Below are 57671 nucleotides of genomic sequence, written 5' to 3'. Positions count from 1 at the left end.
CGCCGCAGCCGGGGTATAGCTTGCCGCTTTTGGCATGTTCCATTTGGGTATCACCCCTTCCGGCATGGGCTTTAAGGCCACATCCCCCGGCAGTACCAGTACCGCAACGTCCCGGTGCAAAATGGCCTGGCGCATGGCGGTTTCCAGCAAATACGGCATCTGTTCCGGATTAGACACCAGTTCACAAAATACGCTGCACTCTTTAAAGAGCTCCTGCGGGTGGGTTTCCTGGAAATAATTGGTGCCGATTTCGGCAGAGGGAATATGGGCGGCAATGGCCAGTACCGGCACCCGATTGCGATGGCAATCAAACAATCCATTGATTAAATGCATATTACCCGGGCCACAAGAACCGGCACAGACGGATAGCTCACCAGAGACGCTGGCCTCGGCACCTGCGGCAAATGCAGCGGTTTCTTCATGGCGGGTACCGAGCCACTCAATGGTACCGAGTTTGCGCAAGCTATCACTAATCCCATTGAGGGAGTCACCGGTCACCCCCCACATGCGTTTAACGCCAGCTTTACTCAGGGTGTCGGCAATGAAATATGCAATACTTTGCCCCATAACAATACACTCCACTATTACATGCCAATAATGTTAGTTTTTTAAACTAACTTATTGTTAACATTTAGATGAATAAGTTGATTTTGCTCTTTATGCACGTATCATCCCCTCTTAAAAAAGTGTGCGCAAGATCAAATTTATTCTCTGGTTAGGGCAAGTTTTTATATGGTTATAGCAATTAATTCTATTTAGGCATAAAAAAAGCCCTTCAAATGAAGGGCCGGAATGAACTTCTCAGGGATTGAGAAACTCAGGGTTCACAACGCGCTGTAACGACCAGGCTTATGGTTTGCCGCCAGCACAAAATTGGTGACCACGGCGCCAAACACTGACAGTGCCAGCAGCCATGGGCTAATAATAAAGAAAGAAGCAATCACAATGATGGCATCCAGTACCATCTGAAACTTGCCCGCCCGGATGTTAAATCTGTCCTGCAAATACAGGGCCAGAATATTAAAACCCCCGAGACTGGATTTATGGCGGAACATGATCAACATGCCCATTCCCAGCAACAAACCGCCAATAATGGGGGCATACAACAGATTCACTTTGGAAAATGTCAGTAGCCAGGCCATGTTGTCACTCATGACCGACACCACCAAAATGGAAACAATGGTTTTTAAGGTAAAAGCCTTTCCCATTCTTTTCCAAGCCAGCCAGAAAAACGGTACGTTAAGCAATACAAACCATTGGCCGAAGGTTAACGGGCTAAGGTAAGTCAGCAATAACGATAATCCTGCAGTACCACCGGTGAGCAAACCGGCTTCACGTAAAAAGAAAACGCCCAGCGATACAAAACAGCTGCCGATGAAGATGGCAGAAATGTCCTCTAACAAGGAATGCCCTTGTTTTTGGGTTGTAACAGTTCCCATGAAACACCAATTATTATAATGATTAATTTTGCATCAAATATGCAATTTTACTCACCACCACGCTTAAAAAATTGACCACTGAAGAATGTTGTCAGCGGAGTGTGGCGGCCTATCGGTCATAGCCCATTTACGAGCCCATCACCTCATTCAAGGGTTCGTATTTGAGAACAATGCTTACAACAAGTCAACTTTTTTTCATTTCACCCCCCGTTATTGCTTGGATTTAATTGTAAACAATACCTGCCAGCTAACATTTTTTAATCGTTTAAAAAAAGTTTCACACGACAAGCTTGCATTATCAGTCCGCACCGGCAGCCCCCGCCTGACATGGTTATTCACTTTTTACTTAACCTGCATAAGAAAGAAGCGTTTTATCCAAAAAATATTTAACCTGACAGCAACATTACTGTCATTCACCCCTCGCAGAATCGGCGCTGACCGGCAGATGACCGGCACAAAATCACAATAGGAAATAACGCGAGGATAGCAATGAAAACCCTACCCCAGGTTCTGGCCGTACTGACCACGGCTGTAGCAACCGCGTTGGCAAGTCATGCGGTACATGCCGATGTGTTACCCGCATCACAAACCCAGAGTAACTGGTTTACTGCAGGCGCTGATGCCGTAGCGGCCAAAGTGGCACAGGCCCGCAACACCGGTACAGCAAAAAACATCATTTTCTTTGTGGGCGATGGCATGGGGGTATCCACCCTGACTGCCGCCCGCATCTATCAGGGACAGAAAGCCAACAAGGGCGGTGAAGAAAATCGCCTCAGCTTTGAAAATTTCCCTTACAGCGCGCTGTCAAAAACCTATTCTGTCAACCAGCAGACGCCGGATTCCGCCCCCACCATGACCGCCATGATCACCGGGGTTAAAACCGAAGACGGCATGTTGTCCGTCTCTGCCGAAACCATTCGTGGCAACTGCCTGTCCAGTAAAGGCAACGAGCTGAAAACCACACTGGAACTGGCCGAAGATTTAGGCAAGTCCACCGGTATCATCTCCACCGCCCGCATCACCCATGCAACGCCGGCGGCTACCTATGCCCACTCACCAGAGCGTAACTGGGAAGCGGACAGCAATCTGTCTGCCGAAGCCAAAGCCAACGGTTGCCATGATATTGCATATCAGCTGGTAATGGATGCCCCGGGTAACGGGCTGGAAGTGGCGCTGGGTGGCGGTCGCAGTTATTTTCTGCCCAACACCGTCACCGATGGCGAGGGTGCCAAGGGTCGCCGTGCCGATGGTAACGATCTGACCAGCGCCTGGACTGAAAAATTCAGCAACTCAGCCTATGTGTGGAACAAGACAGCATTTGATGCGGTTGACAGCAGCAGTACCGACCACCTGCTGGGATTGTTTGAAGCCTCACACATGCAGTATGAAGCTGACCGTGCGGATGATCAGGGCGGCGAGCCTTCTCTGGCAGAAATGACCAGCAAAGCCATTGATGTACTGAAGAAAAATGACAAGGGTTACTTCCTGATGGTGGAAGCTGGCCGTATCGACCATGCCCACCACGCCGGCAATGCCGCCCGGGCACTGGAAGATACCGTTGCCCTGTCTGACGCCGTGCAAGCCGCCATGGATAAAGTGGATTTGAACGATACGCTGATTATCGTGTCCGCCGACCACAGCCACACCTTCACCATCGCCGGCTACCCTGCCCGCGGCAACCCCATTCTGGGACTGGTGCATGAGCCGGAAGATAACCAAATCAGCGCCACCCCCACACTGGCAGATGACGGCATGCCATACACCACGCTGGGTTATACCAACGGCCCGGGCGCCAAGAACGGCCCACGTGAAGATTTGAGCGCCGTGAACACCCAGGATGTGGAATTCCTGCAGCAAGCCCAGGTACCGCTGAGCAGCGAAACCCATGCCGCCGAAGACGTGGCCATTTATGCCGCTGGGCCTGGCGCCTGGCTGTTCCAGGGTAACGTTGAACAGAACGTAATATTCCATGTCATGAACCAGGCCGGCGCCCTGGGCGGCAGCAAGTACTGATTTGAAGGATGCAAAGATGAAATTGAAAACGATTGTACTGGCCATGATGACCATGTCGGCCCTGACGCTGGCAGGTTGCGGTAACGATGGCGACAAAGGCGATGTGGGTGCTACCGGTCTTGCGGGCAATGATGGCAGCAATGGTCAGGACGGCAGCAACGGCCACGATTACACCGCCGCCAACCAGTGGTTTCAGGACGGACAGGCCACCGTTGCCAAAGCCGGTGAAAACAGCGTGAGCGATCCTGCCGGTAAAGCCAAAAATGTCATTTTGTTTGTCGGTGACGGCATGGGGATTTCCACCCTGACCGCCGCCCGCATCTATCAGGGGCAGCAACAGGGCCGCAGCGGTGAAGAAAACCGCCTGAGCTTTGAAACCTTCCCTTACTCCGGTTTGGTCAAAACCTATTCTGCCAACCAGCAGACGCCGGATTCCGCCCCCACCATGACCGCCATGGTCACCGGGGTGAAAACCAAAGACGGCATTGTGTCGGTGTCAGATCAGTCCGTACGCGGCCAGTGTAACAGCAGTGCCGGTCATGAAGTGAGAACGGCGCTGGAGCTGGCGGAAATTGCCGGCATGAGCACCGGGATTATCTCCACCGCCCGTCTGACCCACGCCACCCCGGCGGCCACCTATGCCCACTCCGTAGAGCGTAACTGGGAAGCGGACAGCAATATGTCACAGGATGCTCTGGATGCGGGCTGCAAGGACATTGCCTCACAACTGCTGGACTTCCCTTTCGGCGATGGCCCGGAAGTTGCCATGGGTGGCGGCCGCACCTACTTCATGCCAAACACCGCGACCGAGCCGGAATATGGCAATAACGGTCGCCGCAAGGATGGCCGGGATCTGACTGCGGAATGGACCAGCAAATACAGCGATGGCGCCTACGTCTGGAACCGTGAGCAGTTCATGAGCGTAGATACCAGTAACGTGAAGCATCTGCTTGGCCTGTTTGAAAACAGCCACATGCAGTACGAAGCTGACCGTGCGGATGACGGCGCCGGTGAGCCATCACTGGCAGAAATGACCAGCCGTGCACTGGACATGCTCAAGCGTAATGACAAAGGTTACTTCCTGATGGTGGAAGGTGGCCGTATTGACCATGCCCACCATGCCGGTAATGCCGCCCGTGCGCTGGAAGATACCGTAGCGTTGTCGGATGCCGTACGCGTGGCGATGGAAAAAGCCGACAAGGACACCCTCATTCTGGTCACCGCTGATCACAGCCATGTGTTCACCATTGCCGGTTATCCGGTACGCGGCAACCCCATCCTCGGCCTGGTTCGCGGTGTGAACGAAAGCGGCGAGCCTGCCACCACCTACAGCACCGACAGCAACGGCATGCCATATACCACACTGGGTTATGCCAATGGCCAGGGCTTTGGGGTCGGGGGTGAAAACGTCTCTCAAGGGGATTACCGTCCGGATCTTAACCTGTACGATGTCGCCAGTGTGAATTTCTATCAGGAAGCCACCGTGCCATTGGGCAGTGAAACCCATGCCGGTGAAGATGTAGCGGTATATGCCAAAGGCCCCGGTGCCCAGTTGGTTACAGGTTCAGTGGAGCAAAACATGCTGTTCCACGTCATGAACTATGCCGCCAACCTGGTAGGCCGTGCCGAAGCCACCCAAAACTAACATGTTCCCCTTAAGGAACAGCTGCCATGGCAGCTGTTCCTTGATTTTAAGCGTCACGCTTTTTTGGAGTCATCCTATGAAGTTCCTTTCAACGCTGCTGTTATTGTTCCCGCTGGCAGCAACTGCCGGTGAATTTTGCCCGTCTGCATCCCCCGCTGATGCCTGGGGCGTCCAATACCAACTCAGTGGCGACAAGCAGGGCACATTATTGCTACTGCGCCAACAGCAACAAACCGCTTTTTACAACCCGGATAACCAGATTTCTGAATGGTGGAAATTTGACAACCCGTCCCATCCCCAATTCAGCCGCATTTTTGGTCAGGCCCAGCGCCGCATTGACTACTACAGCGGCGACTTGCGCACCTTGGGCGTTAAGGTTTCCCAAGAAGGGATTAAGAGTTTTTCTGCCAATCATCTGCGACAGGTGCTGACAAAAGTGCCCCAAGACACCTGTGCCCATGCCCAGGCCTACGAAGGGCAATACCAGCAGGTGCATTATCGGTTGCTGTGGAGCAACACATTGAATATCCCGCTGCTGTTACAAACCGAGGTTAACGGCAAAACCAACCGTTGGCAGGCACAGCAATTTGTCGACAACGGCCAGGTACATAGCCTGTTCCAGCAATGGCAAGCGTATCAGCGCACCGATTTTGCCGATGTGGGCGATAACGAACAAGACCCGTTCCTCGCCAAGATGATTAATCAGGGATTTGTGGAGCACAGCGAACACGCCGTTTACGACAGCCACGGCCATCCGCTGAGCAATCATGGCAGTCACAGCCATTAATCCAGCCTGACACACACCCCTACAGTCAATTGCAAAAGGTGAAGCATAACAGGTGCCGGGCAACATGCCTGGTGCCGGTTGTGCTCACCTGCCCCTTTTGCCCCCGGCGAATCGGCATAAACCATCAATGTCAGTTACCCGCGAAAATGATTGATGCAAATCATCTGCGAAAGTCATCTGCGTAAGCCATCAGGGCAGATAATCAGCCGCGATTTTTTCAGCCTACTTGGCAGACATTCGCCCTTGCATATCAAGAGTGCAGGTAACGCCGACTAAACTCCCCGGCGGGAATGGGTTTGGAGAACAGATAGCCCTGATAGTAGTCACAATGCAGATTGCGCAGATAGCTCTTTTCATCCAGGGTTTCAATCCCTTCCGCCACGGTTTTAAGCCCCATGGTGATACTCAAAGACACAATGGCATTCACAATGCCCTGCTTTTTGCGGTTATGGGTGATGTCACTGACAAAAGCTTTATCAATTTTCAGTGTATCGATAGGGAAATCATAGAGATAGGCGAGACTGGAATAACCGGTGCCAAAATCGTCAATGGAGATGCTCACCCCCACCTGTTTTAGCAGCCGCAGCGCATTGACCGTGTAATCCAAATCCCCCATGGCCACCCGCTCGGTCACTTCCAGATCCAGTAAGGCGGCAGGTACCTGATAGCGATTTAGCAGATACTTGACCTCTTCAACAAACTGGGGCCGCTGGAACATGGGCAACGACAGGTTAATGGCAATGGGCACGGGCTTAATCCCCTGCTTTATCCAGTCACTGAGCTGCCTGATGGCGGCCTCCAGCACCCAGCGGTCTATCATCACAATCTGGCCGGACTCTTCCGCCAGCGGAATGAAATGCCCCGGTGCCAACTCGCCCCGCTGGGGATGGTACCAGCGTACCAACGCTTCGGCGCCAATCAGTGCATCATCCTGAATATTCACCTTGGGCTGGAAATGCAGGCACAATTCGCTGTTGTCGATGGCCAGGGCCAGGTCGTGTTTCAGATTGAGTTTTTCCAGCGCATTGGTTTGCATGTCGGCGGAGAAAAAGGCATAAGTGCCGCGCCCGGCCCCTTTGGCCCGATACATGGCCGCATCGGCGCTGCCCACCAGCTGGTCAATGGTTTCTCCGTCAGAAGGTGAAATGGCAATCCCGATACTGCAGCCTATGTTGATCACTTTATCATCAATGGTCAGGGTTCTGCTGGCGGCGCTTATCAGTGACTGAGCCAGCTCGATGGTGCCCACACTGTCGTGGGGCGACAGCAGTAAAAACTCATCGCCACTGAACCGAAACAGCATGCCGTCCACCGGTACCTGCTTTTGCAGCCGCCCGGCCACCATTTTCAGCACTTCGTCACCGAACTGATGCCCCATGGCATCGTTCACATGCTTGAAATCATCCAGGTCAATAAACATGACCGCCCATGCACGCCGCTGTTTTTCCGCCTGATTATTCAGCTTGAAAAACACCTCATTGAGCTTGTTGCGGTTGGGTAATCCGGTCAGGGTGTCAAAATTCACCAGATGGCGGACATATTCTTCCACCTGCTGCTGGCGGGTCACATCCTCCATCACCGCAATGAAATGCTTGATTTTGCCCCCCCTGTCGGTCACGGTGGAAATGGTGCCGCGCTGGATATAGGTCTCGCCATTTTTGCGCTTGTTACAAAACTCACCGGACCAGCAGCCCTTATCCAGCAGGGTTTGCCACATGTTATGGTAAAATTCCGGCGACTGCTTACAGGACTTTAAAATTCGCGGATTCTGCCCCACGGCTTCTGCTGCGCTATAGCCGGTAATCCGGCTAAAAGAGGGATTCACATTGATGATGTTTCCCTTAGGATCGGTGATGACAATGGCTTCCTGGCTGTATTCAAACGCCTCGTAACCCAACTGCAATTTGATGTGATCATCCAGCGAGGTCAGCGTGGTGCTGATGTCCTTGACCAAATCCTCGAACAACCGCTGCATGTCGCCGTCAAACACAAAGCCCTTGGCATCAAATACGGTCAACACCGCATGGATGTAACCCGAGCGGTAAATGGGAAATGAGGCCACCGTATCGTAATGGCAATGCCGTCCGCAGCCAGAGCTGCAGCCGCCTTGGGATAACATGCCAAAACCGCCACTTTCCAAAAGCCGCTCTGGCGGGACAGGAAAAGTGCCACCACTGTGGCCACAGGCATATTCCGGGTAGCGATAATGCCAAGCAATGGCGCATTCTCCTGATTTGTCACCACGAGATTCATGAGATTCGAATACCGTGATGCAGCTTTGCGCCATGCCGATGTCTTCCGTGATGATGCGACAGACTTTGCTGAAAATCTCTTGCTCGGTGTTATCAACATTCACCAGATTCTGGTTAACGCTGTTGAGTTTTTCAAACATCTGCCGCCCACGGCGGTTTTTGTTGAAGCCCACCACCTTTTCATTAATCAGCACGCACACGGTCAATTTGACGCCAAACACCACAAAAATGAAAAAAGCCAGCAGGGCATATTCATTAAGGCGTTCATACACGTCCAGGCTGGGATGAGTGACCTGCAATGACCACAAGGCGATAAGCCCCACACTGCACAATACCAGGCTGTTGAATTTGATGGAGAAACTTACCGCATACAGCGCCAGCATAAATACCAGCAGTAACATTTGCAGCGGAATTTTGTGCTCCACCACCGGGAAATGACTGAATGTCCAGCCGGTCACGGCCAACGACAAAATCCAGTACACAATGGCTTTAAAAGGGTCATCCCGCTTGGCAAAACGGTTACGGGGCAGCGCCACGCCATAAATGAACAAGGGCGTGAAAAACAGTGCCGACAGCCCCAGATTGCACAGCCAGCCAAGCCATTTGATGTAGTAATGTTCAACACCGTCCAATGGCAGCAATGCCGGAATGCCGCTTAACAACACAGAAGGAATAAGCGCTCCTATCAGCAGTAATCTCAGCATGCCTTCAAAGCTGGCGAAATCCCGGATCTTCGCCGACAGCAGCTGCAATAACCAAGCCCCCAAAAGCCCTTGAAAAATCACGACGGAAGAAAGGATAACGCCATGGGGCAGCAACTCATCATACAAGGTGATGTTAATAACGATGCTCGTCAGCCACACACCCACAATACAGCCAACATCCGCCCGCCACGACCGGGGGCTGACCAGCCGCAGCGCCAACACCCAGGCACCGGCGGCATCAAGATGCACCAGACAGTCTGTCGATGGAAATAACAATCCCAGAATCGTGGCAATGGCCCCGTAGGCCAGCACCCAGTGCAGGCATGTCGTTTGGTGTGCAGGATGGTTACTGTAGGTTTTCAGCTGCGCCAGCAGTTGGCGGATCATCACCTGTTCCTTTATTACTTGGTTATGGCGTGATGGGATTTACCCGCAGTCAGCCATCAACAATTACTGCCCAATCACATACATAGCGAATGCCATTAATAAATTTGCGATTGCTTATATGTGAATTTCGGCACTAAAGCGGCAGCCTACCATGAGCATTGAACAATCGTTAACGACAAAAATGACGGTTAGCGACCAGTATCAAATTTTTATCAGTTTTCATCTGTAAAACTGCAAAATCGGCCTGTTTCTGGCAATAACTTTCCATGATGCAACATGCCATTTGCCTCACGCTTTTCCGTTTCATGGCAACCAATGTGTCGAAATAACAGCAACCGTTTGCCCCTAATGTCAAATATGTAAGCCAACTCACATCTGCTACCTTGACTCTTGGCATTATTTTCATAGCATACCGCTATATAGAAAAGTATATAACGTTTCCCATCAGGACTAATTGCATTTATGGATGTTACGCGCCGCTTATTGTTACAGGGATTGGCGAGCTGCAGCGCTCTGGCGGCCATGCCCTCGCTGGCTTTGGCAAATACCTCGTTATTGTTGCCATTTGGTCAGTTACCCGCACCTGAACGCATACAGCGGGTGCTGAGTGCCGGCGCCCCGGCAGACATGCTGCTGCTTGCCCTGGCGCCCCACCTGTTGGCCGGACTTTCCAGTTTTGAACTGCATCAAGGCTATCCCTGGTTCAGCAAGGAGATTGGGCAACTGCCCAAATTGGGACGCCTGGCAGGACGCGCCAGCACCCTGACACTGGAGCGGCTGCTGACCTTGAAACCGCAATTGATCCTGGACTGCGGTAATGTGAATGACACCTACCGCTCTGCGGCCAAAAGAACGGTGGCACAAACCAAGATACCTTACCTGCTGGTCAGTGGCCGGCTGTCAGACTCTGCCGCGCAGCTTACCCAAACCGGCACGATACTGGGAGTACGTGACCACGCCGCCATACTGGCCGACATGGCAAGCCAGTGGCTAACCGAAGCCGGCAGTTTTGCCCAAACCCTGGGGCGTAAACTCACCTTTTATACCGCCCGTGGCGCCAAGGGGCTTGAAACTGGGCTGACGGGTTCACTGCATACCGAAGCCATCGAGCTGCTGGGGTTGCACAATGTGGCCGCCAGTGAGGGGCGCCGCGGTCTGGCGCAAGTTTCCATGGAACAATTACTGCTGTGGCAACCGGACATCATCATTGCCCAGGATGAAGTGACCTGGCGCCACATAATGCAAACGCCCCAATGGCAAGGCATTCGCGCAGTAAAACAACAGCAGGTACTTTTGTATCGCCGCTTTCCTTTTGGCTGGCTGGATGCCCCGCCGGGGGTCAATCGCCTATTGGGCATGCGGCGCCTGCAAGCCCATCTGGACAAGCGTTTGCAGGCAGGATTCAAAGCCGACATGCAGCAGTTTTTCCAGTTGTTTTTCCATAGTCATCTCAGTGATAAGCACTATCACGCCTTGGTGCCGCAGATATGAAATGTTTTCCGACCACCCTGTTCATCTCGCTGATGCTACTGAGCTGCATGGTACTGGCCCTGAGCGTGGGGAAATTTCCGCTGGCACTCACCGAAATCGGCCAGCTGCTGGCCCACGGCCACAGCCTGACGGATCCGCGCCAGTCCATTGTGTTCTGGCAAATCCGCATGCCGCGCATGTTGGCAGCACTGATGATTGGCGCCAGTCTGGCAGCGGCAGGCACGGCGTTTCAGGGAATGTTTCGCAATCCGTTGGTATCGCCGGATATTCTGGGCGTTTCCGCCGGGGCGGGCATGGGCGCCAGCATCGCCATTTTGCTGGGGCTGCCCATGTTGTTCATCCAGGGGTTTGCCTTTGCCGGCGGCCTGTTGGTGGTGGGCGCCGTTTGCATGATTGCCCACTTTACCCGGCGACAGGACCCGGTACTGTCACTGGTACTGATAGGCATTGCCGTCGGCACCCTGTGCGGCGCCGTGATCTCCCTGATAAAAGTGCTGGCAGATCCCTACACCGAGTTGCCGTCCATCACATTTTGGCTCCTTGGCGGGCTGAACAGCATTACCCGTGAGGATTTGCAAATTGCCTTGCCGCTGGCGCTGCTGGGGCTGTTGCCATTATGGCTGCTGCGCTGGCGCATGAACCTTTTGAGCCTGCCCGATGAAGAAGCCAGCGCCATGGGCGTTAACGTGCTGCGATTACGGGTCATCCTGATCATCAGTGCCACACTGATGACCGCCAGTGCCGTTTCCATCGCCGGCATCATCGGCTGGGTTGGACTGGTGGTGCCCCATATTTGCCGGATAATCAGTGGTGCCAATAATCAGCGACTGCTGCCCATGTCCATGGCGGTGGGCGCCATCTTGCTGTTGATTACCGATACCATGGCCCGCACCATCAGCAGTGTGGAACTGCCGCTGGGGATCCTCACCGCCATGATTGGCGCGCCCTTCTTCTTGTTATTGCTCATGCGCAGGGAGCGGTTATGACCCTGGTACAATTTGACAAGGCCGCCGTGGGCTACCCCCTGAATCCGGTATTACAGCAGCTGTCATTCAATATTGAACAAGGGGAAGTGTGTTGTCTGCTGGGGGTTAACGGCTGCGGCAAAACCACCCTCATCCGCAGTTTGCTGGGACGGCTGGCATTGCAGGGCGGCAAAATCCTGCTGCAACAACGGCCGTTGCACGCATGGCACCATCACGAGCTGGCCAGATGGATGGCTTATGTGCCCCAGGCCCATGACGGCCCGTTTAACTTCAGCGTACTGGACATGGTGCTGATGGGCTGCAGTGCGCACCTGTCACTGTTTGCGGCGCCCTCAGCCAAAAATAAACACGCTGCCATGGCATTGCTGGACAATCTGGGCATTGCCCATCTGGCAGCCAGGCTCTACCCGTCCCTCAGCGGCGGCGAGCGGCAACTGGTGCTGATTGCCAGGGCGCTGCTGCAACGGCCCCGGTTGCTGGTGATGGATGAACCGGCCGCCAGCCTGGATTTTGGCCACCAGATCACCTTGCTGGAGAAAATCCGCCAATTGAAAAACGCCGGCATGACGGTATTGATGTCCACCCATCATCCCTTGCACGCCCGCGCCATTGCCGACAGGGTGATATTACTGTCAAAACAGGGAGCGCAGCAGGGAAGTGCTGAGGCCATGCTCACAGGACAAAAACTGGCCACACTTTATGATGTACAACCAGCGGATATCAGACACCATCTGGGAATCGATATTTAAGCCTATTAAGGAACCCTTTCATGATACTGGACGAGTTAGACTTTGCCGGACTTTACCGGCAGCAGATGCAACTGGCCGGGCGCACCACCAAAGCGCCGGAACACTGGGATGCCAGAGCCGAAAAAATGGCGCAGGTGTGTGCCAATCCCCAAGACCCTTACCTGCTGCAGCTACAGGCAAAAATCGATCTTGAAGGCGCTGACAGCCTGCTGGACATGGGTTGCGGCCCCGGCTCCGTGTGCCTGAACCTGGCACCGTCATTAGGGCGGGTTTACGGGCTGGACTACAGTAAAGGCATGCTGGATGTGGCTGCACGCAGAGCCCAGCACATGGGACTGGACAATGTCACGCTGGTGAATAAATCCTGGGAAGATGACTGGTCAGAAATCCCCGAGTGCGATCTTGCCGTTGCCTCACGCTCCACACTGGTGGCAGATTTGCGTGCCGCGCTTATCAAGCTCAACAACAAAACCCGCCTGCGGGTTTACACCACCCATACCGTTGCCACCTCTTTTGTGGATGTGAACGTGCAAAAGGCCATTGGCCGCACCGTAGTGGAACTGCCCAACTATATTTTTGCCGTCAACATTCTGTATCAACTGGGAATTAACCCTAAAGTGGATTATATCCGCGGCCCCAACTGCCAGAATAACACCGATACCTTCGAGCAGTTTTCAGAAGCCGTTAACTGGTCACTGGGCACACTGGATGACACCGAAATGCAGCGCCTGTTTGATTACTATCAGCAAAAGCGCCAGCGTGGCGAGGCCATTGTGCCCCCATCCCGCGACTGGGCATTGGTGTACTGGGATAAAACCCGGACGCTGTAACACCGCCAACCGGTGACAGGCTTACTGCACAATGCCGTTGCAGTAAGCCGCCATATGCAGGTGCAACGGGCATCCTCTGATACCGCCCCGGTTTTGCACCCATTATCAACGCCTTTTCAGCCGCGCTGACAGGCAACGTTTTGCTGCCAGATTTTGGCATAACTATCGATATATAGTAAATTATATAACGGTTAACGGATTACCTATGAAACTCACAAAAATCTCATTGGCGCTTTGTCTCGCCATGACAGGCCAACAGCTGGCACACGCTGATGACAGTACCGAACGCCTCACGGTATGGGGCAGCCAGATAGCCGATACCAGCACCCATATTGACCAACAAACCATGGCGCAACTGGGTAAAACCAATGTGGCCCAGGCCTTGAGTGTCATTCCCGGCGTCTCGTTACAAAAATCCGGTAACCGCAATGAACTGCAGGTCAAGGTGCGTGGCTTTGACAGCCGCCAGGTACCGGTATTTTACGATGGCATCCCCATCTACATCCCTTATGACGGCAATCTGGACTTGGGACGTTTTCTGTCCTCCGATCTGGATACGGTAGAAGTCTCCAAAGGCTACACCTCCATGCTGCAAGGACCCAACCAGATGGGCGGCGCCATTAACCTCAGCACTCACAAGCCTGAAAAGCCACTGGAAGCCACGGTGGCTTACCACCAGGGTTTTACCCGCAATAAAAGCAATGCCTATGATGCCCACCTGGCACTGGCAATGAGTAACAAGCAAGGCTACCTGCAACTTAGCGGTAGCCGTTTGAAACAGGATTATCTGGGACTGCCCTACGGCACCGATAACCCGGTGGCCGGCAGCGACGGCAAAATGGTGAACTCTGCCGCTGATGACAAACGGGCCATAATCAAGGCCGGCATTACCCCCAATGCCAGTGACGAGTACAACGTTACCTACCTGAAACAGGACGGCTATAAACAGAATCCGCCCTATAGCGGCAACGGCAAGCAAAAATCCCATTACTGGCAATGGCCGGATTATGATAAGGAAAGTTATTACTATCAGGGCAGTACACAACTTGATGACGGGCTGACACTCAAAAGTCGCCTGTACCATGACGTGTTTGCCAACACCTTGATGATCTATAACTCCCGCATGGCGCTGGCACGGCAAAAAGGCTTTTACAGCCGTTATGATGATTTCAGCAATGGGGCGGCCTTGCAGCTCACTGCCGATGTGGCACAAGCCGATCAGCTGTCATTTGCCTTCCACTGGAAAGAGGACGTTCACCGGGAAAAAGACGCACCCGATGCCGCCTATGATCGCTATCGGGATCAAACCCTGTCGCTGGCCGGTGAATACCAATGGGCCATGGCCCCGCAATGGGATGCGGTAGCCGGCGTGAGTTATGACCGGCGCAAAAGCCTTGAAGGCATGCAGCACGAAAAAGATAACGGCATTACCCGCTATGATGACAACCGGCAACATGCTTTCAACTGGCAAGCCATGGTGAAATACCATGTCAATCCCAGCGATTCACTGGCACTGTCCCTGTCTGAACGCAGCCGATTCCCCACCCTGAAAGAGCGCTATACCACCTCCAAGCCCTCTACCGGGCAAGTGGCATTGGTCAATCCGCAACTGTCTCCTGAGCGGGCAAAAGCACTGGACATCACTTACAGCGGCCTGGTCAATGATGCCTGGAGTTATGAAGCCAGCCTCTATTACAACCGGGTGCAGGATGCCATTTTGGCCATCAATATTGATGCCAACACCCTGCAAAACCGCAACAGTGGCCGGGTGGATTACCATGGTGTGGATGTTGGCTTGAAAGGCGATGTGAGCGACATGCTGCAACTGGGGCTCAGTTACAGCTACACCCATGCCAATGTGAAACGCCAGGAGATTGGTGAAATCACCGGGCTTCCCAAACAGATGGCCAACATCTGGCTCACCTTAAGCCCCTGGGACACACTCAAGCTGACCCTGGCCCAGGAGATGCGCGCATCCAGTTACAGCAACAGCGATGGCTCCCAGCTTGCCGCAGGTTTTGCCGTCACACGCCTGCAGGCCGATTACCAATTGCTGGAACAACTCAACCTGAACCTGGCCGTGAACAATCTCTTTGATCGCCAGTATCAATACGCCGAGGGATTTCTGGAACAAGGCCGCAATTTCTGGCTAGGCATTGAATACCGACTCTGACCCATACCGGTTGTAGCACAGCAACCTGTTACCTCGTCTATCATCTGTGCAAACTTTAGCCGGTGATTACTGGTCCTGATCACCGGCTTTTTTTCCTGCAAACAGGGCCCTTAATTGTTCATCATTTGTTAACAATTAGCCGCCACCATGGGACGCACAATAACCCCAGTGCCCCCTCACCATGAATGTTAATCAGCCCAGGATAAACTCGCTTGCCAGCCTATCCCCGCCATTATTGCTACTGTTCACCCTGCTGATGGCGTTATTGCTGATAGCCACGCACATGTGGTTGCGCCCCTTGATGCCCATAGATGAAACCCGTTATGTCTCAGTTGCCTGGGAGATGTGGCGCGACAACAACTGGCTGGTGCCCCATAAAAATGGCGAAACCTATGCCCACAAACCGCCCTTGCTGTTCTGGTTGATTAACCTGTTCTGGGGCATGTTCGGCACCAATGAGCTGGCGACCAGGCTGGCAATTCCGTTGTTTGCCTGCGGCAATTTCGGCCTGCTGTACCTGCTGGCCAGACAGTACTATCCCCGCGAGGCAAATGCCGCCGGCTTTGCCCCACTTGTCTTGTTGGCTCTTGGCGGCTGGAGCTTTTACCTGCCTACCACCATGTTCGATTCATTGTTGAGCATTTTCGTCTTGTTATGGTGCCTGAGCTGTGTGTGGTTAAGCCGCTGCGGGCAAAAACGTTTCATGCTGCTGGGCGCCATTGCCATTGGCGGGGGCCTGCTCGCCAAAGGGCCGGTCATGCTGCTTTATGCCCTGCCGTTCATGCTGCTGCGCCCATGGTGGCAACACTCCCAGGCAATCCGTCACCGGCGCTTTTTCAGTCTATCGCTGATGGCCATGCTACTGGGCGTTGGCATACTTGCCTGCTGGTTGCTGCCGGCCATTGTCTCTGGCGGCGCAGCCTATGAAAATGAACTGTTGTGGAAACAAACCACGGGAAGAGTGGTGTCTGCCTTTGCCCATGCCCGGCCGTGGTACTGGTATTTGTACTGGCTGCCGGTGTTGTTACTGCCATTGCCACTAATGGGCGGCGTATGGCGCAGTCGCATTTTTCAAGGGAATAGCCATCAGGACAAGGCGCTGCTGCTGTATATCGGTATCATTGTGCTCTGCTTCAGCCTTATCAGTGGCAAGCAGCTGCACTATCTTTGTCCGCTCATGCCACTGATTGCACTGTTCATTGCCAAAAAGCTGCAAACAGCGCATTTCCAGCGAAGTTACCCTCTGGCAATAGCAAGCCTGCTGGTTATGGTGCTATTGCTCACCTTACCCCTATGGGCCGCGCAGATTTTCAAAAACCTGGCACAACCGCAAATCACTCTTTGGGCGCCGTTATTACCGCTGCTGATGCTGGGACTGTCCCTGTGGCGCTTTCGCCAGCAGCAACTGGCCGTGATGGCGCATTTCCTGGTTTTCCCCATATTGCTCACCAGCATGCTGATTGCGGTGCGCCAGCCCTTGCATGCGGCATATGATGTGAGCCACACCGCCCAATATCTGCGACAATTGCAGGATAAAGGCCACCAACTGGCATTCTGGAACAAATACGATAACCAGTTTCAGTTTTCCGGCCGCTTGCAGACCCCTCTTGCGGTGCTCAACGGTGACAAACCTGCCCGCCTGTTGTGGCTGCAACAACACCCGCAAACCATCGTGATTTACCCGGCTAAAAACCCATCTTCCGCCTTGCGCCAACAAGCCATGTACGAGCAACCTTACCGGGGACGTTTTTTATTGTTATTTGAGGCACCCACCCTGCTGGCATTGATGACGCCACCACAGGAAACATCCGTCTTTGCCAACAATCGAAAATGATTGAAGGTCAAATGGCATCAAAGGCTAAAGCGCGGCGATATTATCGCCCCATAAAAAATCACCACTTACGCGGCAACCGGCGTAAGTGGTGATTGATACGCAACACAGGCTAACAGGAGTCAGCCATGCCGCTTGGCTCAGAATTTGGCCATGACCATCTGGAAGGTTTTAAAACCACCAGTCAAGTTACGGGCCTTGAAACCATGTTGGCACAGCATGCGGTACGCCACATGGCCACGCAGCCCCACCTGACAGGCAACCAGCAGCTCTTTGTCTTTGGGCAGTTCATCCAGCCGTTGGCGCAGTTGATCCAGCGGAATGTTAAGAGCCTGTGGGAAGGCGCCAGCGTTGACCAGTTCCGGCGGATTACGCACGTCCAATATCAACTGCTCGGCACTGGGCTGGGCCACCTCTTCTGAATGGCACAGTTCCTCATCGCCATCCAGCACGTTGGTTGCCACCATGCCGGCCTGGTTCACCACATCGCGGGCAGAACCGAAAGGCGGTGCGTAGGTTAATTCCAGATCCTGCAGATCCCGCACGCTCATGCCAGCGCGCTGCGCCACGGCCAGCACATCAATGCGCTTGTCAATGCCGTCCATACCGGCCGCCTGCGCTCCGAGGATCTGCCCGGTTTTGGGATCAAACAATAATTTGAGGGTCACCGGTGTTGCGCCAGGATAATATCCGGCATGGCTGGCGGTGTGCACGTATATTTTCTCATAGGGCTGCTGCAAGCGTTTAAGGGCCTTCTCATTAAGGCCGGTGCTGGCAATGGCCAAATCAAACAGCTTGCAAATGGCGGTGCCTTGGGTGCGGGAATAGTGTTTATCCAGCCCCAGCATGTTGTCGGCGGCAATGCGCCCCTGACGGTTTGCCGGCCCGGCCAAGGGCACCAAGGCGGCAGCGCCGGTGACAAATTCCGGTGTTTCCACCGCATCACCCACCGCATAGATATCCGGATCCGAGGTGCACATGCGGCTATCAACCTTAATGCCGCCACGTTCGCCCAATGCCACCCCGGCACTGCTTGCCAGCATGGTTTCCGGTTTCACGCCCACGGCCATAATCACCATGTCCGTGGTTAATGACTGTCCGGAGGATAGCGACAGTTTCAATGTAGGCTGATGAGCGGTTGGCTGATCATAAGCACCGGTGGCTTCCGGTTCTGCCGGCAGGGCATCACAGCTGTCCACTGCGGTCAAACCGGTATTGAGGCGCAGATCCACGCCCTTGTTGAGCAGCTCACGATGCAGGATGTTGGCCATTTCCGGGTCTACCGGCGCCATCACTTGAGGCGAAAGCTCCAGCAATGAGGTGCGGATCCCGCGCTGATGCAGCGCTTCCACCATTTCCAGGCCGATAAAGCCGCCACCGACCACGGTGGCATGTTGTGGTTTCTGGGCAATCAGCGCCGCGATAATGGCATCCATGTCCGCCACATTGCGCAAAGTGAACACATGGGGATTATTGATGCCGCTAATGGGGGGTTTAACCGGAGAGGCACCGGGGCTTAGCAACAATTTATCGTAGCTTTCTTCGTAACTTTCGTCGGTCAGCAAATTTTTAATCTGTAGGGTTTTCTTGGCCGCATCCACAGACACCACTTCATTGAACACCCGTACATCCACATTGAATCGCTTTTTGAAGCTTTCGGGAGTTTGCAGCAACAGTGCGCTACGGGAGGTAATGTCGCCACCGATATGATACGGCAAACCACAGTTGGCAAATGACACAAACTCACCGCGCTCCAACATGATGATCTGTGCGGTTTCTGACATCCTACGTGCCCGCGCCGCTGCAGATGCACCCCCTGCAACCCCGCCGACAATCACTATCTTGGTCATACTTACTCCTGTTTATTACAATTGAGATCTCAGCACCGCAGGCGCTTGCCGTAACAAAAAAATACACCGGTGTCATGGGTGATGAAACCGCCAGGCCGTGGCTTTCCCTTCCGGAGTATAACGATTGAAAATAACACTTTTTCTGCGGCGTGAAATTGCCTTCTATAAGAATAAACTTATGGATTGAATGCAACCATTTTTATCACAAAACAGAAAACTCACTCCCTAAGGCGGGGTAATACTCTGTAAGAATTTATTATTACGGGAGCAAGCGAATTGACACCCCGGCATTTGTGGTGCGAATAAGTGCCGGGGCGCAGCTGCAAGAAGAGGGATTGTGGGCGAAAGGAGGGGTCAGCCGGCTGCTTTTTCCTGAGCCTCGGCCGCCATGATCAGCGCCTTGCCATGCATCAGGCAATCGCTCATTTTATAACGGGCGGACTTGACCAGGTTGGCCAGGGTCTGGCGTGACACACCCATTTCCTGAGCGGCCTGTTGCTGCTGCATCCCTTGAAAGTCCACCAAACGCATGGCTTCAAATTCGTCAGGGGCCAGATATACCCGAGGCAATTCCGTCATGGGAATGCCGTTGGGTTTAAAACAGGAATCGGCAGGTCTGCCACAAATCCTGCGGGGAATTTTTGGACGCCCCATAGCTGCTCCTAAGTCAATTTTGCAATGATGATAACAGGGTATACTGTCAACGACATGAGTAAAGCATCATATATCATCAGCATGATCCATATCGATGCCCGATGTCATTTCTCTGGTCAGCGCAATAAAAAACCAGTCGGCATGACTGGTTTTTTTATTGCTCGCGAAAGCGTTTACTTCACCAGCGTTAAATGGGGCCGTCCCTTATTCTTGCCTGATGGATGCTTGCCTGATGGCGTTTCAGCCGAGTCGCTGTCCGAGGTCAGCGCCACATCAGCATCGGTATCGTCCACCACATTGAGGAAGGATTCTTCCCCGTCTTCCAGCAAATAAGCGTCTTCCATGTCAAACACGGTACCCGCCCCGTTCTCCCGGGCATAAATGGCCACAATCGCGGCGATGGGCAACAATACCTGCTGGGGCACGCCACCAAACCGGGCGTTGAATGTCACGGCATCGTTATCCATCTGCAGGTTGCCTACTGCCGAGGCGGTAATATTCAGCACAATCTGGCCATCTTTCACGTACTGCAGCGGTACTTGGGTACCTGGCACTGTTGCATCAACCACCACGTGGGGGGTCAACTCGTTATCCATGAGCCACTCATAGTATGCACGCAACAGATAAGGACGACTGGGAGTCAAACCTTTCATCACAGGCCCATGCGCATTTCACGCTCTGCTTCGGTTAACGACGCCTTAAATGATTCACGCTCAAACACGCGGGTCATGTAAGCCTTGATCTCTTTGGAAGCTTTGCCGTCCAGCTCAATGCCCAAGGCTGGCAAACGCCACAACAGCGGGCCAAGGTAGCAGTCCGCCAAGCCAAATTCTTCGCTCATGAAGAAAGGCATTTCTGCAAAAATCGGGGCAATGGACAGGATGCTTTCCAACAGCTCTTTACGGGCGTCATCAGCGCGGTCACCGTTGCGGATGCGATCCACCAGGCTGTACCAATCCCGCTCGATACGGTGCATCATCAGGCGTGTCTGACCACGGGACACTGGATAAACCGGCATTAATGGCGGATGCGGGAAACGTTCATCCAGATATTCCATGATGATACGGCTCTCGTACAATACCAATTCCCGATCAACCAGTGTTGGCACTGAATTATAAGGATTAAGTTCTAACAGATCTTCCGGCAGATCATTCGGGTCAACCTGCAAAACATCCACTGTCACCCCTTTTTCAGCCAGCACGATACGGACCTGATGGCTATAGAGATCGTCAGCCCCGGAAAACAGGGTCATAATAGAGCGTTTATTGGCAGCGACAGCCATTGATACCCTCCAGAATCGAAAAAAACAAATGCAAACGAGGGGCAAAGCCCCCCGTTTACATTATGCGGATGATGTATTCTACCTTGTAACTGCCGTTAGTGCACATCTTTCCAATATTCTTTCTTCAGCAACCACACCAAAAGCAGGAAGAACAGCAAAAATGCCATCACCCACTGTCCAATGGCTTGGCGTTGCTGTTTCATGGGTTCGGCCGTGTAAGTCAAATAACTGATAAGGTCCCGAACCAGGCGATCATATTCCTCGGGGCTGAGCTGCCCGCCTTGGGCCATTTGCACCCCGGTTACCTGCGCTTTGGGTTTGTCCTTTCCCTTGTCCATCGTGATGAGGGGTTCGGCAATGCCCTGCAAATCTTCCAACACATGGGGCATGGTGGTGTAAGGAGACTGCAGGTTGTTGACCCCAAAGGGACGTTTGGCATCCCGGTAAAAACCGTGCAGGAAACGGTACAGCCAAGCCTCCCCCCGCACCCTTGCCACCAAGGTTAAATCCGGAGGCGCCATGCCGAACCAGCGGGCGGCTTCCTTCTTGGACATGGCGTTTTCCATCAACTCAAACGGTTTGGCACCGGTCATGATATAGGCGTTCATCTGTGCCGCGGAGATCTGCAAGTCAGTGGCCACCTGGTTATAGCGTTGGTAATGGGTACTGTGGCAACTGGCGCAGTGACGCTGAAATGCCGCCAAACCACGTTGCATGGCAGGCAGCTCAGCCTGCCCCAAATCCGCCGGTAAGGGTGGCATTCCCTCTTCTGCCTGCAACAGGGCAGAAAACAGCAACAGCAAACTCAGCACATACCTCATTTGAAAGTCACCCTGTTTGGTAGCGGTTTGGTCGGTTCGTTTTTGCTATAAAGCCACAGCGCGATGAAAAAGCCAAAGTATCCCACCGTCAAGAGGCGTGCGAGCGCTTTAAGCACAGCGGTTTCCTGCATCAGTCCGATAACGCCCAGCGCAATGAAACAGCCGGCAAACTGCAACAGATTCACTTTGTGCCACCAGCTCCGGTAGCGGATGGATTTGACTTTGCAGCGATCCAGCCACGGCATCAAAAACAGTACTGCCACGGCCATGGCCATGACCACCATTCCCCCCAATTTATCCGGGATGGCCCGTAACATGGCGTAAAACGGGGTGAAATACCAAACAGGCGTAATGTGATCCGGCGTATTCAAGGGATCTGCCGCCGCAAAATTCTGATTTTCCAACAACAACCCGCCGCCTTGGGGCATGAAAAAGATCAGGTAACAGAAGATCAGCAGGAACACGGTAATACCCAGTAAATCCTTGACGGTGTAATAGGGATGAAACGGAATGCCATCCAGCGGCCAGCCGTCATCATCTTTTTGCTTTTTGATTTCAATGCCATCGGGGTTATTGGAGCCGACTTCATGCAGCGCAATCAGGTGCAAAAACACCAAAACCACCAAAATGAGGGGCAACCCAATGGCATGCAACGCAAAAAAACGGTTCAGCGTGGCACCGGAAACAATGTAATCGCCACGGATCCATAATGCCAAATCATCGCCAATGACAGGAATGGCACCAAAAAGCGAGATAATCACCTGGGCACCCCAGTAGGACATCTGTCCCCATGGCAACAGATAGCCCATAAAGGCTTCCATCATCAGCACCAGAAAGATCACCATGCCGAACACCCATAGCAGTTCCCTGGGTTTCTGATAGGAGCCGTATAACAGGCCGCGGAACATGTGCAGGTACACCACGAAGAAAAACGCCGAGGCGCCGGTGGAGTGCATGTAACGCAGCAGCCAGCCGTATTGCACATCGCGCATGATGTACTCGATGGATGCAAAAGCCCCTTCCACGGTGGGCACATAACTCATGGTCAGCCAAATGCCGGTGAGCAGCTGATTGACCAGCACCAGCAGCGACAAAGAGCCGAAAAGATACCAGAAATTGAAGTTTTTGGGCGCCGGATACTGCCCGATATGCCGTTTGTAAGTGGCACTGACCGGCAAACGCTCATCCAGCCATTGTAAGAGTTTGTGCATTAGCCCGTTTCCTCATCAACACCAATCAGTACCCGGTTATCATCCAGATAACGGTGCGGTGGGATCACCAGATTCAGCGGCGCGGGTTGTCCCTGAAATACCCGCCCGGCCATATCAAACCCGGAGGCATGACAGGGGCAGAAAAAGCCGGCTTCGACGCCATCCATCTCGTCAGAGAAGCCATCCCGCACATACGTGGGCGAGCAGCCAAGATGAGTGCAAATGCCCACGGCAATAAAAATCTCCGGCTTGATGGAGCGGGTGGCGTTGGTGGCATACTTGGGTTGCTGCGGCTCCTGGGAATCCGGGTCCCGCAAGCGCTCATCATGCTTCCCCAGCGCCGCGAGCATGGCCGGGGTGCGACGTACCACCCAAATGGGTTTACCGCGCCATTCCACCCGGATCATCTGTCCGGGTTCCAGCTTGCTGATATTGACTTCTATGGGCAAGCCGGCGGCTTTTACCCGCAAAGTGGGATTCCAGGATTTAATAAAGGGAATGGATGCGGCAGCAAGCCCTGCACCACCTACCGCAACGGTGGTGATAGCCAGGAACCGACGGCGGCCGCTATCTGCTGTTGCATCACTCATCCTGTATCTCCACAACGACTATCACTACAACGATTTGGCATTACATCACATTTTGGGCAGTAATTGTTGTTTGCTCACACCCTGGAGGCAAACCTGGGGCGCATTATAAAAAAAATCTCGGGCAGATCATAATAAATACGTCAATTGCATGATTCGCCGGTAACGACCATATTCTCATGGCGTTTATGGGCGCTGGCAAACGCCGTGTCATCCCCGGTTGCCAGCGGATGCCCATGGTGGCGAGGGGGAAACTGCACCCTTTAAAAAAACAAAACCCGGCATTCACCGGGTTTTGCATCATCAAGCCACAAGGCTTAATTGGTTTCTCTTTTCATGTACTGGAAGAAATCACTGTCAGGTGCCAGTACCATCACATCCGATTTACCGTTAAAGCTTGCCCGGTAAGCATCCAGGCTACGCAAGAAACGGTAAAACTCAGGATCTTTCTGGTAAGCATCCGCATAGATTTTGGCGGCTAGGGCATCCCCTTCACCACGCACCACCTGGCCCTGACGACGGGCATTGGACAAGGTCACCACCACGTTGGCATCGGTACGGGCACGGATTTTTTCCGCTTCCTCTTTACCTCTGGCGCGATGCTCCTTGGCAACGGCCTGACGTTCTGCCCGCATCCGCTGATAGATGCTGTTGCTGACGTTGGCTGGAAGGTTAATCTGTTTTACCCGCACATCAACCACTTCAATGCCCAAGTCTTCAGCACTTTTTGCAGCATTGAGCAATGCCTGGCGTTGCAGCTCGTCACGGGTACTGCCTTCCCCCTGACGACTGGCGTCTTCGCTGACACCCGAGACAATCTCCTTGATGGTGCGCTTACCGAACTCAGTACGCAGATCACTGTTGATTTTGCGTTGCAGCAAGGCTTCGGCATTGGACTTGATACCACCATTGGTGGCCAGGTAATACATTTCAAAGTCCTTGATGCGCCACTTCACGTAAGAGTCAACCATCAGGTCTTTTTTCTCGGAGGTGACAAAGCGGTCGGCAGCGCCATCAAGGGTTTGGATACGCGCATCCAGATAACGGATTTTGTCAATCATCGGCACTTTGAGATGCAGCCCTGGTGCATACACCCGAGTGATCATCTCGCCATCCACGTTATCTTTGAGCACTTCACCAAAGCGGGAAACAATCGCCCGTTCGCCTTCGTTCACCACCATCAGTGAGGACAATACAATCCCGATACAAAAAGCAGCAATCACTAATAAAAATCGGCTCATGGATTACTCCCTCCCCTGACGTGTACGATCTTCGCGGGGAAGCCGTCCTGAAATGCTTGTATCACTGTTACCGGCGTTTAACGACTTCATGCCGAAGCTGGTGACCGGATCCTTGTCCGTACCGTTGTGGCCGTTCAGTGCAGCATCCGATGCCTGGTTGCCGGATAACAGCTTATCCAGCGGCAGATACATCAAGTTGCCGTTGTTTTTCACATCCACCAGTACCTTGTTGGTGTGGCTGTAAACATCCTGCATGGCATCCAGATACAAACGGTTACGGGTCACTTCCGGTGCCTGTTTGTATTCTGGCAACAGTTTTTCAAAACGGGCCACGGCACCTTCGGCATCCTGAACCACCTGTTCCTTGTATGCACGGGCATCTTCGCTAATGCGCTGTACCTGACCTCGGGCCTTGGGTTCAATCTCCCGTTCATACGCTTCTGCCTGACGGATGTAGGTCTGTTCATCTTCCTGGGCGGCAATGGCATCATCAAAAGCTTCTTTCACTTCTTCTGGTGGCCGTGCGGGCAGGAAGTTCACATCCACAATGGTCAGCCCAAGGTTGTAAGTCTGGATAATCCGTTCAATTTCAGCCCAGGTGTCATCACGGATCTGTGCCCGGCCGGTGGTCAGGATGTCATCCATGTTGGAATGTCCCACCACATAGCGCAGCGCACTGTCGGTCGCTTCACTCAGGCTGGCGCGAGGGTCCACGGCACTGAACAGGTACTGGTAGGCATCCGTCACTTTATACTGTACGTCCAGCTCAACCTGCACCACGTTTTCGTCACCGGTCAGCATGCTGCCTGAGGCAGGAATGGCGCGCACGGATGAGATATCCACCGGCATGACCCGATCAATAAAGGTCGCTTTCCAGTGCAAGCCCGGGCCCACATCACCAATGTGCTGCCCAAAGCGCAGTACTACGCCACGCTCGGCTTCCTTGATGGTATAGAAACCGGAAAATGCCCATACCGCCAACGCAATTGCCAGGACAATCACCACCGCACCGATACTGAAACCGGCACCGCCGCCTTTGCCACCGAATCGTTTGGACAGATTACGGAACACTTCGTCCATATCTGGCGGTCCTTTGTCATTGCCGCCCTTATTTCCCCAAGGGTCATTGCCCTTGTTACCGGGCTCATTCCAAGCCATTTAATACTCCGTTATAGGATGAATTAAAGAGAATATTAACAAATAGCATTATCTTCTTCAGCAGTGCAGACCAAATCTTCTATTTCGCCGTCACTCTGCTTGATAAGCCGTTGCCAATCCGCTTCTGGTAAACGTACCGACAAAATGCAGTTCCCCAGGTCGTCGTACGTTTTCTGCTGTATCGCGTCCAGATTATAAAAATAACCAAGATAATGGCCTTTTGCGGCCGGGATTTTCAGCATCACATTGACAATGGTGCTGCCCACAAGCTGTTCGATGGCCTGTTTCAACAGATCCAGTCCCAGCCCTTGCTGCGCCGAAATCCATACCCGATAAGGCAGACCTTCCGCATTCACATCAATTTTAGGCGCAAGCTCCTCCAGCAAGTCGATCTTGTTACAGACCACTAGCTGGGGAATGTCGCCGGCCTCGATTTCCTCCAGCACCTCTTGCACCTGTGCAAAATTATCATCCATGTTGGCATCAGCACAATCCACCACGTGTAGCAATAAGTCTGCTTGACGGGTTTCTTGCAATGTTGCCTTGAATGCGGCAATCAGCTCATGGGGCAAGTGGCGGATGAACCCCACGGTATCCGCCAAAAATACTGCGCCATGGGTTAATGCCAGTTTGCGTAAGGTGGGATCCAGGGTGGCAAACAACTGATCGGCGGCATACACCGTAGACTCAGTTAATGTATTGAATAATGTAGATTTACCGGCGTTAGTATAACCAACCAAAGACACGGTGGGCATGTCGCTGCGCTGCCGGGCGCGACGACTCTGTTCACGCTGTTTGTCTACTTTTTCCAGTCGGCGATTGATATATCTTATCCGGCCACGCAACAAGCGGCGGTCGGTTTCCAGCTGGGTTTCCCCCGGACCACGCAGGCCAATCCCCCCTTTTTGACGCTCAAGGTGAGTCCAGCCCCGAACCAGGCGCGTTGACATGTGGCGCAATTGCGCTAGCTCCACCTGCAACTTACCCTCGTGGGTACGGGCCCGCTGGGCAAAAATATCCAGAATTAGGGTAGTACGATCCAACACCCTGCACTGACACAGGATTTCCAGGTTACGTTCCTGGGCCGGACTTAAGGCGTGATTAAAAATCACCACGTTGGCATCAGTGGCCGCCACCAGTGCAGCCAGCTCTTCAGCTTTACCGCTACCCACAAAAAATTTGCGGTCTGGCGCTTTTCGGCTTCCGGTGATCACCCCAACTGATCGCGCGCCAGCGGATTCTACAAGTAACTGCAATTCCAGCAAATCTTCCCGACTGTCTTCATCGGTAAAATCAATATGCACCAGAACTGCAGTTTCTCCCGCTTCATAGCGTTCAAACAAGAAGGAACTCCTCGCGATTACTGCTCACCGTTACTGTTGTCATCATTGCCGGCATTGTAACCTGCCGCCTGAGCCCCCTGATGACTACTGCCCATATTAAACGGGCGGGAAGGCACCACTGTGGAAATGGCATGTTTGTAAACCATCTGACTTACAGTGTTTTTCAGCAAAATAACAAACTGATCAAAAGACTCCACCTGCCCCTGCAATTTAATGCCGTTTACCAGATAGATTGAAACGGGAACGCGTTCACGGCGTAACGCATTCAAAAATGGGTCTTGTAAAGATTGCCCCTTAGCCATTTTTTATTTCCTTTTACTTATATTGTATTAATCCAACAGTGCTACTTTCTTTTGAGTTTTAGTATTATACAGCGGCTACCATTAAGCTAGCGGCATTGCCGTATAAGTGTAACTAAATTTCCCGCTGCACCGCTCTCCAGCCAGTTCAGCTCAGGCCATCCCCGCAACCATGTTAATTGACGCTTTGCCAATTGCCTAGTAGCCGCTACGGCTTTTTCTGTCATTTCAGCGTAACCATATTCTCCGTCCAGATACTGCCAGCACTGGCGATACCCCACACAACGCATGGAGGGTAACGCCAAATGCAGGTCACCGCGGGCTTTTAACGCTTCCACTTCTGCGATGAATCCCGCCGCGAGCATCTGCTCGAACCTCAACGCTATCTTATGATGTAATTCGGCTCGTTCTTGGGGCGCGATGGCAAACTGCACCACATCATAAGGCAACGCTGAGCCCTTGGACTGGGTCAATTCCGTTAATGTTTTGCCGCTGATCCGGTAAACCTCCAGCGCCCTGGATAATCGTTGCGGATCATTCGGGTGAATTCTGGCTGCCGCCACCGGATCAATGGCGGCCAGCTCATCGTGCAGCCCCTGCCAGCCTTTTTGCTGCACTTGTGCAGCGATTTCGGCCCGAACCTGTTCATCGGCGCTGGGCAATGGCGATAACCCTTCCAGCAAGGTCTTGAAATACATCATGGTGCCCCCCACCAATAGCGGGGTTTTGCCTTGCTGGAGAATCGCTTCAATATGGGCGATGCAATCGGCCCTAAAATCCGCGGCCGAATAACTTTGCAGCGGATCAAGAATATCAATCAGGCGGTGCGGTGCCCGCTGCAGCTCTTCTGCGGTGGGTTTCGCGGTGCCGATGTCCATCTGCCGGTAAATCAGCGCAGAATCCACCGAGATGATTTCGCAGTTGTGGTGTTCAGCCAAAGACAAAGCCAATGCGGTTTTTCCCGATGCGGTAGGGCCCATCAGGGTAATGACTCTGGGTTTTGCTGTATCGCTCACGTTGCCTGTTCCAACCAGTCTCGCCAGGGCAATGCCTTGGCCATCTTATAAATCTCTGTTTTTGCAGTGTCATCCAGCAGGTGCAGGGCTTGCCACACCACGGGTGCCGACACGAATCCCTGAACGCTTTTTGTCGCCATCCACCGCGCTAACGCGTCGTCTGTTATCTGTGCATCCTGCTCGAACCATGTCAACAATTCGTGAATGAGCGATGCCAGCTGAGTATCCCTGAGATATGGGGGTACTTTTTTGATTATCAACTGCTGGTAACGAATATTGAGCTCAAATCCCAGATGCTGTAGACGTTCATGGTGGGTTGCCAGCAGCTGTTTCCAGTTTTCCTGCGTCGCCAGTGCCACCGGCATCAGCAATGGTTGAGACGGCAACCCCTGCGCCAGTTTGGCCTGTATCTGCCGGTACTGCAGTTCACTGGCCACCGCCTTCACGGGCAATAACAATAAATCCGCGTCATGAGTCACCACCCAATAGGCACCATCCAGCAATGGCGGCGAAGGCGCAATGCTTTGCGCGCTTTCATTGACATGCCCCGGAGTGCTCAGCAATGCGCCATAACTGTGTAATGCCGTCGCTGATGGCGCGCCGGCAGCGGTGTAGCTAGGTCGCTGCGCTGCAGGATGCTGGCGTTCCTCATGGCGTTCATGCCCGGAGTGTTGCCAAGCGCCAGCGGCGTCACCGGCAGGATTTTCCTCTGCCCTGGTGCCAGGCATTTTTGCAGTGGCATCCCCTGAGGTTATTGCCGCTTTAGGGGGCGCATAAAAAGCGTCATCTGCACCCGGCGCTTCACTATACGGATTATCGCTTAATCCTGGCTTAATGAGGGCAGATTGCTCCAGCGCCGATGTGAGCGCTTGTAAAATAAAATCATGAACATAGCGCGCCTGATGGAAGCGGACTTCCAGCTTGGCAGGATGCACATTCACATCCACCTGGTGAGGGTCGAGCTGCAACATCAGCACATAGCCCGGCTGCTCTATTTCATCCAGCTCCGCAAATGCCTGGCGCACGGCATGGTTTACCAAGCGGTCCCGCACCAGACGGCCATTCACATAAAAATAATGGGTATCTTGCGCCGTGATTTGCAACGGCGATTGCAGATAACCGCTCAGATGCAGCCCTTCATGGGCGCATTCCACCTGCACGGCTTGCTCGGCAAAATCCCGTCCGGCCACCTGCGCCAGCCGCTGTAAAAACTGGTCGTCCCGGGTGGCGGGGCGGTAATGGCGCACCTGCTTGCCATTGTGCTTCAGGGTTAACTGAATGTCCGGACGCACCAGAGCCATGCGCTTGAGCCATTCATCAATATGGGAAAATTCCGTTTTGTCGCTTTTCAAAAAACGCCGGCGGGCGGGCGTATTGAAAAACAGATCCGCCACTTCGATGGTCGTGCCCACGGGGTGCGCCGCCGGCTGGATTTTAACGGCCATTTCAGAGCCTTCGGCATACGCCATCCAGGCCTCTGACTGCTGTTCGGTACGGGAGGTGAGACACAGGCGCGATACGGAACTGATACTGGCCAGCGCTTCGCCGCGGAACCCGAAACTCAAAATGGTTTCCAAATCGTCCAGTGAATGCAGCTTGGATGTGGCGTGGCGAGATAATGCCAGCGGCAAATCGGCTTTATCTATGCCGCCCCCGTTATCCTGAATGCGGATTAATTTGGCGCCGCCTTTTTCAATTTCAATATCCACCTTGGTGGCACCGGCATCCAGGCAGTTTTCCACCAGCTCTTTCACCACGGATGCGGGACGTTCCACCACTTCACCGGCGGCAATCTGGTTAGCCAGTTGCGGCGGTAATATCTGAATGGCCATATTTACCTCAGGCTCTTGGAATCACCAACTGTTGCCCGATGCGCACCACATCCGACTTGAGTTTGTTGGCTTTTTTGATGGAGGCAACCGACACCTGATAGCGCTGTGCTATCACCGACAAGGACTCGCCGCGCACCACCCGGTGTTTGATATTGCCCCGTTTGGCCAGCAAGGTGCCTTCCGGGGGATAAGTTTCAAAATGGCGCCGAATCCCCTGGGCGATAGCGTTGGCCAGCTGATTCTGGTGTTTGGCGCTTTTGAGTAGCTTCTCTTCGCTCGGGTTGGAAATAAACCCGGTTTCCACCAGCAGCGACGGAATGTCCGGCGCCTTTAGCACCGCCAGGCTGGCATATTCCGGCTCCTTTTTATGTAGCCGGGTCACTTTCCCCATATCATGCAGGATGTTGCTGGCCACCCGATAGCCGGTGGTGCGCGAGTTATCCATGGACATGTCAATCAAGGTGCGCATCAGATACTGTTCGTTATCGGTATTTTGCACAATCTCGCCCACGCCGCCGAGCAGCTCAGACACTTTTTCGCTTTGTTCAAGCAAGCGCCCCATCTCGGTATTGGCCCGGCGATTGGACAGCACCCATACCGAGGACCCCCTGGGGTGGCGCGATGTGAAAGCATCCGCATGAATGGACACCAATAAGTCCGCTTTGGCTTCCCGGGCAAGCTCCGAGCGGCGGTTAAGCTCCACAAAATAATCACCGGTGCGGGTGCGTATGGCTTTTATGCCGGGCACCCCATTCAATTTGGCGGCAACCCGGTCAGCTATCTGCAGAGCCACTTTTTTTTCATAAAGACCGGAGGGGCCAATCGAGCCCGGGTCATCCCCGCCGTGTCCGGCATCCACGGCAATAATCACATCCCGGTCATTGCCCCCAAGGGATTTGACTTCACGGGCAATGCGGCTGGTGCCCCCCTGGGTGAAATCCACCACCAGCCGGTTACCGTAAGGGCCGGTGGGCGGCAGGGAAAACACGTTATGCTTGGCGGGCTGGGCCAAGTCCACCACCAGCCGAAGCGTGCCTTTAGCTGGCGATGAGCTGAAACGCACCCTTTTGACCAATTTACTGTTGTTGCTGAGTTTTTCGATAACGCCACGCTTGGCCTTGGTGTGGCCAAGATCAATCACCAAACGTTCGGGATTGGCTAGGGTGAAGGTGTCGTACTGAGGTTTGCCGGCCAGATCGAATACCACACGGGTGGAGTCTGGCGCGCCCCAAATCCGCACACTGTTGAGGGTATTGGCTGAGGCGGCAAAAGCGGACGCGCACACCAGCCACAACAGGCAGAAAAAAAGGTAGCTGGCGACGCTGTTACGGGTCTTGATGTTATAAATTCTGGGCATCATTGTGTAATTTTGCTAATAGCATCCTGGCTGGCTCACTACAGGCGTTAATGACAACTTCCCGCTCAGTATTAACATACTTGATATGCAACTGTATATCTGCTGCAGGCAAACATCCCGCGCCTTGCTCAGGCCATTCCACAATACACAGGCTGTGTTCGTTAAAATAATCCCGGATCCCCATGTATTCCAGTTCTTCCGGTGAGCTCAAGCGGTAGAGATCAAAATGGTACACATCCAGCCCATCAAGTGCATAAGGCTCCACCAGCGTGTAAGTGGGGCTTTTCACATTGCCTTGATGTCCCAACCCCTGGATCAACCCGCGACTGAAGGTGGTTTTGCCGGCGCCCAGTTCGCCTGTCAGGTAAATCACCAACGGCGGCGCCAGTAAACGGGCCAAACGCTGGCCCAAGGCAACGGTTTGTTGTTCATCACGCAGGTGTAACGTCAAAGAGTGCAAGCTCGTCATTCTTTTCAGGATCCAAATTCGGGGATTACGGCCGGGTTATTGTGTATTAACCAGATGACGGATCCAAGGCATCAAGTCGCTTGCCAGCATGCCCCGTTCACCATCACGGGCTGCAAGATCAGCGGCTTCACCATGCACCACCACAGCGGCGACGGTTGCCAGAAAGTTCTCCAGCCCTTGGGCCATCAGTGCGCCGATTATACCAGATAACACATCACCGCACCCACCGCTGGCCAGCCCCGGGTTGCCCACAGGCGCCACATACAACTGCGAGCCATTGCAAATCAGCGTACCGGCGCCTTTTAGCAGCACGGTGCCGCCATATTGGCGTTGCAGTTGCCGCACGGCAGCAAAGCGGTCAGCCTCGATGGCATGGCTATCACAGCCCAGCAATGTGGCAGCTTCTCCAGGATGGGGCGTCAATACCCAATTGGGGTGGCATCTGGGCTCGGTGCTCAGAATGTTCAAGCCATCTGCATCCACCACCGCGCGCTTTTCCGTTAACCCCACGGCCTTGAACAGGTTATAACCCCAGTCATGGCGCCCAAGGCCGGGACCCAACACCAGTACATCGGCCCAGCCAAGACGCTGATACACCTCCATGTCCACCAGCTCACATCCCCTGAACATCAGTTCCGGGCGGCCGTTATTCACGGTGAGTTGATGTTCCGGACGGCTTATCACGCTCACCAGTCCGGCTCCCGCCCGCAAGCATGCCTCTCCGGCCAGGCGTATGGCACCGGCCATGCCGTAATCCCCCCCGATAATGGTCACTCTGCCGGATAATCCCTTATGGCTGTCGCGGGGGCGGGCTTTAAAAATCTCGGCAAGCATATGGCCATCCACCCGTTGCACCTCGGGGGCGGGCAGATAAGGGGTAAGCCCGATATCGGCAAAATGCAGCTCGCCGGCACAATGACGGGCGCGGCCGGTGAGCAATCCCTGTTTCAATGCGCCCATAATCAAGGTCATGTCAGCCTGCACCGCACTCCCACTGGCCGCACCGGTATCAGCCATGATGCCGGAAGGTAAATCCAGGCTCAGGACTTTGGCATCACTGAGATTGATGTTATCAATCAGCAACGCCACCTCAGGGCTCAGCTGGCCACGAATGCCCGTACCCAACAGGCCATCCACAATGATATCGGCCTCAATCCAGCCGTCGCTAGCAAGCCGCTCAAAGCTGAAATCCTGCAACTGCTGCCATGCCTGCTGCCATTGCGCCGTAGGGTGGGTGCCGGGATGCAGCAATAAGGCACATTCGATATCGGCCTGTAACAGATGACGCATACACACCAGGGCATCGGCGCCATTATTGCCCTGCCCGGCGACCACCAGCACTTTTTGCGGGCGTTTCAGAGAGGATTTCAGCAGTTCGAATGCGGCTTTGCCTGCCCGCTCCACCAGTTGATACAAATCCCCTTCACCGGCATCAACCCAAGCCTGTTCGGCCTGTTTCACGGTGGCGGAGGTATATAACCCGGAAGGTAAATGTGACAAATCCTGTGCCATAGTGTTCTCCAATACTTCACGTTGGCGGGGCATGAAGCACCGCGCGATGTTGTGGCAATTTCCCTCAGACTAGCAATCCGGATATCCGCTGTTTATGACCTATATCAGAAGATCGTATTATGAACCATAAAAAAGCCCGGCAAATTGCCGGGCGCAAAGGTGCTATTTCACTTGAAGATAAGAGCCAAACGGCAAGGGTACCTAAATGTCTTCCATGCGAATGGTGCTGTGCACCAATCTGTGTTGATGAATTTTTTCCACCCGAACCAAATCCTCCAGCGCACTTTTCACTTCTGCGGCAGATGAGGAGGCTGCGGTTTTTTCCAGCAGGCCAATCAGGGCGTTATCCAGCTCCAGGTGCAGCTCCAGTACATCATCTTCATTCATGTTGGCCGGAAGCATCACATCCTGACAGCGCTTTTTAAAATCTTCGAACACAAAATCCTTGTACCAGGCATCCAGCACTTTTGCCGGCGCGGTATCAAGGTAGTCTTCCAGATGTTGCGCCACATCTTTTTGATGTTGTTCAAAATATTCCAGCACCAATTTGGCACGGGAAGAATCAGCCTGGTTATGCAGCCGATGATACATCTTGGCCATATCAAGACGACATTCAGCTATATATTCCAAAAGTTCACGCAATTGTTGGATACGCATCCGGCACCCTCCATTTTCAGCAGCAATTTTGAGGTTGATTCGAGTATGTGTTCATTATGAAAGCAATTCTCAGCCGAATACATGACGGGAATCATAATTTACGGGTATTGGTCGGCCACTATATTAGCAATCATGCAACAAACTTACGATAGATCACAAAAATCATCATGGGCTTTGGGTGATAAATGGAATTTCAGGCGATTGCAAATCATGAGCGCCAAACAACAACCACAGTGAACAATGGCGATTAAAGCCAAATGAATTAGGTCAGGGAAGACGTTACAGGTATCACAGAAAAGGAAATTTGGAGCGACATACCGGGTTCGAACCGGTGACCTATACCTTGGCAAGGTATCGCTCTACCAACTGAGCTAATGTCGCAACATGAGGTGAAACATCCTGAAATTGGAGCGACATACCGGGTTCGAACCGGTGACCTATACCTTGGCAAGGTATCGCTCTACCAACTGAGCTAATGTCGCATCTTCTGCCTAACGGCGTTTTAATCAGGATTGGAGCGACATACCGGGTTCGAACCGGTGACCTATACCTTGGCAAGGTATCGCTCTACCAACTGAGCTAATGTCGCACCGCATTCCAACTGATTTCAGAACCAGCGGGAAGGTGAGGCCGCATTATAGGCAAATTTCCAACCCCTGCAACCCCTATCACGCGAATTATCTGTCAAATGCTCAAATTTTAAATACCCGTTGCCGATAAAAGCGCAATTCAGCAATGGATTCCTGAATATCCTGCAGTGCCTGGTGGGTATTTTGCTTTTTAAAATCCTGCATGATGTCCGGCTGCCAACGGCGCACCAGCTCCTTGACGGTGCTGACATCAATATTGCGGTAATGGAAATAGTCTTCCAGGGGGCGCATGTACTTGTTCAGAAAGCGCCGATCCTGCCCCACACTGTTACCGCACATGGGGGATGCGCCTTTGGGCACGAAGGTTTCCAAAAACGCGATGGTTTGGCGCACGGCATCCGCTTCACTGTACTGGCTGCGTTTCACCCGTTCAATCAATCCGGAGGCGCCATGGTGCTGCTGGTTCCAGTCATCCATTGCCGCCAATACGGCATCGTCTTGATGAATGGCAATCACCGGCCCTTCACCTATGACATTCAGCTCCTTGTCCGTTACCAGGGTGGCAATCTCAATCACCCGGTCAACCTCAGGCTCCAGCCCTGTCATTTCCAAATCTATCCAAATCAAGTTTTCAGCATTGGCTGCCATAATGCACTGTCTCCCGCCCGCCATTCAGGCTTTTTTATCCAAGACCGTGTATCATACTGCTTTTCGAAGCTTTCCAACAAACCAAGGTATCCGTGAGCAAAAAGAAACTGACCCATGGCCAGTTGCGCCGCATGAAAGCCAATCATCAGAAACGGTTGCAACGGGGTAATCGTACCGACGCCTCTGAAAATGAACTGCAGGACAGCCTGCTGGGGCCTGAGCAGGAAGGCATTGTCATCTCCCGTTTTGGCCAGCATGCCGATGTGGAAACCGCCACAGGAGAGCTTGTCCGCTGCAATCTGCGCCGCACCATTGGCAGTCTGGTCTGTGGCGATAAGGTGATTGTGCGCCAGGCAACAGACCCCAGCAGCACGGTAAGCGGCATTGTTGAAGCGGTGCATCAGCGTCACTCCAGCCTGACCCGTCCGGATCTTTATGACGGGGTAAAAATTGTCGCGGCCAATATTGATCAGATTCTGATTGTTTCTTCCGTGGTTCCGGCATTTTCCACCCAGATTATCGACCGCTACCTGGTGGCTGCAGAAGATTGCGGCATAGCCCCTGTCATCATCCTCAATAAAGTGGATTTGTTAACCGAAGAGCAAGCCCCGGCCATCGACAAGGCACTGGAGCGTTACCGCGCCATTGGTTATCAGGTATATGAAGCAAGCGGCCAAACCCTGGCGGGCATAGAGGAGCTCAAGCACCTGCTGGATGACAAAGTCAGCATTTTCACCGGTCAGTCCGGCGTGGGCAAATCCTCGTTAATCAATGCCGTGCTGCCCGGTGCCAAACTGCTTATTGGCGATGTGTCGGACAATTCGGGCCTTGGGCAACACACCACCACCACCTCCAAACTGCTGCACCTTCCCTCTGGCGGCAGCCTGATTGACTCCCCCGGGGTACGGGAATTTGCCCTGTGGCACCTAAGCGCTGAACGGGTCAGTTGGTGCTTTGTGGAGTTTCGTGAGTACCTCGGTGGCTGTAAATTCCGCGACTGCAAACATCTGGATGATCCCGGTTGCCGATTGCGTGAAGCTGTTGAGCAGGGCAAAATTGCCCAAGATCGATTTAATAACTACCACCGCATTATTGCCAGCCTGGATGAACAGCGCCATGCGCGACAGTTCCGTGCCGGCATGGATGACGTTTGAATCTTGCAAGAAGGAACTGTACCTTGGATACACTGAAGATTGCGCTGCAATACCTGTTGCCAAAACATCTGCTGTCCCGCGCCGTTGGCAAACTGGCCGCCGCAGAAGCTGGTGCGGTAACCACGGCAGCCATTCGCTGGTTTATCAAGCACTACCACATCAACATGGCCGAGGCGCAATTGCCTGAGGCGGATGACTACCGCAGTTTCAATGCCTTCTTTACCCGGGCCCTGAAAGCGGGGGTTCGCCCGTTATGCCATGATCCGCTGTATCTTGCCCATCCGGTTGACGGCACCGTGAGCCAATGCGGCGACATTGAAAATGGCCGGATCATTCAGGCCAAAGGCCACGATTACAGCGCACTGTCATTACTGGGTGGCAAAGCGGAGGTGGCCGACAGATTCTACGATGGCGATTTTGCCACCATTTATCTGGCCCCCAAAGACTACCACCGCATCCATATGCCCTGCGACGGGGTACTCTCCAAAATGATCTACATTCCCGGAGAGCTGTTTTCCGTCAATCCGCTGACCGCGCGTCACGTACCGGGGCTGTTTGCCCGAAATGAGCGGGTGGTGGCCATTTTCGAAACCGCCATTGGCCCCATGGCCATGGTACTGGTTGGCGCCACCATTGTGGCCAGTATTGAAACCGTCTGGGCCGGCACCGTCACCCCGCCCACCGGCAAAAAAGTGTTTGTCTGGGATTATGACACTCAGGGCAAAGAGGCCATCACCCTGCGCAAAGGGGAAGAGATGGGACGCTTTAAATTGGGCAGCACCGTTGTACTGCTGTTTGCCAAAGATGCCTTGGATGAATTTGCCGATGATGTGGAACCTGGCGAAACCACCCGCATGGGCGCCCCTTTTGCCAAAATAGCGCAGCACATTGACATCTAAGACACCGTACTTGATGTTGTGGTAAGAGGCTGAACATGTTGGTATTTGCCCATCGCGGCGCCAGTGGTTACGCGCCGGAAAACACCTTGAAGTCGATGCTGCTGGCACAAGAACTTGGCGCCGATGGCGTGGAGCTGGACGTGCACAACGTGCAAGGGGAGCTGCTGGTTTTTCACGACAGGCAACTGGCCCATAAAAGTGATGGCAGCGGGCTTATTCACCACAAGTCCTTGCAGGAAATCAGTGCGCTGCGGGTGGGCGGGGAAACCATTCCCACCCTGAGGCAAGTGTTGCAGGCCCTTGCCGGGCGGATAACGGTAAATGTCGAGTTAAAGGGCATTGGCTGCGTTGCACCGTTTTTAAACCAATACCCCAGCTACTTGCATGAACTTGGCTATCAACCACAACAGCTGCTGATATCATCCTTCAATCATCCCTATTTGCGGCAGGTCAAACAGCGGTTTCCCGATGCATGCGTGGCGCCGTTACTGGCCAGCATTCCGGAAGATTTGGCCTATTGTGCCAGTGCCCTCAAGGCTTGCGCCTTGCATCTGGACATCAATTTCATCAGTAAGCAACTGGTGGCGGATGCCCATCAGCGCGGGATGAAGGTAAACGTTTACACCGTGGATGACATTGACGACATCCGCGCGTTACAGCAATTGGGCGTGGATGGCATTTTCAGTAATTTCCCGGACAAAGCCCGCCAAGTGCTGGCAGAGCCGTCAACCCGGGACTACCGCCGCTGGTTTGAGTGACGTCAGCTTTGCTGATTGCGCTGGGCCCAGACACCCACCACCATGAACGTGGCAACAACCAGCAGCAACAGCCATAATGCCGGCATGTGGGCCATCTGCCTTGCCAACCACGGGCTGGCCAGCACAATCAGCAAGCCATAGCCAAAGGCATTGAGCAGAATGAAAATCAGGGTGCGCATGATAAAACCGCGGGCCCCCAAGCGGCGCCGCAGCCAACGGTTAACATCCACACCGAAGGTAAATACCAGACACGCCACCATGGCAGAGGCAATTTCACCCAGCCATGGATACAGCATGGTGCCCAGTTTGGTCAGGTATTCAACAAGATAATGCATGATATTGGCGGCGGTGATGACTGGTGCCGCCAGCATATAGGAGCTGGACATGGTTCACAAGTTGCTACTGCTCACCCGGGAAAACCCCCGTTACCAAGCGTTATTACAACAAGCGCTACCCGATTTGCAGTTGCTGGACGACGCCCCGGCCAGCATAGCCCAAGCGGATATCTGGCTGGCCGAACCGGCTCTGGCCGCCCCCTTGCTCCCCCATGCCAAAGAGCTGAAATGGCTGCAATCCACCTTTGCCGGTGTGGAAAAACTGCTAACGCCCAAAAGCCGCACCGATTACCGGCTGACCAATATCAAGGGGATTTTTGGCCCCTTGATGAGCGAGTATGTCTTTGGCTACCTGTTGGCCCATTGCCGCCAGCAGCAGCTGTACCGGCAACAGCAACGGCAAGGCTTATGGCAACCGGGGGAATACCAGAGTCTGCAGGGAAAAAACCTGTTGCTGCTGGGCACAGGCTCCATTGGCTGCCATATTGCCACTACCGCCCGTCACTTTGGCATGCACACGGTGGGCATGAACCGCAGCGGCCATCACCCCGCAGCATTTGCAGACATCATCAGCAATGATGCATTACCGGCCGCCCTGGCGATGGCCGATGTGGTCATCAACACCCTGCCGGCATCTCCCGCCACGGCCAACATCCTTGATGAACATCATCTGGCCCGGCTCAAGCACGGCGCCATGCTGTTTAATGTAGGGCGAGGCAATGCCGTGGATATTACGGCGCTCAGTGCCTTATTGTCCCGACGCGGCGATTTAACTGCGGTATTGGACGTATTTGTACAAGAACCCTTACCTGCCAGCCACCCGTTATGGCAGCAAGAAAACGCCATCATCACCCCTCATGTTGCCGCCCCCAGCTTTCCCCATCAGGTGGTCGAGATTTTTGTGGATAATTTCCGGCGCTGGCAGCAACAGCAGCCATTGCTGTATCAGGTGAGTTTTCAGCGGGGCTATTAACACTGCCAGACGTGTCTTAAGCATCTTATACAGGCACCAAAGGCGATATGCAGCCTGGCTGGCCGCGGGGAGGAACAGGTCGCTAGCAAAAATTGCCAACTTCATGGCACAACGGTTGTGATCCGGGTTAAAAAAACGCCGCCCATAGTTGTTATTGAGAAGTATTTTTATTTATACTAACAAGCAATCAATGGTTGGGGTTTCGGAGTTTCGCATCTATGTACGTTTGTTTGTGTCATGCCATTACCGATACACAGATCCGTGAGGCTGTCAGCCAGGGGGATACGAGTCTCAAACAGGTGCGACAACGGCTGGGCGTAGGGGATCAGTGCGGTAAATGCAGCCGCATGGCCATGGTAGTGATACAGCAACAGCTGGAGCTGGAACCCAATTACTACGAAGTGGCATAACGCCTTACAAGCAAATGCAAGGCGCTTGCCTCTCCGGTACAGGCCGGCCGCCCCCCAACGCCCAATGCAAATCTCAGGCATTGGCAATACCAACACTGCCGGGCATAGCCCGGCCTTCTAATGCTCGTTAGTAATAAACACCTGGTGGGAGTGGTTTTGCTCGGATTGGATGATCGTTCTCAACTGCGTCTTCAAAAGCCTCCGGGTCAGTATGGCGTTTTTTAATGGCCGCTATCACTTCATCACGTTGGCCTTTCTTCCACGATACCATGTAACCCATCAGGTCAAATTGCAACATCAACTCACCCATACGGCATTGAGTATCGTCAAATCTAGCTGATGGTTCGAGGATGGTATAGGTACGATTAATCAGCGCCCTTATCTCTTTATCTATACTCTCTGGGTAGACCTCAATGCGGCAAATTTGCATCATTTCATCGTATTCTGCTTTATCCCAATAAAATTCAAGCCCGAATAATTCTATTAGCGGTATGCCAAATAACACCTCTGCACGTTCTTCCTGGCTATAATCAACGGTATATTTGCTTTCAAACTTTTGGCGTTTCATCTGTATTTCCATTACCCCTACATACATCATGGCTGCAATGATGAGCATCAAAATGATGAGCATCAAATAGCCTGTGATCGCCAGCCACAATCCGCCACGGTTGACCGCCCATAATGAAAAAGCGGCGGGGCTGCAGTCATCTGCTTCACCCGCCGCCCCGGCAGTGCATCAACACCGGCAATAATGGTTATGCTTCAGGAGTTACACCGTCAGCTTCCACATCAATACTGTCTACCCGCTGCAACCCGCGGGGCAGTTTGGAACCCCGGCGTCCGCGTTCACCGCGGTAGTATTCCAAATCACTGCTTTTCAAGGTGAGCTTGCGTTTGCCTGCCCACAATGTAACGCTGGCACCATTGGGAATAAGCTGCAGGTGGGTGAGCAGCTCTTCTCGCAATTTGGCGCGCTCACCGGGAATGCCAATAATCTTGTTGCCCTTGCCTTTGGCCAGTTGGGGCAGTGCATCCACCGAAAACAGCAACATCCGCCCTTCGTTGGTAATGGCCAGAATGGAATATGCCACCCCTGGCGCCAATGGCCTTGGCGTCAACACCTTGGCATTGGCCGGTAATGTCAGCAGGGCTTTACCGGCCTTGTTGCGGGACACCATATCCTTGAATTCACAGATAAAACCATAACCGGCATCACTGGCCAACAGGTATTTGTGTTCATCATCCCCCAGCAGCACGTGCTCCATGGTTTCACCTGGCACCAGGTTAAAGCGGGTGGTGATGGGTTCCCCTTGGCTACGGGCGGATGGCAGGGTATGGGTGTCGGTGGAAAATGCCCGGCCGGCACTGTCAATGAAGACCGACGGCTGATTGCTGCGCCCGGGGGCAGCGCACAGGAAACGATCCCCAGCCTTATAGGAAAGTCCGGCAGCATCAATATCGTGCCCTTTGGCACAACGCACCCAGCCTTTCTCCGACAGCACCACGGTAACGGCTTCACTTGGCACCAGATCCTGCTCGGACAACGCCTTGGATTCGGTGCGCACCACCAGCGGTGAACGGCGATTGTCGCCGTAAGTGGCGGCATCCGCCTGCAGCTCTTTTTTGATCAGGGTTTTCAGGCGACGTTCGGAGCTCAGCAACTGCTGCAGTTTTTCCCGTTCTTTTTCCAGTTCATCCTGTTCTGCGCGGATTTTAATCTCTTCCAGTTTTGCCAGATGCCGCAGTTTCAGCTCCAGAATGGCTTCCGCCTGTTTGTCACTGAGGCTGAAACGGCGCATCAGTTCCGCTTTGGGTTCTTCGTGAAAGCGGATAATCTCAATCACTTCATCAATATTGAGGAAGGCGATCATCAAGGCTTCCAGAATATGCAGCCTGGACAATACCTTATCCAGTCTGAATTCCAGACGGCGACGCACGGTGGCAATACGGAAGGTCAGCCATTCGCTCAGCAGTTGCTTTAATCCCTTCACCTGCGGGCGGCCATCGAGCCCCAGCACGTTAAGGTTGATGCGATAGCTTTTTTCCAAGTCGGTGGTGGCAAAAAGATGGGCCATGAGCTGGGCACAATCCACCCGGTTCGAACGTGGCACTATCACCAGCCGCACCGGATTTTCATGATCGGACTCATCACGCAAGTCGGTGACCATGGGCAGTTTTTTCGCCTGCATCTGCGCCGCTACCTGCTCCAGGATTTTGCTGGAGCTGGCTTGATGGGGAATGGCCGTAACCACAATCTCACCGTCTTCCACGCCATACACAGCCCGAGCCTTGATGGTGCCGCGGCCGGTTTCGTAAATCTTGGCAATGTCCTCCGGCGGCGTGATGATCTCGGCAGCAGTCGGGTAATCCGGCCCGGGCACCAGCTCCATCAGCCGTGGTAGTGCGGTGGAGGGGTTATCCAGCAGCTCCACGCAGGCGCTGGCCAGTTCCCGTGCGTTATGGGGCGGAATATCCGTAGCCATCCCCACCGCAATGCCGGTAATGCCGTTAAGCAGAATGTGCGGCAAACGGGCGGGCAGTACCAGCGGCTCTTTCAAGGTGCCGTCAAAATTGCTGCCCCAGTCCACGGTGCCCTGTCCCAATTCGCTCAGCAAAACCTCTGAAAAACGCGATAGGCGCGCTTCGGTATAACGCATGGCGGCAAAGGATTTGGGATCATCCGGCGCCCCCCAGTTCCCCTGCCCGTCCACCAGCGGATAGCGATAGGTAAAAGGCTGCGCCATCAACACCATGGCTTCGTAACAGGCGCTATCACCGTGGGGATGGTATTTACCCAACACGTCGCCCACGGTACGGGCGGACTTTTTATACTTGGCGGCGGCAGACAGGCCCAACTCGCTCATGGCGTAAATGATGCGGCGCTGCACGGGTTTCAGGCCGTCGCCAATATGCGGCAACGCCCTGTCCATGATGACGTACATGGAATAATTGAGATAGGCATCTTCGGTAAAACGGCGTAGCGGGATCTGCTCAACGCCATCCATACTCAGGGCCAATGGATCACTCATGTCTGCATTCCTGTACTTGGGTTGTCATTATCATTCATCTTGTTCATCGTCCTCGTTACCTTTGTAAAACAGGCGATAAACATTGCCTTTCAAATCGTCCGAGATATACACCGAGCCATCCGGTGCCATGGCCAATGCGTAGGGGCGGGCCACCGGAAACTCGCCATCAAGAAAGCTCACCAAGGTGGTGCGGCTCTGCACTTGATTGCCGTTCATTTTCAGCATGACAATCTGATAGCCTATCTTGCTGGAGCGGTTCCACGAGCCGTTTTCTGCCACCAGCAGCTGGTGATGGTACTCCGCCGGAAACTGCTTGCCGTTGTAAAACAGCAATCCCCGAGGAGCCACATGGGCCGGCAGTTCAAACACCGGCGGCGCCATGTTCAAATTTTTGGGTTTGGCATAGGCGGGTTCGTTCACCGCTTTGCCATGGCGGTAAGGAAAACCGAAATGCTCGCCAAAATATCCCAGACGGTTGATTTCATCCGGTGGCAGGTTATCGCCCATCCAGTCCCGGCTGCTGTCGGCAAACCACAGTTTGTTGTCGTCCGGGTTCCAGTCAAAGCCCACCACCTGGCGAATGCCGGTGGCTATCTGCTGGGATTCTCCCGTTGCCACGTCAATGGCAATGATGCTGCCAAAGGGGGCAACGGGTTCGCACACATTACAAGGCGCGCTAATGGAGATGTACAATCTGCCATCGGGGCCAAACTTCATGCCCCGGGGGCTTTTACTGCTTTTTCCGGGAAGCCGGTCGTAAATTTCCCGTGGACGGCTGGGACGTTTGAGGCGCTGCTCGATGTCGTTAAACACCACGATTCTGTCTTCCAGTGCCGCATACAGGTTGCCGTCATGGAATGCCAGCGCCTCCGGATAATCCAGATCTTTGGCCACCATGTAGCGCCGGTCCACCCGGCCATCATGATTACTGTCCACCAGCGCGGTGATGATGCCGCTTTTGCGGGAGCCCACAAACAAGGTGCCTTCATCACCCACGGCAATCTGTTTGGCATCCCCCAGCTCCGTGGCGTAGAGCGACACACCAAACCCTTTGGTTACGGTGATCATTATCGACGGTGATGCATTGGCAATCCCGCATTCCAGCGCAGCGCCCAACAGTAACAAACCTGCACCGGCGCTCCTGCCGATTCTGTTACGGATACTCATCATAACCTTGCCTTAATCTTGGTTTTGGGCATTCGTGCAATCAAAAATCGGCCAGATCTCCTTTTGTTTCCAGCCAGGATTTACGATCCCCCGAACGTTTTTTCGATAACAGCATATCCATCAGTGCCACGGTTTGTTCCGCATCATCAATGGTAAGTTGCACCAATCGACGGGTATTGGGATCCATGGTGGTTTCCCGCAGCTGGAGCGGATTCATCTCCCCCAGCCCTTTAAAGCGGGTTACCTGCACCTTACCCTTTTTGTTATCGGCCGCGATACGGCTGAGAATACTTTGTTTTTCTTCTTCATCCAGTGCGTAATGCACCTCTTTTCCTATGTCGATACGGAAAAGCGGTGGCATGGCAATGTAAATGTGCCCCTCTTCCACCAGTATGTTGAAATGCTTGAGAAACAGGGCGCATAACAGGGTGGCGATATGCAGGCCATCGGAGTCCGCATCAGCCAGTACGCAGATTTTGCCGTAACGCAGTTCAGAAATGTCATTGCTGTCGGGATCACAACCAATGGCCACGGAAATGTCGTGCACTTCCTGTGAGCCCAGTACCTGGGAACCATCCACTTCCCAGGTGTTCAAAATCTTGCCCCGCAGCGGCATGATGGCCTGAAACTCTTTGTCCCGCGCCTGCTTGGCACTGCCGCCAGCGGAATCCCCTTCCACCAGAAACAGTTCGGTACGGCTGTTGTCCTGGCTGGTGCAGTCGGTAAGTTTGCCCGGCAACGCGGGGCCTGCGGTCACTTTCTTGCGGGCAATCTTTTTGGCGGATTTAAGGCGTTTCTGGGCATTGTTGATGCACATTTCCGCCAGCAATTGCGCCTGATCCGTATGGCTGTTAAGCCACAAGCTGAAGGCGTCCCGCACAATCCCCGAGACAAACGCCGCACATTGACGACTGGAGAGTTTTTCTTTGGTCTGCCCGGAAAACTGCGGGTCCTGCATTTTGACGGACAGCACAAAAGAGGCTTTATCCCAGATATCTTCCGGGCTCAGTTTCACTCCACGGGGAAGCAGGTTGTGAAACTCGCAAAATTCACGCATGGACTCCAGCAAGCCGTGACGGAACCCGTTCACATGGGTGCCCCCAAGCGGGGTGGGGATCAGGTTCACATAGCTTTCATTCAGGCATTCCCCGCCTTCCGGCAGCCAGGTGATGGCCCAGGAGGCAGCCTCAATCTTGGTGCTGATGTTCCCCACAAAGGGTTCGTCCGGCACCGTTAGCGCATCCTTGATGGAATCCTTGATGTAGTCGGTCAACCCCGCTTCATAAAACCATTCCAGCTCTTCGCCGCTTTGCTTGTTGATGAAACGGATGCGCAGCCCCGGACACAAGACCGCTTTGGCCCGCAGCAGATGGGTGAGCTTGCTGATGGAAAAATTGACGGAATCAAAATAATGGGCTTCGGGCCAAAATTGCACCCGGGTGCCGGTGTTACGCCGGCCGCAGCTGCCGGTAACCCGCAGCGCCTCTACCCGCTCGCCGTGTTCAAAGGCAATATCATACACTTGGGCATCGCGCCTTACGGTCACTTCAACCCGGTTGGACAAGGCATTGACCACGGAGATCCCCACCCCGTGCAACCCGCCGGAAAACTGGTAATTCTTGTTGGAAAACTTGCCGCCGGCATGCAATTTGGTCAGGATGAGCTCTACCCCGGGAATGCCCTCTTCCGGGTGAATGTCCACCGGCATGCCCCGGCCGTCGTCTATCACTTCCAGTGAGTTGTCAGGATGCAAAATCACGTCGATTTTACTGGCAAATCCCGCCAATGCTTCATCGACACTGTTGTCGATGACTTCCTGCCCCAAATGGTTGGGCCGGGTGGTATCGGTATACATGCCCGGGCGGCGTTTAACCGGATCCAGCCCGTTCAGGACTTCAATGGCATCGGAGGTGTATTGATTTGTCATAGCGCGTACTTTTTTATTTTTGCGGTCATCGTGGGCCGCACCCTTCTGATTGTCAAGGCAAGCACAAAAATCGGCTTACGGTGTCCAGTTGCTTGTCGTAGCCCACAAAGCCGTGATTGCCACCGGCCTCCAGCAGCATCTCACAACAGTGGTATTTCGCCAATGCCTGGCGGTAATCGAGCACTTCATCAGCGCTTTGCAACAGTACCAAAAAACGCTCCGGATTGAGAATGACCGGCGTATCATATTGTTGCAGCTGTTGCTGGTGTTGCGGCAATAATTGGTAATGCTCGCCGGTATAGGGGTTATGCTGCGCCCCCAGATAATCTTCAAATAACGCATAAGGCTGAACGGCAGGATTGACCAACACGGCCTTGCCGCCGTAACGCTGCGCCAGGTAACTGGCAAAATAGCCCCCCAGCGAAGAGCCGATGTAACGCAGGGGTTCGCCGGCCTCAATGGCCTGCGCCACAATGGTTTGCAACAGCGCCATGGCCGGTTGCGGCGCCGATGGCAACTGGGGGAAAAACAGCGGCAAGTCCGGATGGTGGCGCTGCATGTAATGCAAGGTTGCCAACGCCTTGTCGGACTGGGGAGAACTGTTAAAGCCATGGATATAAAGCAGCATAGTGCCTCGCGCCGGTAGCCAAGCTGGGAGAAAATGAACCTTAGTAGCCGCTCGCCAGAATATCGGGAGCGAAACGATTGCCGGGGATCCGGTAAACATTGGTCAGCATGCTACCATCCGGCCGCAACTCCAGCAATCGGTAGCCCGGCTGCAGTACATCCAGGGCAAAATAGGGAGACAGCGGTTTAAACTGAATGCAGGTGGATGGTGTTGCCATTAAGGCAATCGGATGCTGCTCACCGGGATATTGGCTATCCAGCTGCTGGTGTACATGGCCCCAAAGCATCCCTTTGACCTGGGGCAGTTTGGCCATTTGCTGCAAAAACTGCTCGCCGTTATCCATCCAGTGCTGATCAAGCCAGGCGCAGTCCACCTTCACCGGGTTATGGTGCATCACCAGCAATACGTGGCGCGAGGGTTCGGCGGCAATGGCATCGTGGATAATGGCCAGTTCATCATCGCCAAGATGACCGCCGGGTTTTCCCCTGACGGTGGAATCAAGCAAGATGATCTGCCAGTTGCCCGCCAGTACCCGCCGCTGACCGAACACCAAAGAGCCCTGCATGTGCAGGTTCATGATCCGGGGATCGTCATGATTGCCCGGCAGGTAATGGCAAGGAAGATTCAACGGCTCAATGGCGCTGACAAAGTTATGGTAGGAATCACCGGAAAAATCCTGGCTGAGATCGCCAGTTGCCAGCAAAAAATCTGCCGGATAGCTCAATGCCTGTACCGTGTTGATCACCGCCCGAAAACTGCTGGCGGTATTCACGCCCAACAGCTGTCCTTCCGGATCGGCAAACAGGTGAGGATCGGTGATCTGCACTATACGTACGCTCTGATCCTTGGGAATACGGTAAGTGATAGCCTCTTTCAGCACGTTAAGTACCCAATATTAAAGCTGACAGACAAGGCGTGCACGGCAGTCGATTTTCAACAACTCCTCCAAAAAGGCATTAACCTGATATTTTTCATTCCGATGATGCATATACAAGTTTGGATAATCGTACACTGGCTGCAGCCGGGAAATCTGTTGACTGCTTAACACTTCTGCTAATTTAGCATCATGATAAACTCTCACCGTCACTCTGGGAACGGGTACCAATGCCGCTTTATCCGTCGGTCTGGAAATGCACACCACCTGGGTATAGGGGGTATTTTCCAGTAATTGCAGCTGCAGGCAACCAAAACTGCCCGTTACCTGCCATTTGTCGCCCTGATGGCACGCATCAGGCAACCAGCGATTGATATGGGCATAGTTGCGGCCGCAAAGTGCCAGAAAACGGCTGACATCCGGTTGGTATTTCTCGTTTGTTTTTTGCATGGTATCCATCAGTCACCAGTACTGGCCGCGGCCCCCTCATGCAGTTGTTGATAATTGAGCTGCAACCACTGCAGGCCAATCACCGTTGAAGCATTATCAATACGGCCATCGGTGGTCATTTCGTAAGCCTGCTGCCGGGGCAAGACCACGACCCGAATGTCTTCATGTTCTTCCGCCAGTCCGTGAAGCCCTTGGGCTGAACTGGCATCCACCGCCGCCCAGTAAAGGTAAAACCGTTCCGTGCAACCGCCGGGACTGGATAAATAACTGCTGATGGGATGCAATGAACGGGCGCTCAGGCCACTCTCTTCCTCCAGCTCCCGCAGGGCAACCTGCTCCGGCGCTTCCCCATCTTCAATCATGCCCGCCACCAGCTCCAGCAACCAGGGCGAATCGCTGCTCATGGCCGCAGGCAACCGCAATTGCTCAATCAGCACCACCTCATCGGTTAACGGATCATAAGGCAACACCACCACTGCCTGGCCGCGCTCAAATACCTCACGGCGCACCTCGCCGCTCCAACCGCCGGCAAACAGCCGATGACGGAAGCGGTATTCTTCCATAGAAAAGAAACCGGAATAAAGTGTTCTTTTACCTAAAATCTCAATATCGGCCTTACCAAATTTCCCAGTGTTCATTGTGACTCCATTTACTGCCGTAACGGCCTTTGCCTGCGCCCTCAAATTCAGCAACATCATTTATTAATAAAATCTGTTACACTTCGGAGTTGACTGAAGATCAGATGGTTTTTAGTATTTTGCTTAAAAGTTTTGCTGTATCGGGACGCGTCGGGAAGCGCAAACCGCCTTTTCAAGGCATTAACAGTCTAACGAAGTTAAACCACCTGTACAGGGTGTTTGTCTATAAGGACAGCTAATGAAATTTAAAATCCGCACGCTATGCGCGGTGTTAACGCTTGCTGCTTCAGCACATTCAGCGCACGCCGACGATTTACTTCAGATTTACCAGCAGGCACTCACCAATGATCCTGTGGTGTTGCAGGCCAAAGCACAGCGCGATCAGTTTTACGAGGCCATTGAAGAAAACCGCGCTCCATTGCTGCCCAGCATCAGTGCCGCCGTGGGTTATGACAAGGCCTGGATGGACCCGGGAAATGACACCAGTGGCATTACCGGCTCACTAGCGCTGAGCCAGATCATTTACGATCACTCCGCGTGGGTGGGGCTCAATCTGGCCGAGAAAGCCGCCTCCAAAGCCGACGCCATGTATGCCACCTCGCTGCAAAGCCTGATTGTGCGGGTGACCAATGCCTATTTCAACGTCTTGCTGGCAAACGATACCTATGCTTATCAGATTGCCGAGCAACGGGCCATTGAGCGCCAGTTGGAGCAAACCAAACAGCGCTTTGCCGTGGGGCTTACCGCCATTACCGATGTGCATGAAGCTCAGGCGCAATATGATTTGGCCACCGCTTCGGTCATTCAGGCACAAAACAGCCTGACCAACAGCTATGAAGCGTTGCGGGAAATCACCGGTTTGGATCATGCCGATCTGAAAGTACTGGACACCAACCGCTTTTCTGCATCCGTTCCCATGCCCGCCAAAACCGAAGCATGGCAAAAAATCGCAGAAGACAGCTCGCTGATGTTGCTGACAAACCGCATTGCCAAGGATATCGCCCAGGAAACCATTTCGCTGCGCCAGTCCGGACATCTGCCATCCCTGAGCCTGAATGCGGGTTACAACAAAGGGCTGGATCAGAACACCAATGGCACCAGCAGCCCGGATTACGATCAAAGCAGTGTGGGCCTGAAACTGAACATCCCGTTGTTTGAAGGATTTAGGGTCAGTTCCCAGGTGAAGCAGGCTCAGTACGCGTATGTGGAAGCCAGTCAGGCACTGGAACAAACCCACCGCCAGGTGATCAAGAGCGTGCGTAGCGACTTTAATGACGTAGCCGCCGCCATCAGCTCCATCAAGGCTTACGAGCAATCGGTGATCTCCTCTGAAAGCGCGCTGAAAGCCACACAGGCAGGTTTTGAAGTGGGCACCCGTACCATTGTGGATGTACTGAACAGCACCCGTACCCTGTACAATGCCAAACGCCAACTGGCCAATGCCCGCTACAGTTATATCAATTCCGTCATGGCGCTCAAGCAAGCCGCCGGAACACTGAGTGAAGATGACATCATCAGCATCAACAACGGTCTTACCGCTGATGCCCAGTCTCACCAATAAGCCCTACGCCCCATAAAAAAACCGCCAATTGGCGGTTTTTTTATGGTTATCCAACAACGTGATACCAGGGCTTAAAACACCACTTCCACCCCGGCAAGGAAACCGTCAAACTTCATGTCGGCGGTAATGCCGTCAAACTTGTCCACATCAAAGTTAAAGGCGCGATAACCCGCATACACCCGGGTATCCAGCGCTATGCCGTCAAACTGCCAGCCAAGCCCGGCTTGGTAATCATAAATGCCGGACTCGTTGATGCCCGTCAGCACATCGGCATAGGCAAACAGCCCGGTGCCCGGCAGCCCGACTTCAGCGTTGGCGTAACCGGTAAACACCCCTTTGCTCAGCTCCTGGGTAGCCGATTTGCTGCCCTGGTAAACGCGGAAATTACCGGAAAAGCGTTTATAACCGGCCCCTACATCCAGCGACAGGATATCGTTATCGAGCAGCTCGTAATAGCCGATAAAATCCGTATTGCCCAAATCCATGTTAGCTGACACATCACCGCTGTAATTCACGCCGGCAAACACCAGGTTGCCATTAGTCAGTGCCGCATCTTCCTCCAGGTGATTTTCACGAATTTTCAGATTGGGCACCAAGGGCAGCGGATGCTCAAGTGCCACCCAAAAGCTGTAGCGGGAAGATGAGTCGTAATCAAACTGCTGCTGGGGCTGGCCGTTAGTGGCAAAGGTGCCACTGGCATCAGCATTCCAGTATTCGCCGCCCACCTTGAAGCCCAGCACGGTAGCTGCCTGTGCCGATACGGTTACCATGGAGGCCGCCACAGCTACTGCCATCAATGTTTTTTTCATCACTTAGCCCTGTGAAAGTAAGTTGGTTAAATCAATCACCGCGGCATTGGCGCGGGATACGTAATTGGCCATCACTAACGAGTGGTTAGCCACAAAGCCAAACCCGGAGCCATTAAGAATAATCGGACTCCAAACGGTTTGCTGGGTAGATTCCAGTTCACGAATAATCTGCCGCAGGCTGACCTCGGCATTTTTCTTTTTCAGTACGTCGGCAAAATCGACTTCCACCGCTTTCATGAAATTCAGCAATGCCCAGGTTGAACCGCGAGCCTCGAAAAAGACGTCATCAATTTTCCACCAGCCGGTTTTGACCTGCATACTGGCTTGGGATGGCGTGGACTGGCGGGCAGCGCTGTCGCCAGCCAAGTCGGTATTCAGGCGATCTTGCCCCACGCTGGCAGACAATTGCTGGGACAAATTGCCCAAACGCTTTTGCACCTCTTTAAGCCATTCGTTGAGGTTGTCGGCCCGGGCAAAAAACTGGGCATCGTTATTTTGCGGATCGGCCATGCGGGCCCGGTAGAGTTTCAGCAGTTTTATCGCATCCCGGTATTCGCTTTCAGCGCTGGGCACCAGCCAGCTGGTATGATCGATATTCAGTTTGGAATGGGCTTCCAGCAAATCTTTATCTGCCGAAGACTGGGACTGGGAGCGGCTAAACTCTTTACGCATCACCAATGCCAGATCCCGCACCTGCTCCAGAGCGCCAAATTCAAATGCCGGCATGTTATCCATCATCACCGATGGCGGCATGATGTCGTTTGACAGCCAGCCGCCGGGTTTGTCCAACAGGGTGTCTATGGTGCCGATAAGTGCCGTTGTTGTGGCATAACCCACAATGGGCTGGCTGTTATGATCGTTTAACACCTGGGGTTCGAGCACATCAGGCTCCACACTCCACCATACGCTCACCACATATAACAGCACCGCTACTACTCCGGCAGCGATAACGCCATATTTCCACTTTGCTTGCATCCTGTGCTTCTCCTTTCGTTAATATGCGGGTATTGCGGGATCCAGCATTTACTGGCACGCAGCGCCAATCAGACAATTGCGCCCACAACTCAAACAACTGTTTGAATCCTGCACGCATTACCTTACACTGCTTATCAAACCACATCACTATCAGGGCAGATATTATGACCACAATTCAGGTTCTCGATACGCAAGGAGTACGGGTACTCACCTTTAACCGCCCGGAAAAACGCAACGCCATCGACCTTAATATGTACCAGCAGCTCACAGAATACCTGATCCAGGGGGACAGCGACAACGGCATCGGCGCTTTCCTGTTGTGTGGTAACCAGGATTGTTTTACCTCCGGCAATGATGTGGCAGAGTTTCTGCAACATCCCGATTTGGGGCCAGAGCACCCTGCGGTGCGCTTTTTATATTGCCTCACCGAACTGAAAAAACCCTTACTGGCTGCGGTCAGTGGCAGCGCCGTGGGCATTGGCACCACGCTGCTGCTGCATTGCGATTTGGTGTATGCCGATGACAGCGCCCGTTTCAAAATGCCATTTGTGGACTTGTCGTTGATACCCGAAGCCGGTGCCACCATGCTGTTGCCCCGGTTGACCGGTTATCAGAAAGCCGCGGAATTACTCCTGCTTGGCAACAGTTTTGATGCCAGGCAAGCGTGTGAGTACGGTCTGGTCAATCAGGTGCTGCCCGGCCCTGAACTGACCGATTTTGCCCTGCAGCAGGCCAGCATTATTGCCGCCAAGCCCCCACAGGCAGTGCAGCAAACCAAAGCGCTGATGCGTATGGGGAAAGCCGATTTGCAGCAGCAGATGCAACGGGAGCTGGACTGTTTTGCCAAACAGCTGCAAAGCCCCAAGGCCAAAGAGATGTTCCTAAAATTCCTGCAACGTTAAGCCGTGTTGCGAACCAGCGCAGAGGTGGTCATTCTCGGTAAAAACGACCAACTCAGCGCTGGTTATCCGCTTGCAGGGTTTTACCAATGCCCCAAGCGGCCAACATGAGCAACAGCAACGGCCACAGCAAAGAAAAGCCAGACAACAGCATTGCCATGGCCGCTCCGCCACACAGCACGACCACCAAGGCCATCACGCTAAAGGCCACCATCATCCACACCGCCAATAACATCAGGGTGAAACCTGCCAACAACACCTGCCATAAGCCATCGTCAAGCCACAAGAAAGCGGCGGGATTGAACAACACCGAGGCACCACTGTCACCAAACGTCATCGCCATCAGGATTAGCAATCCCACAAAAGTCCATACCAACAGCTGTGGTCGCCGCCGGTAACGCCGGTATTTCATCATCACTTATCTCCCAACCTTGGGGAGCAGCAATCCCCCAACCACATAGAGTAAAATGCCCCATACCGGTACCAGTAATGTGCCGACAACCCACACTACCCGTAACCAGAAAACAGACCAGCCAAAATCACCGGCCAACTGCGCACACAAACCACTTAATAACTTATGGGGCTTATCTGTATGCCGGGCGCGATATTCACCTGATTCCCACTTCATTCACACCTCCTTAATGGCTTTTGACCCTTATTGTTCACGGGAAATGGTGACGGCAGCCAGCTCTGTGGCTGCAGCTGGGCTAAGGGATTCTTGCCCGAGAGACGCATCCTCTGTGATTGCCGCAATCGTGTTGCCAAGTTCCTGTTGCAGGGAGGCCATAATGTCAGCCTGGGCCTTTAACAACAGTTCCTGGGCTTGAATGGTAATGGTGGAGCTCACGGCATGGAGCACCGCGCTGCGGTTAGGCAAAGTGTCATCCGCCATGGCATTACCGCTTACCACAGAGCCTGCCAACATCACGGTTGCCGCTAAGAAAGAAGTTACGCTTTTCATGGTTGTCATCCTTTTCCGGTTAAGCTGAATTGTTCAGCGTTCCCACAAGGTAATTCAAGCAGTGTGCCAACTTGAATAAAAAGCAATAACCAATTGATTAAGAATGACTAAATAAAAAACTACTGCAGAAAAAAAGTGTGGGACAGGAAAGATGGTGAAGGGAGTGGCGAAAATCGCCAGTTCTGTAGCAATTTTCGCCAATTATCAAATTCAGCGTTGATAAATGCTGTCTCTGGCGGCCAGCAGCACCTCAATGCCCGCATCCGGCTTATGGGCATTTTCACTAAGATACCGTCGCCAACTGCGGCCACCGGCCACCCCTTGGTACAAACCGGTCAAATGGCGGGTAATGTGATTGAGCCGGCCACCAGATTGCAGATGCTGCTCCACATACGGCACCATGGCATCCACTACCTCATCCCGGCTCATCAGCGGTTGGTTCATGCCAAATACACGGTTGTCCACTTCCGCCAAAAGGTAAGGATTCTGATAGGCCTCGCGCCCCACCATCACCCCATCCACATGTTGCAAGTGCTGCTCAATCTGCGCAAAGGTTTTGATGCCGCCATTAAGGCTGATGTTAAGCGCGGGGAAATCCTGCTTCAGCTGGTAAACCCGCGGATAATCCAGCGGCGGGATCTCGCGGTTCTCTTTGGGGCTAAGCCCTTGCAACCAGGCCTTGCGGGCATGAATGGTAAAATCACTACAGCCGGCGTCACTCACCTGCCCGATAAAATCACACAAAAAACCGTAGGAGTCCTGCTCATCAATGCCGATACGGGTTTTTACCGTGACCGGAATGCTCACCTGCTGCCTCATGGCATCCACGCAGTTTGCCACCAGCGCAGGCTCTGCCATCAGACACGCCCCGAAACGGCCATTTTGCACCCGGTCTGACGGACATCCCACATTGAGGTTTATCTCATCATAACCCCGCGCTTCAGCCAACTTGGCACATTGCGCCAATGCCTCCGGATCGCTGCCGCCAAGCTGTAGCACCAGCGGATGCTCCGCCGCGTGATAGCCCAGATAATCCCCCTTCCCAAATAAGATGGCACCGGTGGTGACCATTTCCGTATAAAGCAAAGCCCGGGAAGACAGCAACCGTGCAAAATAACGGTAATGCCTGTCAGTCCAATCGAGCATGGGGGCAACGGAGAAGCGGGAAGCTGGGTGCATGGCTAAAATCTCAGTAATTTTCATAATCTTAGCTACAAAATTCATGATAGCCAAGCACGGTGGGTCTTAAGTGTAACGCGTGTTTTGTCCCCCCAAAGCGCGCGCGTGCAGCAATTCACAAACACAAGCAAGGCGGTGCGAGCTCGGGGAGGCGGGATTATACCTACCGTCAGCACTTGCTTCAAATTTGGTCGAGGGCAATTCAGCCCCCGCATCAAAGCACTTCTTCGCTTTCATCCAAGATTAAGATATTTCGGGCGTTTTCGTTACGTTACAATGCGGAGTTAAAAGAACCACATTTTGAGGGTTATGCATGGCATTTTGTGAAATTGAGCAGGCGCGTTACAAAAAGGCGGTAATGCAATATGTGGAAAGCAAACGGCCCGCACCCCACATTCGCAAGGCGCTGGATATCGGGTTTCGCCTCCACGGGCAATCGATAGAGTTGTTTGAGGTGCGGCCGCGATGGGATGATCCTGCAGAAATACTGGAAATCCCCGTGGCAAAAGCCACTTATGTAAAAACGCGAAAACAGTGGAAAGTTTTCTGGATGCGGGCCGATCTGAAATGGCACGGTTATACACCGCACCTGATGGTGAATTCACTGCAAGGATTTTTCTCCGTGGTGGATGCCGATGAACATGGCTGCTTTTGGGGCTAGCTTACTGCATGTTTTTGTGTTGCTGGCGCTGCTGCAGCATTAACCCATCCACCTGGGCACAGATATGCATTATCACCTGTGCAACGGCGTGTTGCCCCATGTCTGACCGGTGCTGTTGCACCCAGATTTTAGCCAGGGAAAGCATCAACCTTTCGGCCTGACTCAATGCCTCCCCTTGAGTGGCCTTTACAAAAATCAGCCGACTGCTGACAAGCAAGCAATGCAGTACGGCGGTATTTTCCAAGGGGGTTTCCGGTTGTTTATGTGCCGTTAGCCAGTCTGGAGCCCCTTCACTATACACCAGTGCCGCCATCAGGTTGGTGACCGTACTTAAAGGGGTTGCGCCGCCCAACAGCAGCCGCACCTGTTCACAATTTTGCAAACTGAGATGCAGACTGTGACCCAGTTGGGCTTTGTTCCATTGCTGGATTAAGGCGCGCACAAATGCCATGTCCCCTCCTGTTAGCGGTAAAGCGTCAGGTTTTTGGGAAACGCGCCAAAATAGCGTGCCACATAGAAAAGATACTCCCGTCCCAACAAGGAAAATCCTTTGAAATACCCTGTATGGGCATGTTGCTGCGCCAATTCCAGACATCTGTCCGCCCAGGGCAACAGGTGTTCTGCCAACAGTATGGAAATGATGTTTTTAAGGTTGCGATTGGTTGGTTCATCACTGAGTTTGCCAAGCAAAAAGGCGAGGACGGCCATCAGCAATCCAATGTGATCCAACGGCTCATTACTGGTCATGTCCACTTGCAGGTGATAGCGGGTATAAAAGCTCTTCAGCGCCATGGTGCTGGCATCGTTAAGCAGCTGTGCCTGACTGAGGTAAACCGAACCCCATGGCGGGGCCACAGGCGTACCAGGACCATAGAAAAGCTGGCCGTAATCCAGTTTGAGTTGTACCAGTGCCTGTTCATCTTCTTGCCACTGTTCAAGATAGGTGGCCAAATGCTGTAACCCTATGGTTTCATTATCCGAATGAGACAGCAGCGGCCAATTGGCAGTCAGTTCGTTCGTTTTGAACGACTGGAGCAATGCGCTTGTCGGATACAACGTCAGTACTGAATGCAATAGATTGCCGATGGCTTGCAGATCTTGCAATTGTTCACGGGTCATACGTATGTTCACCTGTCAGATAAAACCCCATGGCGGGCAGCAATCCCTCACTTGCCCGCCATATTCGCTGTTTACACTTCGCGGATGTTCAGGATCCGGCCGCTGCCGGCACCAACGGGTTGCGCTTTTTTAGGCGCTTTTACAATCAGGTTGGGTGACGTGATTGAAGGGGATGGCAACGGGGCAAAATGCCCATCGCCATTACCATACTTCGCCCGCAGGTTATCCATGGTGTCAAAGTCCAGCGCCCGTAATGGACAGCCCTCCACACAAATGGGTTTTTTACCGTCTTTCAGGCGATCCAGACAACCATCGCACTTGGTCATGATTTTGCGCTGCACATCAATTTGCGGCGCATCATAAGGGCAGGCACGAGAACAGCTTTCGCAACCAATGCACAGCGATTCCTCCACCAGCACCAAGCCGTCTTCACTGCGTTTGTGCATTGCCC

Annotated in this window: 56 protein-coding genes and 3 tRNA genes (2 of these 59 running past the window's edge); 17 read left to right on the top strand and 42 right to left on the bottom strand. The window is 53.4% G+C overall.

Features of this window, described 5'->3' with window-relative positions:
- Positions 1-567 carry the start of a ubiquinone-dependent pyruvate dehydrogenase gene (gene poxB / locus ACIDEJ_RS08305; RefSeq protein WP_411987614.1) on the bottom strand. 1158 nt of this gene lie to the left of the window's left edge, so 567 of the gene's 1725 nt are visible here — the first part of the coding sequence; its start codon is at positions 565-567; its stop codon lies beyond the left edge, outside the window.
- A gap of 257 nt (positions 568-824) precedes the next feature.
- Positions 825-1439, bottom strand: coding sequence for a YitT family protein (locus tag ACIDEJ_RS08300; protein ID WP_411987613.1), 615 nt, complete (start codon positions 1437-1439; stop codon positions 825-827).
- Positions 1440-1928: 489 nt separating this feature from the next.
- Here ACIDEJ_RS08300 and ACIDEJ_RS08295 point away from each other — a divergent pair, with 489 nt between their 5' ends.
- The 3 genes from ACIDEJ_RS08295 to ACIDEJ_RS08285 all read left to right on the top strand — a co-directional run bounded on the left by ACIDEJ_RS08295 (position 1929) and on the right by ACIDEJ_RS08285 (position 5884).
- Entirely contained in the window at positions 1929-3452 is a 1524-nt protein-coding gene (locus ACIDEJ_RS08295; RefSeq protein WP_411987612.1) for an alkaline phosphatase, read from the top strand.
- Positions 3453-3468: 16 nt separating this feature from the next.
- On the top strand, positions 3469-5097 hold the full coding sequence (locus tag ACIDEJ_RS08290; RefSeq protein ID WP_411987611.1) for an alkaline phosphatase: 1629 nt from the start codon (positions 3469-3471) through the stop codon (positions 5095-5097).
- Between the two features lie 76 nt (positions 5098-5173).
- Positions 5174-5884: a hypothetical protein gene (locus ACIDEJ_RS08285; protein ID WP_411987610.1), complete on the top strand. Its 711-nt coding sequence runs from the start codon at positions 5174-5176 to the stop codon at positions 5882-5884.
- 250 nt (positions 5885-6134) lie between these two features.
- Here the strand turns inward: ACIDEJ_RS08285 and ACIDEJ_RS08280 are convergent, their stop codons facing one another.
- A complete protein-coding gene (locus tag ACIDEJ_RS08280; protein ID WP_411987609.1) occupies positions 6135-9227 on the bottom strand; it encodes a bifunctional diguanylate cyclase/phosphodiesterase in 3093 nt (1030 codons plus the stop codon).
- Positions 9228-9689: 462 nt separating this feature from the next.
- Between ACIDEJ_RS08280 and ACIDEJ_RS08275 the strand changes: the two genes are divergently transcribed.
- The 6 genes from ACIDEJ_RS08275 (at position 9690) to ACIDEJ_RS08250 (ending at position 17290) form a co-directional block, all read left to right on the top strand.
- Positions 9690-10718: an ABC transporter substrate-binding protein gene (locus tag ACIDEJ_RS08275; protein ID WP_411987608.1), complete on the top strand. Its 1029-nt coding sequence runs from the start codon at positions 9690-9692 to the stop codon at positions 10716-10718.
- Positions 10715-11704, top strand: a complete 990-nt coding sequence (locus ACIDEJ_RS08270; RefSeq protein ID WP_411987607.1) for a FecCD family ABC transporter permease — start codon at positions 10715-10717, stop codon at positions 11702-11704. The genes ACIDEJ_RS08275 and ACIDEJ_RS08270 overlap by 4 nt, the downstream gene beginning before the upstream one ends.
- Positions 11701-12453, top strand: coding sequence for an ABC transporter ATP-binding protein (locus ACIDEJ_RS08265; protein ID WP_411987606.1), 753 nt, complete (start codon positions 11701-11703; stop codon positions 12451-12453). Before ACIDEJ_RS08270 ends, ACIDEJ_RS08265 begins: the two co-directional genes overlap by 4 nt.
- Positions 12454-12473: 20 nt before the next feature.
- A complete protein-coding gene (locus ACIDEJ_RS08260; protein ID WP_411987605.1) occupies positions 12474-13283 on the top strand; it encodes a class I SAM-dependent methyltransferase in 810 nt (269 codons plus the stop codon).
- A gap of 205 nt (positions 13284-13488) precedes the next feature.
- On the top strand, positions 13489-15456 hold the full coding sequence (locus ACIDEJ_RS08255) for a TonB-dependent receptor plug domain-containing protein (protein ID WP_411987604.1): 1968 nt from the start codon (positions 13489-13491) through the stop codon (positions 15454-15456).
- A gap of 181 nt (positions 15457-15637) precedes the next feature.
- Entirely contained in the window at positions 15638-17290 is a 1653-nt protein-coding gene (locus ACIDEJ_RS08250) for an ArnT family glycosyltransferase (RefSeq protein ID WP_411987603.1), read from the top strand.
- A 137-nt stretch (positions 17291-17427) separates the two neighbouring features.
- Here ACIDEJ_RS08250 and ACIDEJ_RS08245 read toward each other — a convergent pair whose 3' ends face one another.
- From ACIDEJ_RS08245 to orn, 21 genes are all read right to left on the bottom strand, one after another.
- On the bottom strand, positions 17428-19137 hold the full coding sequence (locus tag ACIDEJ_RS08245) for an FAD-dependent oxidoreductase (protein ID WP_411987602.1): 1710 nt from the start codon (positions 19135-19137) through the stop codon (positions 17428-17430).
- 354 nt (positions 19138-19491) lie between these two features.
- Positions 19492-19791: a DUF134 domain-containing protein gene (locus ACIDEJ_RS08240; protein ID WP_411987601.1), complete on the bottom strand. Its 300-nt coding sequence runs from the start codon at positions 19789-19791 to the stop codon at positions 19492-19494.
- Between the two features lie 173 nt (positions 19792-19964).
- Positions 19965-20444 carry a ClpXP protease specificity-enhancing factor gene (locus ACIDEJ_RS08235; protein WP_411987600.1) on the bottom strand — a complete coding sequence of 160 codons (480 nt, stop codon included), beginning with the start codon at positions 20442-20444 and terminating at the stop codon, positions 19965-19967.
- Positions 20444-21073: a stringent starvation protein SspA gene (gene sspA, locus ACIDEJ_RS08230; RefSeq protein ID WP_411987599.1), complete on the bottom strand. Its 630-nt coding sequence runs from the start codon at positions 21071-21073 to the stop codon at positions 20444-20446. Before sspA ends, ACIDEJ_RS08235 begins: the two co-directional genes overlap by 1 nt.
- A gap of 95 nt (positions 21074-21168) precedes the next feature.
- Positions 21169-21894, bottom strand: a complete 726-nt coding sequence (locus tag ACIDEJ_RS08225) for a cytochrome c1 (RefSeq protein WP_411987598.1) — start codon at positions 21892-21894, stop codon at positions 21169-21171.
- Positions 21891-23105 carry a cytochrome b gene (locus tag ACIDEJ_RS08220; RefSeq protein ID WP_411987597.1) on the bottom strand — a complete coding sequence of 405 codons (1215 nt, stop codon included), beginning with the start codon at positions 23103-23105 and terminating at the stop codon, positions 21891-21893. Before ACIDEJ_RS08220 ends, ACIDEJ_RS08225 begins: the two co-directional genes overlap by 4 nt.
- Positions 23105-23695, bottom strand: a complete 591-nt coding sequence (gene petA / locus ACIDEJ_RS08215) for a ubiquinol-cytochrome c reductase iron-sulfur subunit (RefSeq protein ID WP_411987596.1) — start codon at positions 23693-23695, stop codon at positions 23105-23107. Before petA ends, ACIDEJ_RS08220 begins: the two co-directional genes overlap by 1 nt.
- Before the next feature lie 314 nt (positions 23696-24009).
- Entirely contained in the window at positions 24010-24933 is a 924-nt protein-coding gene (gene hflC / locus ACIDEJ_RS08210) for a protease modulator HflC (RefSeq protein ID WP_411987595.1), read from the bottom strand.
- A 3-nt stretch (positions 24934-24936) separates the two neighbouring features.
- Positions 24937-26091, bottom strand: a complete 1155-nt coding sequence (hflK, locus tag ACIDEJ_RS08205) for an FtsH protease activity modulator HflK (RefSeq protein WP_411987594.1) — start codon at positions 26089-26091, stop codon at positions 24937-24939.
- Positions 26092-26126: 35 nt separating this feature from the next.
- Entirely contained in the window at positions 26127-27434 is a 1308-nt protein-coding gene (gene hflX, locus ACIDEJ_RS08200) for a ribosome rescue GTPase HflX (RefSeq protein WP_411987593.1), read from the bottom strand.
- 17 nt (positions 27435-27451) lie between these two features.
- Positions 27452-27736 (bottom strand): RNA chaperone Hfq, encoded by a 285-nt coding sequence (gene hfq / locus ACIDEJ_RS08195; RefSeq protein ID WP_411987592.1) that lies wholly within the window; start codon positions 27734-27736, stop codon positions 27452-27454.
- Positions 27737-27822: 86 nt separating this feature from the next.
- Positions 27823-28713 (bottom strand): tRNA (adenosine(37)-N6)-dimethylallyltransferase MiaA, encoded by an 891-nt coding sequence (gene miaA, locus ACIDEJ_RS08190; protein WP_411987624.1) that lies wholly within the window; start codon positions 28711-28713, stop codon positions 27823-27825.
- Positions 28714-28745: 32 nt separating this feature from the next.
- Positions 28746-30581, bottom strand: coding sequence for a DNA mismatch repair endonuclease MutL (mutL, locus tag ACIDEJ_RS08185; protein WP_411987591.1), 1836 nt, complete (start codon positions 30579-30581; stop codon positions 28746-28748).
- 7 nt (positions 30582-30588) lie between these two features.
- Complete coding sequence (locus tag ACIDEJ_RS08180; protein WP_411987623.1) at positions 30589-31938, bottom strand: N-acetylmuramoyl-L-alanine amidase; 1350 nt, start codon at positions 31936-31938, stop codon at positions 30589-30591.
- Complete coding sequence (gene tsaE, locus ACIDEJ_RS08175; protein WP_411987622.1) at positions 31922-32398, bottom strand: tRNA (adenosine(37)-N6)-threonylcarbamoyltransferase complex ATPase subunit type 1 TsaE; 477 nt, start codon at positions 32396-32398, stop codon at positions 31922-31924. Before tsaE ends, ACIDEJ_RS08180 begins: the two co-directional genes overlap by 17 nt.
- A gap of 45 nt (positions 32399-32443) precedes the next feature.
- Positions 32444-33919 (bottom strand): NAD(P)H-hydrate dehydratase, encoded by a 1476-nt coding sequence (locus ACIDEJ_RS08170; RefSeq protein ID WP_411987590.1) that lies wholly within the window; start codon positions 33917-33919, stop codon positions 32444-32446.
- Positions 33920-34120: 201 nt separating this feature from the next.
- Positions 34121-34576 carry a ferritin family protein gene (locus tag ACIDEJ_RS08165; RefSeq protein WP_411987589.1) on the bottom strand — a complete coding sequence of 152 codons (456 nt, stop codon included), beginning with the start codon at positions 34574-34576 and terminating at the stop codon, positions 34121-34123.
- A 305-nt stretch (positions 34577-34881) separates the two neighbouring features.
- Positions 34882-34957 (bottom strand) — tRNA-Gly (locus ACIDEJ_RS08160).
- 25 nt (positions 34958-34982) lie between these two features.
- Positions 34983-35058 (bottom strand) — tRNA-Gly (locus ACIDEJ_RS08155).
- Positions 35059-35089: 31 nt separating this feature from the next.
- A tRNA-Gly gene (locus tag ACIDEJ_RS08150) sits at positions 35090-35165 on the bottom strand.
- Between the two features lie 103 nt (positions 35166-35268).
- Entirely contained in the window at positions 35269-35814 is a 546-nt protein-coding gene (orn, locus tag ACIDEJ_RS08145; protein WP_411987588.1) for an oligoribonuclease, read from the bottom strand.
- 92 nt (positions 35815-35906) lie between these two features.
- Here orn and rsgA point away from each other — a divergent pair, with 92 nt between their 5' ends.
- Genes rsgA through ACIDEJ_RS08130 form a run of 3 tightly spaced genes read left to right on the top strand, consistent with a single transcriptional unit; the run spans position 35907 to position 38625 of the window.
- Positions 35907-36968, top strand: a complete 1062-nt coding sequence (gene rsgA, locus ACIDEJ_RS08140; protein ID WP_411987587.1) for a small ribosomal subunit biogenesis GTPase RsgA — start codon at positions 35907-35909, stop codon at positions 36966-36968.
- A 23-nt stretch (positions 36969-36991) separates the two neighbouring features.
- Positions 36992-37867, top strand: coding sequence for an archaetidylserine decarboxylase (gene asd / locus ACIDEJ_RS08135; RefSeq protein WP_411987586.1), 876 nt, complete (start codon positions 36992-36994; stop codon positions 37865-37867).
- 35 nt (positions 37868-37902) lie between these two features.
- Positions 37903-38625 (top strand): glycerophosphodiester phosphodiesterase, encoded by a 723-nt coding sequence (locus ACIDEJ_RS08130; RefSeq protein WP_411987585.1) that lies wholly within the window; start codon positions 37903-37905, stop codon positions 38623-38625.
- A gap of 2 nt (positions 38626-38627) precedes the next feature.
- Here ACIDEJ_RS08130 and ACIDEJ_RS08125 read toward each other — a convergent pair whose 3' ends face one another.
- Positions 38628-38960, bottom strand: coding sequence for a DUF3392 domain-containing protein (locus tag ACIDEJ_RS08125; protein WP_411987621.1), 333 nt, complete (start codon positions 38958-38960; stop codon positions 38628-38630).
- A gap of 49 nt (positions 38961-39009) precedes the next feature.
- Between ACIDEJ_RS08125 and ACIDEJ_RS08120 the strand changes: the two genes are divergently transcribed.
- A complete protein-coding gene (locus ACIDEJ_RS08120; protein WP_411987584.1) occupies positions 39010-39933 on the top strand; it encodes a D-2-hydroxyacid dehydrogenase in 924 nt (307 codons plus the stop codon).
- A 218-nt stretch (positions 39934-40151) separates the two neighbouring features.
- Positions 40152-40343: a bacterioferritin-associated ferredoxin gene (locus tag ACIDEJ_RS08115; RefSeq protein WP_411987583.1), complete on the top strand. Its 192-nt coding sequence runs from the start codon at positions 40152-40154 to the stop codon at positions 40341-40343.
- A gap of 127 nt (positions 40344-40470) precedes the next feature.
- Here ACIDEJ_RS08115 and ACIDEJ_RS08110 read toward each other — a convergent pair whose 3' ends face one another.
- The 8 genes from ACIDEJ_RS08110 to nudF all read right to left on the bottom strand — a co-directional run bounded on the left by ACIDEJ_RS08110 (position 40471) and on the right by nudF (position 49056).
- Positions 40471-40974, bottom strand: coding sequence for a hypothetical protein (locus ACIDEJ_RS08110; RefSeq protein WP_411987582.1), 504 nt, complete (start codon positions 40972-40974; stop codon positions 40471-40473).
- A gap of 124 nt (positions 40975-41098) precedes the next feature.
- A complete protein-coding gene (parC, locus tag ACIDEJ_RS08105) occupies positions 41099-43372 on the bottom strand; it encodes a DNA topoisomerase IV subunit A (protein WP_411987581.1) in 2274 nt (757 codons plus the stop codon).
- A 30-nt stretch (positions 43373-43402) separates the two neighbouring features.
- Entirely contained in the window at positions 43403-44542 is a 1140-nt protein-coding gene (locus ACIDEJ_RS08100) for a PQQ-dependent sugar dehydrogenase (RefSeq protein WP_411987580.1), read from the bottom strand.
- Between the two features lie 37 nt (positions 44543-44579).
- Positions 44580-46466: a DNA topoisomerase IV subunit B gene (gene parE, locus ACIDEJ_RS08095; RefSeq protein ID WP_411987579.1), complete on the bottom strand. Its 1887-nt coding sequence runs from the start codon at positions 46464-46466 to the stop codon at positions 44580-44582.
- A 52-nt stretch (positions 46467-46518) separates the two neighbouring features.
- Complete coding sequence (locus ACIDEJ_RS08090; RefSeq protein WP_411987578.1) at positions 46519-47094, bottom strand: YqiA/YcfP family alpha/beta fold hydrolase; 576 nt, start codon at positions 47092-47094, stop codon at positions 46519-46521.
- Between the two features lie 40 nt (positions 47095-47134).
- Positions 47135-47974 (bottom strand): 3',5'-cyclic-AMP phosphodiesterase, encoded by an 840-nt coding sequence (gene cpdA / locus ACIDEJ_RS08085; RefSeq protein WP_411987577.1) that lies wholly within the window; start codon positions 47972-47974, stop codon positions 47135-47137.
- A 15-nt stretch (positions 47975-47989) separates the two neighbouring features.
- Entirely contained in the window at positions 47990-48418 is a 429-nt protein-coding gene (locus ACIDEJ_RS08080; protein WP_411987576.1) for a DUF1249 domain-containing protein, read from the bottom strand.
- A gap of 8 nt (positions 48419-48426) precedes the next feature.
- A complete protein-coding gene (nudF, locus tag ACIDEJ_RS08075; RefSeq protein ID WP_411987575.1) occupies positions 48427-49056 on the bottom strand; it encodes an ADP-ribose diphosphatase in 630 nt (209 codons plus the stop codon).
- Between the two features lie 238 nt (positions 49057-49294).
- On the opposite strand from nudF, the gene tolC reads away from it, so the two are divergent.
- Positions 49295-50617, top strand: coding sequence for an outer membrane channel protein TolC (gene tolC, locus ACIDEJ_RS08070; protein WP_411987574.1), 1323 nt, complete (start codon positions 49295-49297; stop codon positions 50615-50617).
- Positions 50618-50688: 71 nt separating this feature from the next.
- Here the strand turns inward: tolC and ACIDEJ_RS08065 are convergent, their stop codons facing one another.
- Positions 50689-51426 (bottom strand): TIGR04219 family outer membrane beta-barrel protein, encoded by a 738-nt coding sequence (locus ACIDEJ_RS08065; RefSeq protein WP_411987573.1) that lies wholly within the window; start codon positions 51424-51426, stop codon positions 50689-50691.
- Positions 51427-51429: 3 nt separating this feature from the next.
- Complete coding sequence (locus tag ACIDEJ_RS08060; RefSeq protein ID WP_411987572.1) at positions 51430-52401, bottom strand: DUF2333 family protein; 972 nt, start codon at positions 52399-52401, stop codon at positions 51430-51432.
- A gap of 164 nt (positions 52402-52565) precedes the next feature.
- Here ACIDEJ_RS08060 and ACIDEJ_RS08055 point away from each other — a divergent pair, with 164 nt between their 5' ends.
- Entirely contained in the window at positions 52566-53303 is a 738-nt protein-coding gene (locus ACIDEJ_RS08055) for an enoyl-CoA hydratase (protein WP_411987571.1), read from the top strand.
- A gap of 52 nt (positions 53304-53355) precedes the next feature.
- Here ACIDEJ_RS08055 and ACIDEJ_RS08050 read toward each other — a convergent pair whose 3' ends face one another.
- From ACIDEJ_RS08050 to dusA, 4 genes are all read right to left on the bottom strand, one after another.
- The gene (locus tag ACIDEJ_RS08050; protein ID WP_411987570.1) at positions 53356-53715 is read right to left on the bottom strand and encodes a hypothetical protein; all 360 of its coding nucleotides are present in this window, start codon (positions 53713-53715) and stop codon (positions 53356-53358) included.
- 3 nt (positions 53716-53718) lie between these two features.
- A complete protein-coding gene (locus ACIDEJ_RS08045; protein WP_411987569.1) occupies positions 53719-53928 on the bottom strand; it encodes a PspC domain-containing protein in 210 nt (69 codons plus the stop codon).
- A gap of 27 nt (positions 53929-53955) precedes the next feature.
- Positions 53956-54261: a hypothetical protein gene (locus tag ACIDEJ_RS08040; RefSeq protein ID WP_411987568.1), complete on the bottom strand. Its 306-nt coding sequence runs from the start codon at positions 54259-54261 to the stop codon at positions 53956-53958.
- A gap of 210 nt (positions 54262-54471) precedes the next feature.
- Positions 54472-55464 (bottom strand): tRNA dihydrouridine(20/20a) synthase DusA, encoded by a 993-nt coding sequence (gene dusA, locus ACIDEJ_RS08035; protein WP_411987567.1) that lies wholly within the window; start codon positions 55462-55464, stop codon positions 54472-54474.
- Positions 55465-55753: 289 nt separating this feature from the next.
- Between dusA and ACIDEJ_RS08030 the strand changes: the two genes are divergently transcribed.
- Positions 55754-56101, top strand: a complete 348-nt coding sequence (locus ACIDEJ_RS08030; protein ID WP_411987566.1) for a DUF3024 domain-containing protein — start codon at positions 55754-55756, stop codon at positions 56099-56101.
- A 1-nt stretch (position 56102) separates the two neighbouring features.
- On the opposite strand, the gene ACIDEJ_RS08025 is transcribed toward ACIDEJ_RS08030, so the two are convergent.
- From ACIDEJ_RS08025 to ACIDEJ_RS08015, 3 genes are all read right to left on the bottom strand, one after another.
- Entirely contained in the window at positions 56103-56552 is a 450-nt protein-coding gene (locus ACIDEJ_RS08025; protein ID WP_411987565.1) for a hypothetical protein, read from the bottom strand.
- A gap of 11 nt (positions 56553-56563) precedes the next feature.
- Complete coding sequence (locus tag ACIDEJ_RS08020; RefSeq protein ID WP_411987564.1) at positions 56564-57220, bottom strand: TorD/DmsD family molecular chaperone; 657 nt, start codon at positions 57218-57220, stop codon at positions 56564-56566.
- A 71-nt stretch (positions 57221-57291) separates the two neighbouring features.
- Positions 57292-57671 carry the 3' portion of a DMSO/selenate family reductase complex B subunit gene (locus ACIDEJ_RS08015; protein ID WP_411987563.1) on the bottom strand. The gene runs 298 nt beyond the window's last position, so only the last 380 of its 678 coding nucleotides appear in the window; its start codon lies off the right edge, out of view; the stop codon is at positions 57292-57294.

Origin of the sequence: Shewanella mytili (genome assembly GCF_046765975.1) — a bacterium.
GTDB classification, from domain to species: domain Bacteria; phylum Pseudomonadota; class Gammaproteobacteria; order Enterobacterales; family Shewanellaceae; genus Shewanella; species Shewanella mytili.
Note: the sequence above shows the minus strand (reverse complement) of the source record. Positions and strands in the feature narration are given on the sequence as shown.

Coding starts and splice junctions, on each gene's coding strand:
- ACIDEJ_RS08285 (WP_411987610.1), top strand. CDS start 5,174: ATGAAGTTCCTTTCAACGCTGCTGTTATTGTTCCCGCTGGCAGCAACT.
- dusA (WP_411987567.1), bottom strand. CDS start 55,464: ATGAAAATTACTGAGATTTTAGCCATGCACCCAGCTTCCCGCTTCTCC.
- ACIDEJ_RS08110 (WP_411987582.1), bottom strand. CDS start 40,974: ATGCTCATCATTTTGATGCTCATCATTGCAGCCATGATGTATGTAGGG.
- hflC (WP_411987595.1), bottom strand. CDS start 24,933: ATGAGCCGATTTTTATTAGTGATTGCTGCTTTTTGTATCGGGATTGTA.
- ACIDEJ_RS08165 (WP_411987589.1), bottom strand. CDS start 34,576: ATGCGTATCCAACAATTGCGTGAACTTTTGGAATATATAGCTGAATGT.
- orn (WP_411987588.1), bottom strand. CDS start 35,814: ATGGCAGCCAATGCTGAAAACTTGATTTGGATAGATTTGGAAATGACA.
- ACIDEJ_RS08130 (WP_411987585.1), top strand. CDS start 37,903: ATGTTGGTATTTGCCCATCGCGGCGCCAGTGGTTACGCGCCGGAAAAC.
- ACIDEJ_RS08030 (WP_411987566.1), top strand. CDS start 55,754: ATGGCATTTTGTGAAATTGAGCAGGCGCGTTACAAAAAGGCGGTAATG.
- parC (WP_411987581.1), bottom strand. CDS start 43,372: ATGAGTGATCCATTGGCCCTGAGTATGGATGGCGTTGAGCAGATCCCG.
- tolC (WP_411987574.1), top strand. CDS start 49,295: ATGAAATTTAAAATCCGCACGCTATGCGCGGTGTTAACGCTTGCTGCT.
- petA (WP_411987596.1), bottom strand. CDS start 23,695: ATGAGTGATGCAACAGCAGATAGCGGCCGCCGTCGGTTCCTGGCTATC.
- ACIDEJ_RS08125 (WP_411987621.1), bottom strand. CDS start 38,960: ATGCATTATCTTGTTGAATACCTGACCAAACTGGGCACCATGCTGTAT.
- ACIDEJ_RS08100 (WP_411987580.1), bottom strand. CDS start 44,542: ATGATGAGTATCCGTAACAGAATCGGCAGGAGCGCCGGTGCAGGTTTG.
- ACIDEJ_RS08025 (WP_411987565.1), bottom strand. CDS start 56,552: ATGGCATTTGTGCGCGCCTTAATCCAGCAATGGAACAAAGCCCAACTG.
- ACIDEJ_RS08115 (WP_411987583.1), top strand. CDS start 40,152: ATGTACGTTTGTTTGTGTCATGCCATTACCGATACACAGATCCGTGAG.
- ACIDEJ_RS08260 (WP_411987605.1), top strand. CDS start 12,474: ATGATACTGGACGAGTTAGACTTTGCCGGACTTTACCGGCAGCAGATG.
- ACIDEJ_RS08240 (WP_411987601.1), bottom strand. CDS start 19,791: ATGGGGCGTCCAAAAATTCCCCGCAGGATTTGTGGCAGACCTGCCGAT.
- ACIDEJ_RS08090 (WP_411987578.1), bottom strand. CDS start 47,094: ATGCTGCTTTATATCCATGGCTTTAACAGTTCTCCCCAGTCCGACAAG.
- ACIDEJ_RS08040 (WP_411987568.1), bottom strand. CDS start 54,261: ATGAAAAGCGTAACTTCTTTCTTAGCGGCAACCGTGATGTTGGCAGGC.
- ACIDEJ_RS08235 (WP_411987600.1), bottom strand. CDS start 20,444: ATGAAAGGTTTGACTCCCAGTCGTCCTTATCTGTTGCGTGCATACTAT.
- ACIDEJ_RS08290 (WP_411987611.1), top strand. CDS start 3,469: ATGAAATTGAAAACGATTGTACTGGCCATGATGACCATGTCGGCCCTG.
- ACIDEJ_RS08050 (WP_411987570.1), bottom strand. CDS start 53,715: ATGATGAAATACCGGCGTTACCGGCGGCGACCACAGCTGTTGGTATGG.
- ACIDEJ_RS08300 (WP_411987613.1), bottom strand. CDS start 1,439: ATGGGAACTGTTACAACCCAAAAACAAGGGCATTCCTTGTTAGAGGAC.
- parE (WP_411987579.1), bottom strand. CDS start 46,466: ATGACAAATCAATACACCTCCGATGCCATTGAAGTCCTGAACGGGCTG.
- ACIDEJ_RS08225 (WP_411987598.1), bottom strand. CDS start 21,894: ATGAGGTATGTGCTGAGTTTGCTGTTGCTGTTTTCTGCCCTGTTGCAG.
- ACIDEJ_RS08170 (WP_411987590.1), bottom strand. CDS start 33,919: ATGGCACAGGATTTGTCACATTTACCTTCCGGGTTATATACCTCCGCC.
- ACIDEJ_RS08020 (WP_411987564.1), bottom strand. CDS start 57,220: ATGACCCGTGAACAATTGCAAGATCTGCAAGCCATCGGCAATCTATTG.
- ACIDEJ_RS08270 (WP_411987607.1), top strand. CDS start 10,715: ATGAAATGTTTTCCGACCACCCTGTTCATCTCGCTGATGCTACTGAGC.
- ACIDEJ_RS08120 (WP_411987584.1), top strand. CDS start 39,010: ATGGTTCACAAGTTGCTACTGCTCACCCGGGAAAACCCCCGTTACCAA.
- ACIDEJ_RS08280 (WP_411987609.1), bottom strand. CDS start 9,227: ATGATCCGCCAACTGCTGGCGCAGCTGAAAACCTACAGTAACCATCCT.
- ACIDEJ_RS08065 (WP_411987573.1), bottom strand. CDS start 51,426: ATGAAAAAAACATTGATGGCAGTAGCTGTGGCGGCCTCCATGGTAACC.
- mutL (WP_411987591.1), bottom strand. CDS start 30,581: ATGGCCATTCAGATATTACCGCCGCAACTGGCTAACCAGATTGCCGCC.
- ACIDEJ_RS08220 (WP_411987597.1), bottom strand. CDS start 23,105: ATGCACAAACTCTTACAATGGCTGGATGAGCGTTTGCCGGTCAGTGCC.
- ACIDEJ_RS08080 (WP_411987576.1), bottom strand. CDS start 48,418: ATGCAAAAAACAAACGAGAAATACCAACCGGATGTCAGCCGTTTTCTG.
- ACIDEJ_RS08265 (WP_411987606.1), top strand. CDS start 11,701: ATGACCCTGGTACAATTTGACAAGGCCGCCGTGGGCTACCCCCTGAAT.
- ACIDEJ_RS08180 (WP_411987623.1), bottom strand. CDS start 31,938: ATGCCCAGAATTTATAACATCAAGACCCGTAACAGCGTCGCCAGCTAC.
- ACIDEJ_RS08275 (WP_411987608.1), top strand. CDS start 9,690: ATGGATGTTACGCGCCGCTTATTGTTACAGGGATTGGCGAGCTGCAGC.
- hfq (WP_411987592.1), bottom strand. CDS start 27,736: ATGGCTAAGGGGCAATCTTTACAAGACCCATTTTTGAATGCGTTACGC.
- ACIDEJ_RS08060 (WP_411987572.1), bottom strand. CDS start 52,401: ATGCAAGCAAAGTGGAAATATGGCGTTATCGCTGCCGGAGTAGTAGCG.
- ACIDEJ_RS08245 (WP_411987602.1), bottom strand. CDS start 19,137: ATGACCAAGATAGTGATTGTCGGCGGGGTTGCAGGGGGTGCATCTGCA.
- ACIDEJ_RS08055 (WP_411987571.1), top strand. CDS start 52,566: ATGACCACAATTCAGGTTCTCGATACGCAAGGAGTACGGGTACTCACC.
- ACIDEJ_RS08295 (WP_411987612.1), top strand. CDS start 1,929: ATGAAAACCCTACCCCAGGTTCTGGCCGTACTGACCACGGCTGTAGCA.
- hflK (WP_411987594.1), bottom strand. CDS start 26,091: ATGGCTTGGAATGAGCCCGGTAACAAGGGCAATGACCCTTGGGGAAAT.
- miaA (WP_411987624.1), bottom strand. CDS start 28,713: ATGGGCCCTACCGCATCGGGAAAAACCGCATTGGCTTTGTCTTTGGCT.
- ACIDEJ_RS08255 (WP_411987604.1), top strand. CDS start 13,489: ATGAAACTCACAAAAATCTCATTGGCGCTTTGTCTCGCCATGACAGGC.
- ACIDEJ_RS08250 (WP_411987603.1), top strand. CDS start 15,638: ATGAATGTTAATCAGCCCAGGATAAACTCGCTTGCCAGCCTATCCCCG.
- nudF (WP_411987575.1), bottom strand. CDS start 49,056: ATGAACACTGGGAAATTTGGTAAGGCCGATATTGAGATTTTAGGTAAA.
- sspA (WP_411987599.1), bottom strand. CDS start 21,073: ATGGCTGTCGCTGCCAATAAACGCTCTATTATGACCCTGTTTTCCGGG.
- ACIDEJ_RS08045 (WP_411987569.1), bottom strand. CDS start 53,928: ATGAAGTGGGAATCAGGTGAATATCGCGCCCGGCATACAGATAAGCCC.